Annotated in this window: 47 protein-coding genes (2 of these 47 cut by a window edge); 20 read left to right on the plus strand and 27 right to left on the minus strand. The window is 35.1% G+C overall.

From position 1 onward, the window contains the following. Positions 1-721: the 3' portion of a hypothetical protein gene (locus tag ACFO3N_RS18735; RefSeq protein WP_379800300.1), read on the plus strand. 92 nt of this gene lie to the left of the window's left edge; the window shows 721 of its 813 coding nt (coding positions 93-813); its start codon lies beyond the left edge, outside the window; it ends in the stop codon at positions 719-721. Between the two features lie 61 nt (positions 722-782). Here the strand turns inward: ACFO3N_RS18735 and ACFO3N_RS18740 are convergent, their stop codons facing one another. Beyond that, positions 783-1,043 (minus strand): SemiSWEET family sugar transporter, encoded by a 261-nt coding sequence (locus ACFO3N_RS18740; RefSeq protein WP_379800302.1) that lies wholly within the window; start codon positions 1,041-1,043, stop codon positions 783-785. Positions 1,044-1,385: 342 nt separating this feature from the next. Then, positions 1,386-2,231: an SDR family oxidoreductase gene (locus ACFO3N_RS18745; protein ID WP_379800304.1), complete on the minus strand. Its 846-nt coding sequence runs from the start codon at positions 2,229-2,231 to the stop codon at positions 1,386-1,388. A 393-nt stretch (positions 2,232-2,624) separates the two neighbouring features. Here ACFO3N_RS18745 and ACFO3N_RS18750 point away from each other — a divergent pair, with 393 nt between their 5' ends. The 5 genes from ACFO3N_RS18750 to ACFO3N_RS18770 are packed head-to-tail and all read left to right on the plus strand — an operon-like array spanning position 2,625 to position 9,198. Beyond that, positions 2,625-3,839 (plus strand): hybrid sensor histidine kinase/response regulator, encoded by a 1,215-nt coding sequence (locus ACFO3N_RS18750; protein WP_379800306.1) that lies wholly within the window; start codon positions 2,625-2,627, stop codon positions 3,837-3,839. A gap of 16 nt (positions 3,840-3,855) precedes the next feature. Beyond that, the gene (locus ACFO3N_RS18755) at positions 3,856-7,422 is read left to right on the plus strand and encodes a response regulator (protein ID WP_379800308.1); all 3,567 of its coding nucleotides are present in this window, start codon (positions 3,856-3,858) and stop codon (positions 7,420-7,422) included. An 18-nt stretch (positions 7,423-7,440) separates the two neighbouring features. Beyond that, a complete protein-coding gene (locus ACFO3N_RS18760) occupies positions 7,441-7,806 on the plus strand; it encodes a response regulator (protein ID WP_379800310.1) in 366 nt (121 codons plus the stop codon). 7 nt (positions 7,807-7,813) lie between these two features. Then, the gene (locus ACFO3N_RS18765; RefSeq protein WP_320492707.1) at positions 7,814-8,626 is read left to right on the plus strand and encodes a CheR family methyltransferase; all 813 of its coding nucleotides are present in this window, start codon (positions 7,814-7,816) and stop codon (positions 8,624-8,626) included. After that, positions 8,605-9,198 carry a chemotaxis protein CheB gene (locus tag ACFO3N_RS18770; RefSeq protein WP_379800312.1) on the plus strand — a complete coding sequence of 198 codons (594 nt, stop codon included), beginning with the start codon at positions 8,605-8,607 and terminating at the stop codon, positions 9,196-9,198. Before ACFO3N_RS18765 ends, ACFO3N_RS18770 begins: the two co-directional genes overlap by 22 nt. 76 nt (positions 9,199-9,274) lie before the next feature. On the opposite strand, the gene ACFO3N_RS18775 is transcribed toward ACFO3N_RS18770, so the two are convergent. Both ACFO3N_RS18775 and ACFO3N_RS18780 read right to left on the minus strand, forming a co-directional pair. Further along, a complete protein-coding gene (locus ACFO3N_RS18775; protein ID WP_379800314.1) occupies positions 9,275-10,039 on the minus strand; it encodes a porin family protein in 765 nt (254 codons plus the stop codon). 12 nt (positions 10,040-10,051) lie between these two features. Continuing rightward, positions 10,052-11,173 carry a hypothetical protein gene (locus tag ACFO3N_RS18780; RefSeq protein WP_379800316.1) on the minus strand — a complete coding sequence of 374 codons (1,122 nt, stop codon included), beginning with the start codon at positions 11,171-11,173 and terminating at the stop codon, positions 10,052-10,054. A gap of 295 nt (positions 11,174-11,468) precedes the next feature. Here ACFO3N_RS18780 and ACFO3N_RS18785 point away from each other — a divergent pair, with 295 nt between their 5' ends. The 5 genes from ACFO3N_RS18785 (at position 11,469) to ACFO3N_RS18805 (ending at position 20,322) form a co-directional block, all read left to right on the plus strand. Further along, complete coding sequence (locus ACFO3N_RS18785; protein ID WP_379800318.1) at positions 11,469-11,792, plus strand: DUF6660 family protein; 324 nt, start codon at positions 11,469-11,471, stop codon at positions 11,790-11,792. Positions 11,793-11,900: 108 nt separating this feature from the next. Continuing rightward, on the plus strand, positions 11,901-15,020 hold the full coding sequence (locus tag ACFO3N_RS18790) for an efflux RND transporter permease subunit (RefSeq protein ID WP_379800320.1): 3,120 nt from the start codon (positions 11,901-11,903) through the stop codon (positions 15,018-15,020). A gap of 238 nt (positions 15,021-15,258) precedes the next feature. Next, positions 15,259-16,542: a TolC family protein gene (locus ACFO3N_RS18795; protein WP_379800322.1), complete on the plus strand. Its 1,284-nt coding sequence runs from the start codon at positions 15,259-15,261 to the stop codon at positions 16,540-16,542. A 2-nt stretch (positions 16,543-16,544) separates the two neighbouring features. Beyond that, the gene (locus ACFO3N_RS18800) at positions 16,545-17,819 is read left to right on the plus strand and encodes an efflux RND transporter periplasmic adaptor subunit (RefSeq protein ID WP_379800324.1); all 1,275 of its coding nucleotides are present in this window, start codon (positions 16,545-16,547) and stop codon (positions 17,817-17,819) included. Positions 17,820-18,321: 502 nt separating this feature from the next. Then, positions 18,322-20,322 carry a heavy metal translocating P-type ATPase gene (locus tag ACFO3N_RS18805; RefSeq protein ID WP_379800326.1) on the plus strand — a complete coding sequence of 667 codons (2,001 nt, stop codon included), beginning with the start codon at positions 18,322-18,324 and terminating at the stop codon, positions 20,320-20,322. A gap of 40 nt (positions 20,323-20,362) precedes the next feature. Here ACFO3N_RS18805 and ACFO3N_RS18810 read toward each other — a convergent pair whose 3' ends face one another. The 8 genes from ACFO3N_RS18810 to ACFO3N_RS18845 all read right to left on the minus strand — a co-directional run bounded on the left by ACFO3N_RS18810 (position 20,363) and on the right by ACFO3N_RS18845 (position 31,410). Then, positions 20,363-20,761 (minus strand): tautomerase family protein, encoded by a 399-nt coding sequence (locus ACFO3N_RS18810; RefSeq protein WP_379800328.1) that lies wholly within the window; start codon positions 20,759-20,761, stop codon positions 20,363-20,365. Between the two features lie 53 nt (positions 20,762-20,814). After that, positions 20,815-21,465 (minus strand): VOC family protein, encoded by a 651-nt coding sequence (locus tag ACFO3N_RS18815; protein WP_379800330.1) that lies wholly within the window; start codon positions 21,463-21,465, stop codon positions 20,815-20,817. A gap of 655 nt (positions 21,466-22,120) precedes the next feature. Next, positions 22,121-23,263: a cytochrome-c peroxidase gene (locus ACFO3N_RS18820; protein WP_379800332.1), complete on the minus strand. Its 1,143-nt coding sequence runs from the start codon at positions 23,261-23,263 to the stop codon at positions 22,121-22,123. A 79-nt stretch (positions 23,264-23,342) separates the two neighbouring features. Next, on the minus strand, positions 23,343-24,821 hold the full coding sequence (locus ACFO3N_RS18825; RefSeq protein WP_379800334.1) for a hypothetical protein: 1,479 nt from the start codon (positions 24,819-24,821) through the stop codon (positions 23,343-23,345). Continuing rightward, positions 24,808-26,268 carry a RagB/SusD family nutrient uptake outer membrane protein gene (locus tag ACFO3N_RS18830; protein ID WP_379800336.1) on the minus strand — a complete coding sequence of 487 codons (1,461 nt, stop codon included), beginning with the start codon at positions 26,266-26,268 and terminating at the stop codon, positions 24,808-24,810. The genes ACFO3N_RS18825 and ACFO3N_RS18830 overlap by 14 nt, the downstream gene beginning before the upstream one ends. 4 nt (positions 26,269-26,272) lie before the next feature. Next, positions 26,273-29,629 carry a SusC/RagA family TonB-linked outer membrane protein gene (locus tag ACFO3N_RS18835; protein WP_379800338.1) on the minus strand — a complete coding sequence of 1,119 codons (3,357 nt, stop codon included), beginning with the start codon at positions 29,627-29,629 and terminating at the stop codon, positions 26,273-26,275. A 10-nt stretch (positions 29,630-29,639) separates the two neighbouring features. After that, positions 29,640-30,743 (minus strand): FecR family protein, encoded by a 1,104-nt coding sequence (locus ACFO3N_RS18840; RefSeq protein ID WP_379800340.1) that lies wholly within the window; start codon positions 30,741-30,743, stop codon positions 29,640-29,642. Between the two features lie 67 nt (positions 30,744-30,810). Continuing rightward, on the minus strand, positions 30,811-31,410 hold the full coding sequence (locus ACFO3N_RS18845; RefSeq protein ID WP_379800342.1) for an RNA polymerase sigma-70 factor: 600 nt from the start codon (positions 31,408-31,410) through the stop codon (positions 30,811-30,813). Between the two features lie 15 nt (positions 31,411-31,425). Between ACFO3N_RS18845 and ACFO3N_RS18850 the strand changes: the two genes are divergently transcribed. Further along, positions 31,426-31,677: a hypothetical protein gene (locus ACFO3N_RS18850; RefSeq protein WP_379800344.1), complete on the plus strand. Its 252-nt coding sequence runs from the start codon at positions 31,426-31,428 to the stop codon at positions 31,675-31,677. Positions 31,678-31,884: 207 nt separating this feature from the next. On the opposite strand, the gene ACFO3N_RS18855 is transcribed toward ACFO3N_RS18850, so the two are convergent. The 7 genes from ACFO3N_RS18855 to ACFO3N_RS18885 all read right to left on the minus strand — a co-directional run bounded on the left by ACFO3N_RS18855 (position 31,885) and on the right by ACFO3N_RS18885 (position 40,023). Beyond that, positions 31,885-32,523, minus strand: a complete 639-nt coding sequence (locus ACFO3N_RS18855; protein WP_379800346.1) for a hypothetical protein — start codon at positions 32,521-32,523, stop codon at positions 31,885-31,887. Between the two features lie 250 nt (positions 32,524-32,773). After that, positions 32,774-34,123 (minus strand): DUF3526 domain-containing protein, encoded by a 1,350-nt coding sequence (locus ACFO3N_RS18860; protein WP_379800348.1) that lies wholly within the window; start codon positions 34,121-34,123, stop codon positions 32,774-32,776. 1 nt (position 34,124) lies between these two features. Further along, positions 34,125-35,576: an ABC transporter permease gene (locus ACFO3N_RS18865; protein WP_379800350.1), complete on the minus strand. Its 1,452-nt coding sequence runs from the start codon at positions 35,574-35,576 to the stop codon at positions 34,125-34,127. A 287-nt stretch (positions 35,577-35,863) separates the two neighbouring features. Continuing rightward, positions 35,864-38,164, minus strand: a complete 2,301-nt coding sequence (locus ACFO3N_RS18870) for a TonB-dependent siderophore receptor (protein WP_379800352.1) — start codon at positions 38,162-38,164, stop codon at positions 35,864-35,866. A gap of 1 nt (position 38,165) precedes the next feature. Then, positions 38,166-38,861: an ABC transporter ATP-binding protein gene (locus ACFO3N_RS18875; protein ID WP_379800354.1), complete on the minus strand. Its 696-nt coding sequence runs from the start codon at positions 38,859-38,861 to the stop codon at positions 38,166-38,168. 230 nt (positions 38,862-39,091) lie between these two features. Continuing rightward, entirely contained in the window at positions 39,092-39,442 is a 351-nt protein-coding gene (locus ACFO3N_RS18880; RefSeq protein WP_379800356.1) for a hypothetical protein, read from the minus strand. 149 nt (positions 39,443-39,591) lie between these two features. Next, the gene (locus tag ACFO3N_RS18885) at positions 39,592-40,023 is read right to left on the minus strand and encodes a DUF1810 domain-containing protein (protein WP_379800358.1); all 432 of its coding nucleotides are present in this window, start codon (positions 40,021-40,023) and stop codon (positions 39,592-39,594) included. A gap of 362 nt (positions 40,024-40,385) precedes the next feature. On the opposite strand from ACFO3N_RS18885, the gene ACFO3N_RS18890 reads away from it, so the two are divergent. Continuing rightward, positions 40,386-41,135: a 4-hydroxy-tetrahydrodipicolinate reductase gene (locus tag ACFO3N_RS18890; protein WP_379800360.1), complete on the plus strand. Its 750-nt coding sequence runs from the start codon at positions 40,386-40,388 to the stop codon at positions 41,133-41,135. A 448-nt stretch (positions 41,136-41,583) separates the two neighbouring features. Here ACFO3N_RS18890 and ACFO3N_RS18895 read toward each other — a convergent pair whose 3' ends face one another. The 3 genes from ACFO3N_RS18895 to ACFO3N_RS18905 form a co-directional block, all read right to left on the minus strand. Beyond that, positions 41,584-42,330 (minus strand): succinate dehydrogenase/fumarate reductase iron-sulfur subunit, encoded by a 747-nt coding sequence (locus tag ACFO3N_RS18895; protein WP_379800362.1) that lies wholly within the window; start codon positions 42,328-42,330, stop codon positions 41,584-41,586. A gap of 217 nt (positions 42,331-42,547) precedes the next feature. Further along, positions 42,548-44,458 carry a fumarate reductase/succinate dehydrogenase flavoprotein subunit gene (locus tag ACFO3N_RS18900; protein ID WP_379800364.1) on the minus strand — a complete coding sequence of 637 codons (1,911 nt, stop codon included), beginning with the start codon at positions 44,456-44,458 and terminating at the stop codon, positions 42,548-42,550. Between the two features lie 279 nt (positions 44,459-44,737). After that, complete coding sequence (locus ACFO3N_RS18905) at positions 44,738-46,015, minus strand: acetyl-CoA C-acetyltransferase (RefSeq protein ID WP_379800366.1); 1,278 nt, start codon at positions 46,013-46,015, stop codon at positions 44,738-44,740. 239 nt (positions 46,016-46,254) lie between these two features. On the opposite strand from ACFO3N_RS18905, the gene ACFO3N_RS18910 reads away from it, so the two are divergent. Continuing rightward, positions 46,255-48,693, plus strand: a complete 2,439-nt coding sequence (locus ACFO3N_RS18910) for a TonB-dependent siderophore receptor (protein WP_379800368.1) — start codon at positions 46,255-46,257, stop codon at positions 48,691-48,693. Positions 48,694-49,164: 471 nt separating this feature from the next. On the opposite strand, the gene ACFO3N_RS18915 is transcribed toward ACFO3N_RS18910, so the two are convergent. From ACFO3N_RS18915 to ACFO3N_RS18925, 3 genes are all read right to left on the minus strand, one after another. Then, complete coding sequence (locus ACFO3N_RS18915; protein WP_379800370.1) at positions 49,165-50,187, minus strand: LLM class flavin-dependent oxidoreductase; 1,023 nt, start codon at positions 50,185-50,187, stop codon at positions 49,165-49,167. A gap of 98 nt (positions 50,188-50,285) precedes the next feature. Next, positions 50,286-50,693 carry a DUF1634 domain-containing protein gene (locus ACFO3N_RS18920; protein ID WP_095927569.1) on the minus strand — a complete coding sequence of 136 codons (408 nt, stop codon included), beginning with the start codon at positions 50,691-50,693 and terminating at the stop codon, positions 50,286-50,288. After that, positions 50,680-51,516, minus strand: coding sequence for a sulfite exporter TauE/SafE family protein (locus ACFO3N_RS18925; protein WP_095927568.1), 837 nt, complete (start codon positions 51,514-51,516; stop codon positions 50,680-50,682). The genes ACFO3N_RS18920 and ACFO3N_RS18925 overlap by 14 nt, the downstream gene beginning before the upstream one ends. A 439-nt stretch (positions 51,517-51,955) precedes the next feature. On the opposite strand from ACFO3N_RS18925, the gene ACFO3N_RS18930 reads away from it, so the two are divergent. Further along, positions 51,956-52,819, plus strand: a complete 864-nt coding sequence (locus tag ACFO3N_RS18930) for a helix-turn-helix domain-containing protein (protein ID WP_379800372.1) — start codon at positions 51,956-51,958, stop codon at positions 52,817-52,819. Positions 52,820-52,918: 99 nt separating this feature from the next. Continuing rightward, on the plus strand, positions 52,919-53,419 hold the full coding sequence (locus tag ACFO3N_RS18935; RefSeq protein ID WP_379800374.1) for a hypothetical protein: 501 nt from the start codon (positions 52,919-52,921) through the stop codon (positions 53,417-53,419). A gap of 91 nt (positions 53,420-53,510) precedes the next feature. Here the strand turns inward: ACFO3N_RS18935 and ACFO3N_RS18940 are convergent, their stop codons facing one another. Both ACFO3N_RS18940 and ACFO3N_RS18945 read right to left on the minus strand, forming a co-directional pair. Further along, on the minus strand, positions 53,511-53,945 hold the full coding sequence (locus ACFO3N_RS18940; protein WP_379800376.1) for a DoxX family membrane protein: 435 nt from the start codon (positions 53,943-53,945) through the stop codon (positions 53,511-53,513). A 7-nt stretch (positions 53,946-53,952) separates the two neighbouring features. Beyond that, complete coding sequence (locus ACFO3N_RS18945) at positions 53,953-54,510, minus strand: GNAT family N-acetyltransferase (RefSeq protein ID WP_379800378.1); 558 nt, start codon at positions 54,508-54,510, stop codon at positions 53,953-53,955. Positions 54,511-54,915: 405 nt separating this feature from the next. On the opposite strand from ACFO3N_RS18945, the gene ACFO3N_RS18950 reads away from it, so the two are divergent. The 4 genes from ACFO3N_RS18950 to ACFO3N_RS18965 all read left to right on the plus strand — a co-directional run. Beyond that, positions 54,916-55,929: a zinc-binding alcohol dehydrogenase family protein gene (locus ACFO3N_RS18950; RefSeq protein WP_379800380.1), complete on the plus strand. Its 1,014-nt coding sequence runs from the start codon at positions 54,916-54,918 to the stop codon at positions 55,927-55,929. Positions 55,930-56,072: 143 nt separating this feature from the next. Further along, positions 56,073-56,459: a DoxX family protein gene (locus ACFO3N_RS18955; protein WP_379800382.1), complete on the plus strand. Its 387-nt coding sequence runs from the start codon at positions 56,073-56,075 to the stop codon at positions 56,457-56,459. A gap of 398 nt (positions 56,460-56,857) precedes the next feature. Beyond that, positions 56,858-57,481, plus strand: a complete 624-nt coding sequence (locus ACFO3N_RS18960; RefSeq protein WP_379800384.1) for a GNAT family N-acetyltransferase — start codon at positions 56,858-56,860, stop codon at positions 57,479-57,481. 58 nt (positions 57,482-57,539) lie between these two features. Further along, positions 57,540-57,671, plus strand: the 5' portion of a protein-coding gene (locus ACFO3N_RS18965; protein ID WP_379800386.1) for a TonB-dependent receptor. Its footprint extends 2,073 nt past the window's final position; 132 of the gene's 2,205 nt are visible here — the first part of the coding sequence; its start codon is at positions 57,540-57,542; its stop codon lies off the right edge, out of view.

The raw sequence follows: 57,671 nt of genomic DNA on the forward strand, positions 1-57,671 counted from the left end.
TGAATACAATTTGACAATTCAATCAAAATGGGCAAAGGGAAGCATTTCTGGCGTTCGTTTTGAAAAAGAGATGTCATATCTGAGTTTTGATTTAACTTTTACTCAAGAACTTAGTTTAAGCATCGAATCTAATCCGTTTTCGCCTGTATTTTTTGCATATTGCGAGAAAGGAAACGTTTTGCATAGTTTTGGTGCTAATGGAGCTACTCATTGCCTTAAAAAACAGCAATCGGGTATTATGAGCAACTCTTCTACTATTAATAGTGTATTGCATTTTCAAAGTCACCAACATATTCAATTCTCTTTAATAGGAATGCCAACAACAATCGAAAATAAAGAAAGCGATTTTGTTTCTCAAGTAAAAAAAATATTTACGAGCAATTCTGGAAATTACATTTATATTGGAGATGAAAACCACAAAATAGGAGAGAAATTTCAAGAGCTTAAAAGAATTCCAACTCAAGGATTAGTTCGTTATATACTAATGAAAGGTATTCTTCGCGAAGTTTTAGAACTTGAGATAGCGCAACATAGTTATAATTATTTTACTCCGTTTGAACCTATTTTGAACTTTGCAGTAAAACAATTAAGCGAGATTAAAAAATTATCTCATATGAAATTAACCGCAATTACAGCGCCAGTACAGTTTTTAAAGCGAAACTTACAACCTCGAAAATACCAATTGGAATTAAAATCATACAACCAAAAATTAGCTAGCTAGTAAGCATATCATATTCTTCACTTTCAAAAAAACAGCTTCGATCGAGCTGTTTTTTTTTATTTTATTCTTTTTCATAGTAAATAATGAAATAAACCATGATGAGATTTAAAACGAAAGAAATACTATTGGTGAGAATAATGGGAAGGTCTTTTTTGAGGATTCCGTAAACAATCCATACCGCGATTCCAAAGGTCAAAATACTGAACATCCGTAGCGAAATTTCTTTTACTTTCTTGGTCTTCCAGACCTTTATAATTTGCGGAATCGTAGAAAGTGTAATGCACCCTCCAGCAAAAAGTCCGATGATGTCTATATAATTCATTTTTTCTAAGATTTATTAAGTTGGTTTAAGATAATCTCGCAAAGGCGCAGAGTCGCAAAATGATTCTTTAAAGTGATTCTTTAAATTTATAAAAACAAAAAAACTTCCCGCCTTTGCGTCTTTGCGAGCAAAAAAATCGCGATCATTGCGTAAATCTTAGCGCCCTTAGCAGTTAATAATTCATTTTTTAAGATTTGTTATAGTTGGTTTTGAGATAATCTCGCAAAGGCGCAGAGTCGCAAAGTTTTCTATTAAATTATTAAAACAAAAACTTCGCGCCTTCGCGTCTTTGCGAGCAAAAAAAACTTAGAATCTTAGCATCTCAGAATCTCAGAAACTTTTTTACCCAACCAATTCTCCACCATTTATATGAATAAACTGCCCAGTAATATAACTGCTGTCTTCAGAGGCTAGAAACACATAAGCAGGTGCCACTTCCGAAGGCTGACCCGCTCTTTCCATCGGATTGTCTTTTCCAAAATCTGATAATTTATCAAAACTCGCTACGATTAAAGGCGTCCAGATTGGTCCAGGTGCAACGCCATTTACGCGTATTTTCCTTTTAGCCAGCATAGTCGAAAGCGAACGGGTAAAACTAACAATAGCACCTTTTGTACTCGCATAATCTGCTAAATGTTCGCTTCCGCGAAAAGCAGTGACAGAAGTAGTGTTTATGATGCTATCGCCTTCTTTTAAGAAAGCAAGCGCTGCTTTTGTGATATAAAAAAAAGGATAAATATTAGTTTCAAAAGTTTTATGTAGCTGTGCCGAAGTTATTTTTTCTATTTCTGTTTGCGGAAACTGAGTTGCAGCATTATTTACCAAAACATCAAGACTTTTAAAAGTGTTATGGCATTTTTTAATAGCACTTTTACAAAACTTCTCCTCTTTCAAATCACCATTAATCAGTAGGCATTGCTGGCCTTCTTTTTCAATCATCGCTTTGGTTTCAAGTGCATCTTTATCTTCTTTTAGATATACAATTGCAATATTGGCGCCTTCTCTTGCAAAATGCACTGCAACACTTCGGCCAATTCCGCTGTCACCACCTGTAATGAAAGCTGTTTTTCCTAGTAATTTACCGCTTCCAACATAATTTTCTCTTATAATTTCAGGCTCCGGATTCATCATGTGTTCATTGCCTGGAAGATTTTGTTTTTGCTCGGGAAATGTTTTTTTCTTTTTCATGATTTACTCTTTTTTAAGCTTGTAGTTTCATTTAAAATTACCTGTTAACTGCAATTTTACTTGCCTTGAAAGGTATTTTGTTTAGCTCAATCAAAATAAAATGATAAATTATGTATGAAAATACATCTAATAAGTGATAAGGTTAAAATAATAAGAAATTTCTAATAAGCTAAAAATCATACAATAGGTATAATGTGATAGTCAAAGATGGGAATTTTGTAACTATTTTTGATTTAGATAAAAAACCTGCTCGTTATTTTTTTTATACATTTGAGAATTTCCACATAATTTTTAAGAGTTACTTGTGTGATTCTTTAAAAAAATAAGAAAATTTTTAAATTTAACCTTAAATTCAAGAGTTTTGATTTACAACCGATTTAGCTTCAACATGGCATGGTATTAATTGTAGACGATATAAGGGCCAATATTATTGCCTTAAAGAAAACATTAGAGCTGCATAATATCGATGTCGATAGTGCCGAATCTGGAGAAGAAGCTTTAAAGAAAATCCTGAAAACAGACTATTGTCTCATTATTATGGATGTTCAAATGCCGGGACTCGATGGTTTTGAGGTAGTAAAAATTCTTTCTGGAAATATACGTACAAAAGATATTCCTGTTATTTTTCTTTCGGCACTTAATACCGAGAAAAAGTACATCTTTAAGGGGTACGAAACTGGTGCTGTGGAGTATATTACCAAGCCTGTAGATAGTGATTTACTGATTTTAAAAGTAAAAACCTTCATTAAAATCTACGAACAGCAAAATGAACTTAAAGTGATGAAAGACCTTCTTTCTAAAGAAATAAAAATTAGAAAAGAAGCGCAGGACAATCTTGAAATAAAAATCGCGGAAAGAACAAAAGAACTGGTTCAGAAAAATGAAGAGTTGGAACTGCGAAATCACGAATTACAGCAGTTTTCTTGGGTGGTATCGCACGATTTAAATGAGCCAATCAGAAAGATTCAAATCTTTATCAAAATAATAAAAGACCTTTACTTAAAGGCAGACGACAAAGCGATCGATTATGTTGACCGTACAATAAAATCGGCAGAAAGAATGCAAACTTTAATTACCGATCTTTTGGCTTATTCAAGGCTTTCTGCTCAGGTTAAACCGGAAAAAACAGATTTGAATATTGTTTTGCAGGAAGTGTTGGGAGATTTTGATTATTTAATTGAGCGCAAAAATGCCACCATAAAAAACAACGAACTTCCAACAATAGATAGTATTCCGAGCCAGATGCGCCAGGTTTTTCAAAATCTAATTGGAAATGCTTTGAAATTCTCAGGAAATGAAGAAAAAGCGGTAATTGAGATTACTTCGGAAACTATTTTAGAAAAATCAATCGAAAGTCCGACTTCGCCAGAAGGCAAATTTTGCAGGATTACAGTAAAAGATAACGGAATTGGTTTTGATGAGATTTATCTTGATCGTATTTTTATTATCTTTCAAAGTTTAAACGATCGTCAATCTTATGAAGGAACAGGAATTGGACTGGCAATTGCTAAGAAAATAATCGAAAAACATAACGGATTAATTACAGCTAAAAGTAAAGTGGGAGAAGGTGCAAGCTTTATCATTGTTCTTCCTTTAAAATACGAATAAAAATAATTTAGAATATATGAATGGTAATTTTAAAAGAAATTTATTAATCAGTTCACTAGTTTCACTGCTTGTACTTACGATTAGTTCTGTTGCCTCTTTTATTAGTATTAAAAGTCTACTAAACAGTAATTTTTGGGTAAACCATACTCAGGATGTAATATATAACCTAAATGAAGGTTCCTCAATTATTATAGAAGCCCAGACCAGTATGAGAGGTTATCTGCTTACAGGCGATGAGCAGTTTGTGGATCGTTTTAATGATGCTGAAGCGAAATCAAATACTTATTTTGATAAGTTGGACGAACTTACGTCTGACAATCCTTCGCAGAAAAAATTACTAGAAGATTTACGCTCTAAACGTTCCGGTTTCTTTAAATATCTAAACAATCAGATTGTCAAAAAACGTTTAAGCAAAGAAACGCTGATTTTTGATTTGAATGAAGGCAGAAATATGATGAACGAGATTAAGGCGATCGTTAGGAAAGTTGAAAATACAGAACAAAAACTTTTAGCAGAGCGCAACTCAAATTCAGAACGATACGGAAATTATAGTTTAGCTTTAATTGCTGTTGCTTTCTTTATAGCCTTTCTTATTTCTATTGTTTTCCTAATCAGAATTCTGAAGGATTACAACGAGAGAACGTTATTGCAACTGGAATTAGAGAGAAAAGATAAAGAAACAGCTGAAAGACTTGATGTAATAAGTGGTATCGCAACGCAAATTTCTAAAGGAAATTATGATGTTCAGATAGACGATAGAAAATCAGATACTTTAGGAGCTTTGGGCGCATCCATTCATAATATGAAAGATTCATTAAAAGATTCTTTCGAATTATTATCTCAAAAAGAATGGCTTCAATCGGGTGTTGCAACTTTGAACGATAAAATGCTGGGAGAAAAAACAATCCAGAAATTATCCAAAGATGTAATCGAATTTTTATGCCAATATACCAACAGCAGTGCCGGAGTTTTGTATGTGATTGATGGAGAGGAATTGACAGTTACAGGAGGTTACAGTTATATACCGAGCAAAAACAGAGAAAGAATCAAGAAAGGCGAGGGCTTAATTGGTCAGTCTATTGTTTCTGGAAAAATGCTAGAACTAAAAACGCTTTCTCCAGATGATATTCAAATCAATTATGCACTGGGAGAAATAAAACCTACACATATTGTGGCCTTGCCATTAATGGATTTTAAGATTGAAGGTGCAGTGGAGCTGGCTAGTATTTACGGATTTTCTGTTTTGCAGCTTGAATTTTTGAATATGGTAGCCAATAACATCGGAATTGCGATTAAAGCAACCCAAAATCGTAAGAGAGTGATGGAACTTCTGGAAGAAACCAAATCTCAGTCAGAAGAATTACAGATTCAGCACAGCGAATTAGAAGCTATAAATGCAGAATTGGAAGCGCAGACCGAAAAATTACAGGCTTCAGAAGAAGAACTTCGCGTACAGCAGGAAGAATTGGAACAGACTAATGAAGAATTGTCTGAAAGAAGCGTTTTATTAGAAGAAAAAAACACGGAGATCCAAAAGAAATCAGAAGCTTTAGAATTGACTACGCGTTACAAGTCAGAGTTTTTGGCCAATATGTCGCATGAGTTGAGAACACCGTTGAATTCGATTTTATTGCTGAGCCGTTTATTGTCTGAAAACAACAACAAAACGATGAACAATGAAGAAATTGAATTTGCGAAAGTAATTCAGAGTTCAGGAAATAGTTTGTTAGGTTTAATTGATGAAATCCTAGATTTATCTAAGATTGAAGCCGGAAAAATGGATCTGGAATTCTTGGATGTTTCGACCAAAGAGATTACAGATAACCTGTATAACTTGTTTCATCTGGTTGCAAAAGAGAAGGGAATTAATTTTGAAATTATTGCCAAAGATGCGCCAATTGTCATCAAAACGGACAAAATGCGTTTGGAGCAGATTCTGAAAAACCTGATTTCAAATGCTATTAAATTTACCGAAAAAGGAACCGTTTCTCTTGAAATAAAAGTAGATACAGACGATGATAAAATTATCTGTTTTATTGTAAAAGATACCGGAATCGGAATTCCGTTAGAAAAACAGCCGTTAATTTTTGAAGCCTTCCAGCAAGCCGATGGTTCGACGAAACGCAAGTATGGCGGAACTGGTTTAGGATTATCAATTAGCCGTGAATTGGCCAAATTACTGAGAGGGGAAATTGTATTGCACAGTAAAGTAAATGAAGGAAGTACGTTTACATTGTGTCTTCCCGTTTTAGGATTTGCAATCAACAAAGTTTCGGTAAATAAAATTCCACATGCAGAAGAAATCGAAGTCACAACTGAAAGTGATGAGGAAAGACCGAAATACATCAGTGAAGTTATTCCGCAAGAAATTGAAGATGATAGAGATTCAATTGTAGAAGGTGATAAAGTCATTTTGATTGTAGAAGACGACATCAATTTTGCCAAATCATTATTGGCTTTCACTCAGAAAAAAGGGTATAAAGGAGTAGTGGCAGTAAGAGGTGATTACGCTTTAAATTTTGCTCTGATTTATAGACCAATCGGAATTTTATTGGATATAGAACTTCCAATAAAAAGCGGATGGCAGGTTCTGGAAGAACTAAAAAATCATTCTCAAACCAAACATATTTCGGTACACATTATGTCTTCGCATAAATTGAAACAGGAAAGTCTGCTAAAAGGAGCGGTCGACTTCTTAGACAAACCAGTTGCTTTTGACCGAATTCCAGATGTTTTTAAACGTATTGAACACATTATAAACAAAGAATCGCAAAAGGTTTTAATTATTGAAGATAATGCGAAACACGCAAAAGCATTGGCATTTTTCTTAGAAACGTATAATATTAACTCGGAGATTAAAAGCGAAGTTTCAGAAGGTTTATCGTCTTTAGGAAAAGAAGAAGTAGACTGCGTAATTCTGGATATGGGAATTCCAGACAAACAGGCTTACGAAATTCTAGAAGGAGTTAAGAAAAGTCCAGGTTTAGAAAATCTGCCGGTAATTGTATTTACAGGAAAAAGTCTTTCGATAAAAGAAGAACTGAAAATTAAGAAATATGCCGATTCTATTATCGTGAAAACAGCACATTCGTACCAAAGAATGCTCGATGAGGTTTCGCTTTTCCTTCACTTAGTAGAAAATAAGAAAGAAGGAAATACAGGAAAAGAAAGCAGTAAAAAACTGAATTCGTTAAACAATATTTTATTCGAGAAAAAAGTATTAATTGTAGATGATGATGTGCGAAACATCTATTCTCTTTCTAAAGCTTTGGAAGCCTTTAAAATGACTGTTATCACCGCTTTTGATGGAAAAGAGGCTATTAAAATTTTAGATGAAAATCCAGATACAGATGTCGTATTGTTAGATATGATGATGCCTAATATGGACGGTTACGAAACGGCAGAAAAAATTAGGAGCAATCCTAAATTTCTTAACTTAGCCGTAATCGCCGTAACGGCCAAAGCCATGACTGGCGATAGAGAAAAATGTATTAAGGCGGGAGCTTCAGATTATATTACAAAACCGGTCGATGTTGATCAGTTATTATCGTTGCTTCGAGTTTGGTTATACGATAAAATCTAATCTTAAAAAATACTGTACATGGAAAAGAAAAAAGTATTGATTGTAGATGACGATTCTAGAAATATTTTTGCTTTAGTAAATACCTTAAAGGCAAAATCTTTTGACTGTCTGTCTTGTTTAAGTGCTGAAGAAGCCTTAAAAATATTAGCAAAGGACAATTCAATAGATGCCGTTTTGATGGATATGATGATGCCCGAAATGGACGGTTATGAGGCCATTCCGCTCATTAAAGCCATTCCGTCTCAAGAGAATACTTTTGTAGTTGCCGTAACAGCGCAAGCTATGGCAGGAGATAAAGAAAAATGTTTACAAGCCGGAGCAGATGCATACATCTCAAAACCTGTAGATGTAGATAAATTACTTCACATCTTGGGAGAAATTTAAATGAATTATGATTGAAGATATTGAATTAGAGACTCTCATTAATGAAGTTTACGAATATTATGGTTTTGATTTTGGAAGTTATTCAAGAGCCTCACTTAAAAGACGTGTAAGCAGGGTATTTACTTTGGATGGATTTAAGCATTTTCATGAATTTCTGTCTAAAGTCCGTACCGATCCAGAATATTGCAAAAAAATGATTGATGAAATAACGGTTAACGTTACAGAAATGTTTCGTGATCCGTCTTTTTATCTAACACTTCGAAAAGAAATTCTTCCTTTGCTGGGAACCAAACCTTTTATCAGAATCTGGCATGCTGGCTGTTCTACAGGAGAAGAAGTGTATTCGATGGCGATTATGCTCAAAGAGGCTGGTTTGCTGCACAAATCAATATTATACGCTACAGATATAAACGCTACGGTTTTGGAGACAGCAAAAAGCGGTATTTTCCCGCTGAGAATGATAAAAGATTATGCCGATAATTATCGTGAAGCGGGCGGACAAGAAGATTTTTCAGATTATTACATTGCCAATTACGGATTTGCAAAATTTAATGAAAATCTTTCGGAGAAGATGGTTTTCTCTCAGCATAATCTAGTTTCTGACACTTCGTTTAATGAATTTGATCTGATTTTGTGCCGAAATGTTTTAATTTATTTTGATAATAATCTGCAGAAAAGAGTGGTCAATCTATTTGATGACAGCTTGGCTGTTTTAGGTTTTTTGGCACTTGGAACAAAAGAAACTATAAAGTATTCTATATCTCAAACCAAATACAAACAATTTGATAAAGAGAAAATATGGAGAAAAATAAAAGAGTAACAAATTGTAAAGTAGTTATAATTGGCGGTTCGGCAGGAAGTTTACAGGCATTATTGCAGATTTTACCTTTTATAGAAAAACCTGTTTCTTTTGCGATTGTCATTGTTGTCCACAGAAAAAACTCCGACGAACAAACCTTAGAAGATTTAATCGCTTTAAAATCAAAAATAAAAGTAAAAGAGGTTGAAGATAAAGTAAAACTTGAAGCAGGATTTATTTATATCGCGCCTTCCAATTATCATTTATTATTTGAAAAAGAAGAAACGTTGTCTCTAGATACTTCAGAAAAAATAAACTACAGTAGGCCAAGTATAGATGTTTCTTTTGAGTCTGCTGCAGAAATATATGGTCAAAATTTAGTTGGAATTCTACTTTCGGGTTCCAATTCGGATGGTACAGCAGGATTGAGAGCAATTCAGGCGGCGGGTGGAATAAGCGTTGTACAGAATCCGCTTTCTGCAGATATGCCTTTTATGCCTAACAATGCAATTTTGCATACAGTGCCAGATTTTATTTTAAAAACCGAAGAGATTTTAGAGTTTATAAAAGAAATTAATATTGCTGATTTTTGATTAACGATTTTTGATTTTTGATTTCAGATGGAAGAAATCAAAAATCGTTAATCCTCAATCTAAAATCTTCAATTTCTTAATTTTTTTCATCTTCAGGAAGCACGACTTTATTTAATTCAGCTTCTTTTTCGGCTCTTTTCTGTGCCGCTTTCCCTTTTCCTATCGGAATTCCCGCTGTAACGTACAAAGATCGGTTGTATTGATTATTTGGACCGTCTCCTTTCATTACCGTTACAAGTCCGTAATAATATTGGACGGTGATGTTTAAACCGTTTCCAACATTCATATGATAGCCCGCACCGAAGGCAAGTCCAGCATCGATAACATGAATTTGATCTCTAATGTTTTTCTTGTAAACCACGTCATCTTTATTGATTTCGTTTTTAAACTCATCAAATGCTTTGGCTAACAAACCAAATTGCGGACCTGTTTTGAGATAGATATTATTTTTGAATTGGTATTTGATTAATATCGGAACATTAAAATAACGAATTTCACGATTTACATGTCCGCCCGCAAAAGTATTGTCTAGATTTTCATCGTTTAGAGAATACACCGGAATCTCTTTTGCTCCCATAGGAGATTTTACAATTACTCCAGTATTGATCATCCACGCTGGATTTTTTCTTGATCTAAAGTCAAAATAAAAACCAAGATTAAATCCTGGGTTTAAGGCCGAAGATCCCATGTTTGAAATGGTAGAAAAATTTGCACCGCCTTCCAGACCAAATTCTAAGAACTCTGAGTTGAGTTTATCTCCAAAGATTAAGGAAATCAAAACTTGTGACTGCGCCGTGGAAATACAAAAGAAAGCAAAAACGATTAATAAAATCTTTTTCATATAATGGATGAATTACAGTCCAAAACGGTATTGTAAACTTCCCAATACTTGTGTACGAGAACCTAAGAAACCGCACTCTGCACGAAACATTACATGTTTACTGAATTGATACTGCGACCCAATAATGAAGTTCCACATGTCTTTTGGTCTTTTTTGAAGGGAATACTGAACAGATGAATCTGAGGCTGTGCTCAATGCCCCGTCTAGAGTTGCAAGGAATGTTCCTGCTCTTTCTAGAGCTCTGTCGGCAGTATTATGTTTGGCTACATTAACTGGATTTTTTTGTTCAGCCGGAGTTAAACCATCCCACCATGCATCTACTTTTGTCTGATTGTCAGATACTTTCTGAAGTCCGCTGTCCACTTTAGCCTGAGCGCTGCTGAGATCAATAAAATCAGATAAAGGCAAATCTCCATTCGTATCTCCAGAAATATGAACTCTAAAACCTCCAACCCAAATCGCTATATTGGTGTCTGGTTTATTGAATTTAAATGTTTTTCCTAATCTCGGACCAAAAACATAGGAAAAAGCAGGTTTATCTAGCGAACTAATATCAGTCCAGGCCATGTTCATATCCAGAGCGAGCCAGCCACCGCCAATACCAATTGTCGGTGTCATACCTATACCAAAAGTAGTAGCGTCAAAATTTGCTTTGGTGCTAAAATTGGCGACTTCAGACCAATTGTTATCTGCATCTGGCACCCAAATACCAGCATTAATTTTAGTTGCCGTTTTGGCTTTTCCAAAAATTCCATAAATATTTAAAAAGGGAAGCAGCCAGATATCAGGTCTAATAGTTAGCGCACCAGCTTCAACCGTTGATTTATCAAATCGTACAATTTCATCCAAGTTATATTGGGGGCCATGATTAAAACCAATATTCAAATCATTAATGACAATTTCAGATTCCTGCCAAAAATAATTAACAGAAACTCCTGCAGAATAGGGAAGCTTGTATCCTTTTTGAGCTACTTTCTCACCCCAAATAGGTAAGGCGTACGGGTATTTTTCGACTTTAAGGCTGTCTTTTAATTCTTCATTTTTTTTCCCTACAATTTTATCGGTATAAACCTGTCCGAAAATTTGCATGCTAAATAGTAATAAAAAGGCTGATATTAGTGTATTACATTTCATTGATTTAAGTGTTTTAATGTTAAATTAATTAAACTGCGAAAAATAAATATGTACTAATGCTATTGTGAGAATCTTTTTATTGGTATGCTAAATTGGCTTTATTGTAATTAAAGATTAAGGCTTGATAATGTGTTAATTAATGTTAAAGTTAAGGAAATTTTCTTACCGCCGACAAAAAATGATAAGAAAATGATAAAAGGCATTAAAATAATTTTTGTACCATTTTTCAGTATTTTTATTCTAGGAATTAGCAGCGTCAAATACCAATTAAAAAATAAATTGTATTTTTACGACTGTGAAATGGATAACAATCATATTATCAATTTACCTGTTGGCATTGTCTAATATGCCATGTGCCGATATGGAAGTAAACAGCGCTATGCATAAAACAGCTCAGTTTGCCTCAGAAGACAATCATTCGCACGACAAAGACAATGATTTATGTTCTCCATTTTGTGCCTGCAATTGCTGTGGCGCACAGGTTTTAAGTTACCATTCTGCCGTAAGTTTTGAATTTCCTAAGACTTACAATCAAATCTCAATTGTATTACCAAGTTACAGTTCTGTTTTTATTTCCAATTTCTACGGAAGTATTTGGCAGCCCCCTCAAATAGCATAATGATTAGGCCTGTTCGATAAAAATCGAAAACGGGCGAGAGAGTTGTGGACTTTCCACACGTTTACAGACAATTTAATTGTCTAATTTCTCACGTCATTATATACTCAAATGTTAGATAAAATCATTCAATTTAGTATACGAAACAAATTCGTCATACTATTATTTACCCTTGCACTCATTGCTTGGGGAAGCTATGCGCTTAAAAATTTGCCGCTCGATGCTCTTCCTGATGTAACCAATAATCAGGTTCAGATTATTACGACTGCACCAACATTGGCGAGTCAAGAAGTCGAGCAATTAATTACGTATCCTTTAGAAAGAGCTGTAAAGACAGTTCCAAATGTGATCGAACTTCGCAGTATTTCTCGTTTCGGACTATCCGTTGTAACCGTTGTTTTTGAAGAGGATGTTGATATTTACTGGGCACGTGAACAGATATTCCAACGCTTAAAACAAGCCGAAGAAAACATTCCAGATTATGTAAATTCTCCAGAATTAGCGCCAATCTCAACAGGTTTAGGAGAAATTTACCAATATGATGTATATGCCAAAAAAGGGTATGAAAACAAATACAGCGCGATTGAACTGAGAACAATTCAGGATTGGATCATTATTCCGCAATTGCAGGGAGTTCGCGGTGTTGCTGAAATTAGCACTTGGGGTGGAAAACTCAAACAATTTGAAATTGCTGTAAATCCTAATATGCTAAATAGTCTTGGAGTTACCATTACCGAAATTTTTGATGCTTTAGAAAAGAACAATCAAAATACAGGTGGAGCTTATATCGAAAAAGATCAATACACGTATTTTATTCGCGGTGTTGGAATGGCAAAAGGAATAAAAGACCTTGAAAATGTAGTAGTTAAAAACCGAAATGGTTCGCCTGTTTTGGTTCGAAATGTAGCGCAGGTTCGTGAAGGTATTGCGCTACGTTACGGAGCATCAACCAAAGATGGCAAAGGAGAAATTGTTTCTGGATTGGTTTTGATGCTGAAAGGAGAAAACTCTAGCGCTGTTGTTGAACGAGTTCATGAAAAAATGGCTCAGATTAATAAAAGTCTTCCGGAAGGAGTTGTTGCCGAAGCTTTTATTGATAGAGGAAAACTGGTAGACAATTCTATAAAAACTGTTGCAAAGAATTTATTAGAAGGAGCTTTAATCGTAATTTTTGTTCTGATACTATTCTTAGGAAATCTTCGCGCGGGATTAATTGTCGCTTCTGTGATTCCGTTGGCAATGCTGTTTGCCGTTATTTTAATGAATGCCTTTGGCGTAAGCGGAAACCTGATGAGTCTCGGAGCGATAGATTTCGGGATTATAGTTGACGGTGCCGTAATTATCGTAGAAGCCACAATGCATCATCTGCAGAAACTCAAAAATAAAAAAGAATTAACGCAGGAAGAGATGGACGAAGAAGTCTATAATTCGGCTTCAAAAATTAGAAATAGCGCGGCTTTTGGAGAAATCATTATTCTGATCGTTTATCTGCCAATTCTGGCTCTAATTGGAACCGAAGGAAAAATGTTCAAGCCAATGGCCATGACGGTTGGTTTTGCCATTATCGGAGCATTTATTCTTTCGCTCACATATATTCCAATGATGAGTGCTTTATTTCTTTCGAAAAAAACAGAGCACAAAGAAAATTTCAGTGATCGCATGATTGCTTGGCTAGAAAGCCGTTATACGCCTTTATTGAAAAAAGCGGTAGATTTTAAAAAAGTAGTGCTTTCTGTTGCTGTCGGGTTATTTGCTTTTGCTTTTATTGTTTTCCAAAATATGGGAGGCGAGTTTATCCCGACAATTGAAGAAGGCGATTTGGCAATCAATGCGACCATTATGACGGGAAGTTCGCTTACGCAGATGGTGGAAACGACGACTAAATACGAACAGATTCTAAAAGCTAAATTCCCTGAAATTAAAACCATTGTGACCAAAATAGGGAGTGGTGAAATTCCAACCGATCCGATGCCAATTGAAAGTGGGGATTTGATTATTGTTTTAAAAGACAAAAAAGAATGGAAAGGCAAATACCGTAATTGGGAAGAATTGGCCAATGCCATGAAAGAAGAAATGGAAATTATTCCTGGAGCCAATATCGAGATTTCGCAGCCCATCCAAATGCGTTTTAACGAATTAATGACAGGAAGCCGTTCTGATATTGCCATCAAGATTTTTGGTGACGATTTGGAAATCCTAGATGCCAAAGCGACAGAATTGATTTCGAAAATAAAAGGAATCGACGGAATAGGAGATTTGAAAGCCGATAAAGTTACAGGATTGCCACAGATTACCATTAAATACGATTACGATAAAATTGCGCTTTACGGACTAAATATTTCAGATATCAACCAGATTATCCGTTCGTCTTTTGCGGGAGAAGTGGCTGGAAAGATTTATGACGAAAGCAAAAGATTTGATGTTGTGGTAAGAATGGACGAAAGCAATCGGGCAGACATTACCGATGTGAGTAATTTGTTTATTCCGCTTCCTAGTGGACAGCAAGTTCCCCTTTCTCAGGTTGCTTCTGTAGAATACGAACAAGGTCCTGTACAGGTTATTCGCGAAGACGGAAAACGAAGAATTACCGTTGGATTAAACGTTCGTGGACGAGATATCAAAAGTGTTGTCGAAGAAATTCAGGCAAAACTGGATAAAAATTTTAAACTTCCCGCAGGTTATTATGTAACGTATGGCGGACAGTTTGAAAATTTAATTGAAGCTTCGAAAAGACTTTCTGTAGCCTTGCCAATTGCTTTGGGACTAATTTTAGTGCTTCTTTATTTTACTTTTAAAAGTGCCAAACAAGCATTGCTAATTTTTAGTGCGATTCCGTTATCAGCGATCGGAGGCGTTTTTGCGCTTTCGCTGAGAGGAATGCCGTTTAGTATTTCTGCCGGAATTGGGTTTATCGCCTTATTCGGAATTGCAGTTTTAAACGGAATTGTACTGATTTCGTATTTCAATCAATTAAAATCAGAAGGAATTTCAGATCCGTTTCAGAGAATCCTTATCGGAACCAAAACTCGTTTGCGTCCTGTTTTAATGACCGCAGCGGTAGCTTCATTAGGATTTTTGCCAATGGCCTTATCTACAAGCGGCGGAGCAGAAGTGCAAAAACCTCTAGCAACCGTAGTAATCGGCGGATTAATCTCTGCAACTTTATTAACGTTGATCGTTTTACCGATTTTATATTTATTGCTGGAGAAGTTTAACCGCAAAGATAATTAGGTAATGAGAAAATTTGATAATTAGATAATTTATTACTGCGTGTAGAAAATAATTTCTCTCGCAGATTACGCAGATTAATTTTAAAAGAAAAAATCTGCTCAATCTGCGAGAAACAAAAAAAATGATTTTTCACGCAGATCCTGCAGATTTTAGCAGATCAATTTTGGAATATTTAAATAATAATCTGCGCCTATCTGCTTAAATCTTTTTAAATCTGCGTGAAACAAAAATGATAAAAATGAAAAATTCAATATATAAAACAGAGTATATAACCTTTGCGAACTTCGCGCATCCTTTGCGAACTTTGCGGTTAAATAAGTTGCTGTTAGCAAATAAGGTTTTGTGGTTAAGCACATTCCTATTAGCAAGTACAGCAACATTTGCACAGCAAACCATCAGTCTGGAAAAAGCAATAGAACTAGCCAAATCGAACAACATCGACTTAAAAATTGCCGATAAAGAAATTGAAAAACAAACCGTTCTCAAGAAAGCAGCTTTTCAGCCCGATCCATTGCAGGTGCAATATCAAGGCGGTCAGTTTAATAGCGCCGATTACGACCATAACGTTTCGGTACAGCAGTTTTTTCCGTTGGGAAATATTACTAAAGCCAATCGACAATTGCAGGAAGAATTGGCAAAACTGGCCGAAAAAAGAAAAGCTTTGTCTTCGTATGAAATTGAAAAAGCGGTGACATTGGCGTACTATCAATATTTGTATGGAATTTCAATCCAGAAGCTTAATTCAGAATTGAATGCTATTTACACCAAGTTCTTAAAGAACGCCGAATTGCGTTTTAAAACTGGAGAAAGCGGAAACATCGAAGTCATTAGCGCTAAAGCGAAAGTAAAGGAGATTGAAACCCAAAAAGCACAGTTAGAATACGACTTGGCAATCTATCAGAAACAATTGCAATTTTTCATTCAGACAAATGAAAGTATTGTTCCCGATTCAAAGACGGCTTTACAATACACTTTTATAGAAAATCAGGAAAATACAAAAGCAGAGACTTTGATGACCGATTTTTACGAGCAGCAGATTTCAGTTTACCAAAAAGAAGTGGGAACGTTTAAAGCACTGCGAACACCAAAAGTTGGATTAGGTTATTTTGCACAAACCATCAACACAGAATCGCTGTTTCAGGGTTTTACGGCAGGATTACAGATTCCGTTATTTGGCGGTGTGAATACTACCAAAGCCAAAGCGGCCGAAATCAGTATTTCGCAGTCGCAAATGGCTTTAGATAAAAACAAAATGATTTTGAATCTGCAGAAAGAAGAATTGCAGAACAATTTCAAAAAGCAGCAGAAAAACTTAGCGTATTTCCAAAATGAAGGCTTGCATTATGCCGATCAGATTATTGAAACGGCTCAGAAAAGTTATGCCAACGGCGATATGAGTTACTGGTCGTATATCAGCTTTTTAAATCAAGCAATCGATATAAAAAAGCAATTTGTCGAGGCAACACACAGCTACAATCAGAGTGCTATCGAACTTCAATTTCCAACTATCAAAATCAATTAATCATGAAAAATATAGATAATAGTTTAGCCGCAAAGAGCGTAAAGATTTTAACGCAAAGTTCGCAAAGTTTGATTTCCTTGCGTGCCTTGCTCCCGATAGCTATCGGGATTGCATGCCTTGCGGTTACTTTAGCAAGTTGTAACGAAAAGAAAGCGGAAGAAGCTCAGGAAGAAGAAAAAGAAACTACAGAAGTGGCTTTGACGGAATCACAATACAAAACGGTAGGAATTGAAACTGGAATTGTAGAAGATCGAAACCTCAACAAAGTCATCAAAGCAAATGGTTACACAACAGTTCCTCCGCAAAATTCTGCTGAAGTTTCGACTTTAATTGGCGGAACAGTAAAAGATATTTATGTTTTGGAAGGAACTTATGTAAACAAAGGAAAAGTGCTGGCAACGATTCAGAATTTGGAAGTTATAGAAATGCAGGAAGATTATCAGTCAGCTGTTGCTAATGTAGAATTTCTGCAGTTAGAGTATAATCGTCAGAAAACATTGAGTGAGGAAAATGTGAATCCGAGAAAGACTTTTCAGGAAGTAAAAGCCAAATTAGCGGCCGAAAGAGCCCGAGCGCAAGCCGCAAAAAACAAATTAGATGCTTTGCATGTGAATGCAAAAGGAACAACATCGGTCGTGCCAATTGTATCGCCAATAAATGGTTTTGTTGGAAAAATCAATATTGCCAAAGGTGCTTTTGCGAATACAGGAGTTTCGCTTTTTGAAGTGGTTGACAATAGCCAAATGCATTTAGATCTCAATGTGTATGAAAAAGATTTGGGTTCGATTTCTGTTGGTCAGGTAATTGATTTTGTCTTAACCAATCAGTCGAATAAATCGATTAAAGGAAAGATTTTCGGAATCAATAAGTCTTTTTCTAACGAAAGTAAAACCGTTGCTGTTCATGCTAAAATTGATCCTGCAGATGCGAAAGGTCTGATTCCGGGAATGTACGTTTCTGCGAATATTAATATTACCAATGCCACTGTTCCAGCATTACCAAAAGATGCCGTGGTTCGAAATGCTGATAAGTATTTTGTTTTTGTTCAGGAAGAAGGTCATGCAGAAGAAAAACACGAACACAAAGCAGGCGAAAAAGAAGAAGCGCACGAGGAAGAAGTTCATTTTAAAGCCGTAGAAGTAATTCCAGGTACAACCGATTTAGGTTTTACAGAAGTAAAATTTGTTGATAAAATTGACTCTCAAGTAAAGATTGTTACAAAAGGCGCTTTTTATTTGCTTTCAGCAATGAAGGGAGGCGGGGAGCATTCGCATTAGTGAGTTTTGCCACGAAGGCGCTAAGGCACAAAGTTTTTTTTATGTTGGAGTGTAATTTGCTCGCAAAGACGCAAAGGTGCAAAGTTTTTTTATGGTAGAGTGGAATTAATCTCGCAAAGTCGCGAAGTTTTTTACATGGAGAATATACGTATTATTTGTCATTTCGACGAAGGAGAAATCTCCACAAGTAGCTCCGTTCCTAGAATTCAATCTTTGTGAAGTTTCTAGCGGAGATTTCTCCTTCGTCGAAATGACATAAAATGAGAAAAAAAACTTCACAACTTAGCGTCTTTGCGAGGCTAACTTAATCCAACTTAAAAAAAACTTTGCATCTCTGCGACTTTGCGAGATTAATTCCACCAGACTTTAAAAAAAACTTAGAGACTTAGTGTCTTCGTGGCAACAAACTTTAGCACAAAATGCTTAATTTTAGGACATTATTTAAACAATAACTTCGGGCATTAAAAACGTGAAACTTTAAACCTGAAACCTGAAACTCAAAATGATACATCAAGATAAAGAAGTAAAAAATAAAAAAAATAAAGTCAAACCTTCTTGCTGCTGCTCTCATGACGAGCCTGTGCAGACTGATAAAGACGGGCACAATCACGAAGGATATGATCATGAACATAGCGCAAACGGAAGTCTTTTTCAGTTGTTTCTGCCATCGATTGTATCTTTTATTTTACTGCTAATCGGAATTGGTTTAGACAACTATTTTCCGCAAGAATGGTTTACAGGATATGTTAGAATTGTCTGGTATGCAATTGCGTATCTTCCGGTCGGACTTCCAGTTTTGAGAGAAGCTTATGAAAGCATTGTAAAAGGAGATGTTTTCTCAGAATTTTTCCTGATGTGTATCGCCACAATCGGCGCTTTTGCCATTGGAGAATATCCAGAAGGTGTTGCTGTTATGCTATTTTACACCATTGGAGAAACCTTTCAAGGAATGGCGGTTAGTAGAGCCAAATCTAGCATTAAAAGTCTGCTCGATCAACGTCCAGATGAGGTGCATATTTTAGAAAACAATGTTGCAGTAAAAGTCAAAGCCAAAGACGTTCAGATTGGAGCGATTATTCAGCTTAAAGCAGGCGAAAAACTTGGTTTGGATGGCGAATTGTTGTCAGATTCCGCTTCGTTTAATACAGCTGCTTTGACGGGAGAAAGCAAGCCTGACACCAAAAAGAAAGGCGATACCGTTTTGGCCGGAATGCTAAACGGAAGCACTATTGCCGAGGTAAAAGTAACAACAGCTTATAATGACAGTAAACTATCTAAAATTCTGGAATTGGTGCAAAATGCCACAACAAAAAAAGCACCTGCCGAATTGTTCATTAGGAAGTTTGCCAAAATCTATACACCAATTGTAGTTTATCTTGCCATTGCGATTTGTCTGCTTCCAATTCTTTTTGTAGATAATTACGTTTTTAGTGACTGGTTGTACAGAGCTTTAGTTTTCTTGGTAATTTCTTGTCCGTGTGCTTTGGTTATCAGTATTCCGCTGGGTTATTTTGGCGGAATAGGTGCTGCAAGTAAAAACGGAATTCTGTTTAAAGGAAGTAATTTTCTCGACAGTATTTCGACCATTCAGCATGTGGTGGTAGACAAAACGGGAACGATGACCGAAGGTGTTTTTAAAGTGCAAGAAGTTATTATAAAACCCGAATTTAATAAAAATGAAATTTTAAAGCTCGTTAATGCTTTAGAAAACAGAAGCACGCATCCTGTAGCAACAGCCATTCATAATCATGTTGGACCAGTTGATTCTTCGGTCGAATTAAAAGAAATCGAAGAAATTTCAGGTCACGGATTAAAAGCAACTTACAACGGAAAAGAATTGCTTGTAGGGAATTTTAAGCTTTTGGATAAATATTCCATTTCGTATGATATTGATCCGTCTTCAATAGTTTACACCACGATTGCAATTGCTTATGAAAGTAAATTTGCAGGTTATCTGACTATTGCAGATGAAATTAAAGAAGATGCGAAAGAAACGGTTTCAAAACTAAAGTCTCTAGGCGTAAAGCTGACCATGTTGAGTGGAGATAAATCGAATGTTGTTCAATTCGTAGCAGATAAGCTTGGTATTGTAAAAGCGTTTGGTGATTTGCTTCCTGAAGATAAAGTCAATAAAGTCAACGAAATTAAGGCCAAAAACGAAACGATTGCTTTTGTGGGTGATGGCGTAAACGATGCGCCTGTAATCGCTTTAAGCACGGTCGGGATTGCGATGGGAGGTTTAGGGAGCGATGCTGCCATAGAAACTGCCGATGTCGTAATTCAGGATGATAAACCTAGCAAAATTGCAATGGCAATCAACATAGGGAAACAGACCAAAAAGATTGTTTGGCAGAATATTACGCTGGCTTTTGTAGTAAAAGCTTTTGTCTTAATTCTTGGCGCGGGCGGACTTGCCACAATGTGGGAAGCTGTTTTTGCTGATGTTGGCGTGGCGCTATTAGCGATATTGAATGCAGTAAGAATCCAGAGGATGAAATTTTAAGATAATAAAAAGCCCAATTCGTACGAATTGGGCTTTTTACTTATTTTTTTAAATGTTTTTGCTCTTGAATTTCTCCATTGCCAAAAGACCAGTTTTCATGACCATTATTTTCCAGTAAAATAATAATTATGTTGTTGATTAGTATTTCAGTTGAAGTCGCAATTTTCGAAGCAATTTGGTGATATAGTTTTTTCTTTTGTTCTAAAGTTCTTCCTTGTCCCGCGGTTATTTGCACAAAAATGATTTCTTCAGAGTGTGAAATTCCTAAATAACTTTTAGGATATTTTATCTGATGTGTTTCTAGTTCTTCAATTACATGAAAATAATCATCTACAGGAATATTAAATTCTTCAATTAAAGATTGATGGACAGCTTCAGAAATAGTATTTTTTGTTTCAAGCGAAAGTTTTTTTGGAAGACTTATTATAACAAATGGCATTTTGATTCATTTTAAAGTTGCATAAAAATACAGAATTTAGAATTGTCAGATTATTAAAACTTCAATTCAATTATGTTTTCATTATTCTCCAAAGTAATTTTTACCGGATTACTTTCAGAAGGAATCTGAGTTGGATACCAATTTCTAGTCGGTTGAACTAGAATCAATAAACCGTCATGATCACCAATTGCAGCAAATTTATCGGTATTTGTATTTTGAGAAAAGAAATGCAATGCGTGTTCTTCAATTAATTGATTTCCTAATTGCAGCGGATTTTCTGTAACAATTCCGATTTCGCTTATGTTTAAAATAGAAGCAGAGTTGAATTCACCAACTTGTTCATTATTAAGATCATGTCTAGCAATGAATTCGAGTAAATTTCCGTTGTGATCAAAGAAATAAATAGAATGCGCATTCCAATTTTCGAAGTTAGTAACGACACTTTTATCTTCCAAAACAATTAAATCCACTTTGTCTTTGCACCATTGAATGGCTTTTTCAAGCTGATTTTCAGGAATATTAAAAGCAAAGTGATAGATGGAATTAAAATCTGGATCTTCAATAAATTTTAAAATAGAAGTTCCGGCTTGAAATGTGATCGATTTTTGGTCATTTTCCAGAATAAAAAGCCCAAAAAGGTTCTGGTAAAATGCTTTCGTTTTTTGAATATCGTTTGTTTTAATTTGTATTTGATCTATTCTCATGACAATAATTTTTTATAAAAGAAAAAGCTTCTTTTGAGTGACAAACAAATTTAAAAAATGCCAATGTTATGTAGGATGCAGCGTTATTTTATGCTTCAATGAAGGGATAGTAAATAAGTATTGGTTGAAGTTAAATAGCATTTTTAAATGTTTTATTAAAGTTACAAAAAGACAAACGGGAATTGTTGTAAGATTATCGTAAAAACTTTCATTTGCAATCTTTGGGGTTTGTAATCCGTGAGTTTTTAAAAAACTGCCGACTCAATTATAACTCTTCTTTTGTAAGCTTCGGAGAAGCGAAATATTTATAGCAAAGAATAAACGGTTACAATATAAAGCTCCAGAGGAGCGACATATTTTTTCTGCAACCTACATAAATGTCACTCCTCTGGAGCTTTTTTATTTGTCTTATTGTAATTCTATAAATATTTCACCCCGCTGGGGTTTTACAAATAAATTAAATTTTATTACTCGATTATGTTTCACAATTCAAGAAAAGTTGAGAAAGAAGAAAAGTACTCAATATTTAATAGTTGAAATAATAACATTTATGTCTTTAGAATAAATATTTCTAAATAAAAAGCCCATTTCATAAAAGAAATGGGCTTAACAGATTTGAAAATACTTGGGGCAAAATACAAATCAATTAACTAACTTATTTTGGCATTTCGGGAATCATAATTCTTCTGGTTGGCGTACTTAAAGTTTCAATAAAAGCTAATAAATCGCCCATTTCTTCTTTGCTTAAATTCAATTTTCTAAGCATTGGATCTGATTTCGGAATAAGAGAATCTCGGGCTGTTCCTAGATATTTTTTTTGAACAGGAGACGGATTTCCGAGATTGTACAATTCTACAACATCCAATAAAGTTGGAAAATGTCCATGATGCATCCAAGGTTTTGTGTTTACAACTTCACGGAGTGTTGGCGTTCTAAATTTGCCGATATCTTTTACATCTTTTGTCACATTATAACGTCCGAAATCTTCATTTTTTGTTCCGAATAAAGTTTGGCCATCATTATGAAACTCATTATCACTGAAATAAGGTGTATTATGGCAATTAATGCATTGTGCTTTGGTTCTAAACAAATGCATTCCTTTCACTTGCTGATCAGTATAAATATCTGATTTTCCGCTTACAAACTGGTCAAATTTACTTTTCGGACTATTGATCGATCTTTCGAAAGTGGCAATCGCGTACTGAATTCGTTCTAAAGTCACTTTTTTATCTCCAAAAGCTTCTGTAAACAACAAATTATAGCCTTTAATTTTAGCAATTTTATCAACGGCAATTGTTAGTTTTTCATTCATTTCTAAAGGATCTTGAACAGGAAATTGAGCCTGATCTTCTAGGCTCGAAGCTCGGCCATCCCAGAATAGGGAAGTGGCATATGCCGAATTTAAAATCGTCATCGAGTTACGTTTTCCCGTTTGGCGATCGTGACCAAAAGAACGCGTTAGATTATCTGTCCAACCCAATTCTGGATTGTGGCAGGAAGCACACGCAATTTGTCCGCTTCGCGACAATCTCGGATCAAAAAACAAAATCTTGCCCAAACTTTCTTTTTCCTTTGAATACGGATTGTAAGCAGGATAAGGAACCGCAGGAAGCACCCCAATATCTTGAAATTTCGATTTATCGACGTTTTCATTTAATTCTGCGACAGGCCATTTTGAGGCATCTCCACTAGAATAGAGTTTTCTTAGTTCCTGAATATCGATGTAATCAGGACCTTCTATGCTTTTATAAGCCGTTAAGCTCAGCAGGAATAAGATTGGGATGATTAGTTTTTTCAATTTTTATTTTTTTTGTTTCAAGTTTCAGGTTTCAGGTTCTGTTGCAACTTGAAACCTGAAACTTGAAACCATTTTTATATTAAAGAGCAACTTCTTTAGGACATGGAATACTTAAAGCCGCTGGTTTTGGATACGTTCTGTTATTGTACATTCTATATTGTGTCGAAACTGTTCCTCCAAACAGTGCCTCATTTGTTAGTTTTAATTCAAATGATATTTCATATAAGCCATTGCTGATTTCTTTGTAGGTTCCTTCACCTGAAATAGCAATAACATGTGATCTTGATGGTACAGCTGCAGTTCCGGTAGTTCCAATAGTGATGTCCTGCGGAATTACTAAAACGGTTCCTTCCGTTTTGCTGTTTCCGTTTGCAGGGAAAAATTCTAAAGCAGACGTAATATTAAATCCAGGTGATATTGAAGCAGAATTATTTTCGTTAGAAAACCATCTTTTTAAGCCAAAAGAATTCACCGTATTGGTTCCGCTTGCTACGTTAAATCCAATTTTGAAAGCATCGTGATAAATATCGTCGTTAGGATTTGTAGTTCCTCTATCGCTGTATAATATGGCATTAGGATCGTCTTTTGTCACGATAACTGGGAAAGTTAAAGCGTTGAAAGTCTGCCAAGAGCACGTACCATTATTATTAAACCAATGTTCTCCGTATGTCAGATAAAATGCATTCGTCGGATCAGAGAATTTTGAAGCTGGATAGGCCTGAACATCTCTTGGCGTTTTTATTGGTTTTACAATGGTCAAGTTGATGTTTCCTGTTGCAGTGTAATTCGGAATATTTACAAGCGTTAATTTAGATTCGTATCGAACATCATCATTTTGAAGATCTTCTAAAAGAGTTAAATGATAAGTTACAGAAGTTCTATTATTGCCATAATCATCGTGAGTTAAGGAATATTCGAATCCGTTTTGGAATTTAAAAATAGACGCATTTTCAATTTCCTCAGGGAAAAAACCATTTGGATAATTGACTATAAAATCGATTTTTTCGCCCATTTCTCCTTTTATATTGTATTGCGTTACAGGAAAGGTGCAATTGGTTGCAATAGTTCCTAAATCAATCTTGAAAGTAGTGTTTGGATATTCTGTATTCAGGTTTCCAATATGAATATCAGGATCAGAAACCGTTTCTAATTTTAATGTAATATTCTGGCTTTGCGTCCATCTTTTATCAAACGAGACATAAATTGTATCTGTTAGTTTGCTGCCTTGAAAAGAAAGCTGATTTACAGGATTTACACTAAAACTGTCACTTGCACCGTTTGTTTCGGCACTAAAATTGGCTGTAACAGTTCCTTTCAATTCGCGTGTTGTTAAAGCTACAGGAACTTTTAAGGTCTTTACAGATTTGTTTTCATAAGTAGATTGCGGAACTAAATTTCCGTTTACGGTTGGATATTCTAAAGGCGTGTTGTCACTTTTAACTAAAAAGTTAAATCGTAAAAAAGGATCGATATCTGAGCCTAATTTGTAGTCATCTTTAGAACATGAAATATATAATAGCGCTGTAAATAATATACTGAATATCTTAATACGAGTCATTTTGCTGCAAGTTTGGGTTAAGATTAGTGTTGAATGTTGGTATTGGCAGTACGTATTTTAAAGACGGATAAGTAAGACTGCAAACCGTAGCAATACAGCCATCATTTCTGGAAACATCTTTGTGCATTCTGGCAATATCAAAAAATAGGAAACCTTCAAAGCATAATTCTTTTCTTCGTTCTAAAAAGATATTTTCTTTAAGATTGTTTGTATTGGTCAATAGAGAGGCATTGGCGCGGGCACGAATGATGTTAATATCTGCCATTGCCAAATCGGCTCTGTTGGTTTCTAGCGCCGCTTCGGCACGAATTAAATACATTTCGCTAAGCCTAGAAGCTACATAACCCGCATTATTCTGGTATTTTTTGGTAAAATTGTAATTAAGATTGGTCTGAACGCCACTTACTATTGTAAAAAGCGATTTTGTTAAGAACAATTGTTTTCTTAAATCTGTGCTTTCGTAAAGATTAACCAAATCATTGGAAGCAGTATATTTTTGAAAGTTAGTATCTGTAATATAGCCGAAAGTACTAGACATGGATGAAGTAACACTTCCTTCAGTGTCTTTTGGAATAGAAAATTCCAATAAAATTTCAGACACGGGAAGATCTGGCTTTTCCCATTCTGCAATTAAAGTTTCTTTGCTGGTCAACACAACGCCAGAATTGGTAATTACATCATTTGCCATGTCGTAAGCATTAGTCCAATCTCCTTTTTGAAGATAAACTCTCGCCAATAATGCTTTTGTATTTTTTCTGTTAAAGAAAGAATAAGCAGGACCAGAAAGGAGTGAAGCGTCTGAATAATTATCGATAGCCGTTTGTAAATCATTTATAATTAAAGTATACGTCTCGGCAGCCGTTTTTCTGGCAGGATACTGTATGCCGGATTTGATAGATTCTGTGCTGTAGATGATCCCTAGATGCGATGCATCGGGAGTATATTTATAATCTTGGCTGTAAACAAGAGATAAAAGAAAATGCGCATAGGCTCTTATTGCCAAAGCTTCTGCTTTTATTTGGCTTTTCTCTGCCTCAGTGGCGTCGGTTAGGGCAGGAGTAAATTCTAAAATTAAATTTGCCTGATTGATTATATCATAACTGGTATCGTAAAATGATTTGAAATTACTGGTTAGCGCTACATCTTCAAAAGAATAAATTTGCTGCAGATTTATTACTGGAGAAATTTGACCTCTAGAGCCTCCCGTTGCAACTGGCGCAAATTTTATATTACCGCCCTGCAAATCAGCATAAGCAGCATAGCGATCTGGTCTTACATTGGCTTCTACTTCGGTGTAAAGACCTGTAAGTGCCTGTAAAACTCCTGTTTTGTTCTGTAAAAGTTCGTCTATAGAAGTTTGTGTTCCAGGTTCTTGTTCTAAAAAGTCACTACAGCTTTGTAATGAAAGCATTAGAAAAAATATAGATAAGTATTTTGAATATTTCATTTTCTTAAAATTTAGCATTTACTCCAAGCGAAATTGTTCTTGCTTGCGGATAGATATAACTATACTCTCGAACTCCGTTCATTCCTTTCGGACTTTTTTCTTTGTACCAATACGCCACATTTGTAGCATCGGCAAAAACAGAAAGAGCATCCAGAAAAGTATTTTTCAGCGGCACATTATAACTTAAATTAACATTGCTGATTCTGATGTAAGTAGCATCATAAACATACTTGCTTAAATTGTTTAGAATTGGCGAAAGTGTTACAGCCGACTGAGAAACATTATCGCCTGGATTTCTCCAATAATCGTATGCATTTACAGAAAGATTTCGGTTTGTTGTTACATTATATTGATCTATAAGCACGCTTGACGCCAATAAGTCACCACCAATTTGATAATCTCCTCTAACAGACAAAGTAAGATTATTATAGAAAGTAAAAGTGTTGTAAAAACCTCCGTAAGCATCTGCTTGCTTGTCTCCAATTGGCTCCCAATCGGCAACAGTGTGAAGTTCATTATAGGTTTTTGCATCGTAAACTTGACCATTTTTTTGCACAAGATCTCTTCCTGTTGCAGGATCTACACCAACCCATTTTATTCCCCATAATGTTGTAGTACTGTAGCCTATTTTTTGCGCCAATGCAATATTCGCTTCAGAATAATCGCTTCCTAGACCTTTTAAGTCGGTTACTTTGCTGTTTATTGTAGAAATATTAAATGCTGTTGTCCATTTAAAAGCATCGCTTTTTATCCATTTAATTCTAGTAGTAAGCTCAAAACCTTTATTGTACATACTGGCTGCGTTTAATTGCACTGCACTATAACCCGTTTCTGTCGGGATATCTCGGGCAGTAATTAAATTGCTTTTGTTGTCATAATAATATTCTAAAGTCAATTCGATTCTTTTGAAAATATTAAAATCAAATCCTGCATTGAATTTTGTGTTTTTTTCCCAACTTAACCTTCCATTTGGCGCAAAACCTGTAGTTGCTCCAATAGCACCATTATATCCGTTCTGGCTGATATTGTACAAACCTTTTGATCGGTACGAACCAATTTTAGAATTTCCTGTTGTACCATAACTCGCTTTTAATTTCAAGAAATCAATCCAAGAATTAGAGTCTAAAAAGTTTTCATTGCTAATAATCCAACCACCACCTAAACCTCCATTATGAGCCACATCGGTATCATCTCCAAAAACAGAACTCTGATCGCGACGGTAATTTGCCAACAAGAAATAGCGTTTTTTATAATTATAATTTACCTGCGAGAATAAAGAAACTCTCGAATTGTAACTGATTTCATTTCTGTAGGTCTGACCATCTTTAGATTCATCTTGAGGTGTGTTTGGATTATCATCTCTTATGGCATCTGTAACAGCATTAATACGGTTTGGCTCTAAAAATCCGACCCCAGATTGGTAATTGAAATCTGTTTTGTCTTCAGCCAATTCAAAACCAACAACACCATCAATTTCATTGTTTTCATTCAGTTGCTTATTGAACAAAGCTTGTCCTTGCCAGTTCCATTTAGTCGAATTTCTTTCATTGATAAGACGACGACCCCAAGCGGCATGCGTATCTCCGTTTAGAATAAAAGTTCCGTTAAACTGACCGCTTTCATTTGCTGCAGAAAAATAACGATCTTGTTCTTTATCGGTATAATCCATACCAAAAAGAGTAGAAAAACGAATGTTTTTATTGAGTTTATAAGATAAATTGATACTTCCTAAAAGACCAAAAGTCTGTGCTTCATTTTTGTTTTGTTCAATTGCCGCTAACGGATTTCCTCTCGTAGCACCGCTTAAACCTAAATCGGCATACGATCCGTCTGCATTGTATACGGGAAGAGTAGGAAGGTAGGCAAAACTATAAAAAATGTTAGGCGCATCTTTTTGTACAAAACTCGGATTCAGCATTAAATTGATATCCCATTTTCCAGAACTGTAGCCTAGATTAATTCCCGCATTTAATTGCTTAGACTCATTTCCAACCTGAGGTTCGTCAATTTTGGTGTAACTAACATTGGTTCTGTACGAAAATTTAGAAGTAGAACCCGAAACATTAAAATTATATTTATTATAAATTCCAGATCGGTTTAGAATGTTAAACCAATCGGTATTTACGCCATTATAAGCAACAGGAACATAGCCAGTTGTGGTGTTTTTCATGAACTCATTTCGAAGTTCGGTGTATTGTTCTCCATTTAAATATTTAATTTGATTAATGGCAGAAGAAACTCCCAACTGATTTGAAAAACCAAATTGCGTTTTACCTTTTTTACCTTTTTTAGTGGTAATTAAAATAACTCCATTTGCGCCATCGGCACCATAAATACCTACAGCTGCGGCATCTTTTAAAACAGAAATGGTTTCAATATTTTCTGGAGCAATTTTCATTAAAGGATTAGCGATGTTTTCAGAAAAATCGCCGCTTCCGTTAAACAAACTGCTGTCAATGGCATATTCTTCGCTCATTACAACGCCATCAATAATAATAAGCGGTTGCGAAGAAGTTCCAGTAATTGCGCCGCTTAAAGAAGATAATGTACCTTGACCGCGGATATTAATTTTTACAGGGCCACCTACACCAGAAGTATTTTCTACCATAACACCGGCAATTTGTCCCGTGATCATTTTATCAAAACTCTCAGAAGCTTGCTCGACAGCAATATCTTTGGCTTGTAAAGTCGAAATACTTCCAACAATTTCTTCTTTTAGTTTTGTAGTGCCATAAGACGAAGTAATCACAACAGGATTTAGTTCATCTGTCGCTTCTTGAAGATAAAAAACAAAAACTTTTTTGTCGTCTGCTTTTTGAGACTGGGTTTCCATTCCTAAAAAACCGGCTTCAAGAACCAGATTCGAAATCGTGTTTCCTTTTAGCTGATAGACAAACTTTCCGTTAAAATCAGTAATAGCGCCCATTCCAGTTCCTTTTATGCGAATAGAAGCACCTGGAAGCGGCTGTTTGTCTTTTGCGCTATAGACCGTTCCGCTAATCATTCTTGAAGTTTCCTGAACCGCTGAATTTGAAGTTTCAGGAACCGAAGGAGTCAATAAAACCTGCTTTTTCTGAATATAAAAGGCAATGTTTTTATCTTTTAATAATTGCGTTAAAACCGTTTCTAGCGAAGCATTATTAACATCTATATCGGCTAACTGATCGGTATCTATTTTTTTTGCATTATAAATGATTCTAAAATCACTTTGCTCTTCAATAGATTTGATAATTAGGCTTATAGGTTTGTTTTTTACATGTAATGTTATGAGTTTATTCTGAGAAAATCCTTTGAATCCAGATATGAGTAGGGCTAAGAAAAACAGAATTTTTCTTAAAACGGGTTGTATCGTAAATGTCATGTTTATTTATTTATCGCGGATTGGTGATTGTAATGGTTTTTTGTTGAATAGAATAATTAAATGGCGTGTCACGTTTTAGCAGTTCTAAAATGTTCTCGACACTAGATTCGCTAATTTTAATTGTACCCGTAAAATTCTGTCTGGCCAAATCAGAATTTTCGTTGATAATTTCAACATCATAAGTACGCTGAATAATTTTAGCGATTGTAGAAAATGGGGTGTCTTTAAAAGCAAGTTCGCCTTTTGTCCAGGCAGCATAAAAGGTTGGATCGACTTCTTTTAAGACCAGTTTTTTGGAATTATTTTGCCATGTAGCCATTTGGTTGGGCTCTAGCAAAATAGCATTAGAAGGATTAATGGCTTCAGACATTCGAATACTTCCTTCAATTAATGTACTATTAACTGTAGGGTTTTCGGGATAAGCGCTCACATTAAATGTGGTCCCGAGAACTTCAATGTCTGCTTGATTAGCATGAACAATAAACGGATGCATTTTGTCTTTGGCAACTTCAAAAAATGCCTCACCAGTTAAGTACACATTTCTGTTTCCGTTTAAGCCAAATTGCTCCGGATAGCGCAAAGTAGTTCCAGAATTTAAACTCACAACAGTACCATCTGAAAGTTTAAGTTTGAAACGTTTTCCGTACGGAATAGAAAGCGTATTATAAATCACTTTGTGATCCTGAACTTTGCCAAAGTAAATAATCTCCGTCGGAAATTTTTTGGCAACCACATCGCCTTTGTCATTTAAAAGAGTGGTCTGAGTTTTTCCAGAGAAATACTCCAGACGGCCGTCGCCTAATTCTAGAACAATTTCTTTTGGAGTTTCAGATTTACTGTTAAACAAATAAATAGTGGTTCCTAGACCCAAAAACAATAGAAAAACAGCAGCATATTGCAAATACTGTCTGATTTTGTTTTTTGATTTCATCTGAATTACCGGAACAGTTTCAATAGATAAATCGCAAGAAAGTGTGGTTAATGCCCAAATTTTCTTAGCCTTTATAAATTGTGTTTTGTTTTCTTCTGATGCTTCAATCCAATCAAAAAGTGCCTGAACTTCTTGTTCTGAAGCTTCATTAGAAAGGTATTTATTTAGTATTTCCGATGTCATATATGCTTTTTAAAACTTCTCGCCATTATAAGTACACCTCAGAATTAAAATACCCTAACTTTTATTCTTAATTATTATAAATAAGGATAAAAATCAAGAACAAATAATCCGATAAACGGGTCTTTAAAATCTTCAAAGCCTTTGTCATATGGGCTTCTACGGCTTTTAAGGAAACTCCTAGCTCTTCGGCGATTTCTGCATTTTTTTTATTCTCAAAGCGTTTTTTAATAAAAACTTCTCTGGTTTTTGGAGGCAGATCGCTGATAGATTCCTGAATTATGCGTTCTAATTCGGTTAATTCTAAAGTGTCAAACTGAATCGAATTTAAAACTTCGATATCCAATTCTCTTTCTTTGTGGTTTAAGAGGTCATTTTTGAATTTATCCTTCACTTTATTATGACGAATTAAATTCAAGCATTTTGATTTGGCATAAGTAAATAAGAAAGCTTGAATCCCGTTTATAGATTCTATTTCTTCTCTACTTTGCCATAGGTGTAGTAAGGATTCCTGAGCAAGATTTTCAGCTTCGTCTTGATCGTAAATAAATTGAACGCTGAAAGATTGAATTCTCCTAAAATATTTGTCGTAAAAAAACTTAAATGCAGTTTCGTCGCCTTCCTTAAAGGAATGGAAAAGATCTAATTCTAAACTGGCATTATTACTCATTAAACGAAATTTACTTTGGGTGAAGCAATATTAAAAGAAATTTTAAAAACTACTCAATTTTGCTCAGAAAGCGGCAAATATAAAAGTTTATTTATATTAATTCTAAATAAAATTCAAATAAACTACTTTCCTGAAAAAATTATTCAGAATAGGTTTAGTATTGCTGTTTTTTTAACCGAAAAGTATTGCTTTTTTAACCGCAAAGCACGCAAAGTTTTTTGTTTAGGATTCTTAAAAAAAATGCAAAGTCCGCAAAGCTTTGTCTAAAAACTTTGCGAACTTGGCGTAAACCTTTGCGAACTTTGCGGTTAAATAATTTTAACTGCAATGTATTGTTTTTTTTTAACCGCAAAGCACGCAAAGTTTTTTTGTTTAGGATTCTTAAAAAAACGCAAAGTCCGCAAAGCTTTGTCTAAAAAACTTTGCGAACTTGGCGTAAACCTTTGCGAACTTTGCGGTTAAAAAATTTTGAGGTTAATTAAGTATCAAATCTATATTTTTAGACAATCTATCTGCTAATTCAGGTGTAGTATTGTTATTTAAAACCCATGGAACCAGTTTTCCCTTGTTTATGATTTCATTTTTAGAATAAACTAAACTGAAATATTCCTGTAATTCATTGTAATCAACTGGTATGGGAAGATGTTTTTTATTTTCGGGAATTTCTTCAAAATAATATCTTGACTGCATTAAGGAAGGATATTTTTCTAATAAAAAATTATTCAAGGTATAAGAAGGGCCCGCTTTATACAAATCCTCTTTTAGTATTCCGGTAATTTTTAGATTGCCTATGTTCTGTTTTAAATCTTTGTAAGCTTCTTTGGTGGTAGAAAAATCAGATTGCAACAGCTTGTCTTTTTGCGATAACTGCCTAACAACCGAAAGTCTCACATAATCACCGTTTATTTCAATTACCTTAAAAATAAAGTATTTGTGTTCCATACTTTGACTCCCGTTAGAGCCACTTTGTTTGCTAAAGATAAAACTTCCCAATTGCAATTTATGCTCAGGACTGTTAATTGCTTTTTTCCATTGATAAGAATCATAAACTAATTTTTTGAAAGCATATAAAATGAATACCAAGACAACACCAGCGATAAATAATTTTTTCATTAAATTGAAATTTCATTAAAAGTACTACTTTTTAACCGCAAAGTATTGCTTTTTTAACCGCAAAGCACGCAAAGTTTTTTTGTTTAGGATTCTTATAAAAACGCGAAGTCCACAAAGCTTTGTCTAAAAACTTTGCGGACTTTGCGTAACTCTTCGCGCTCTTTGCGGTTAAAAAAGGCAAATATTTTCTAAAAAACTTTGCGAACCTTGCGTAAACTTTCGCGAACTTTGCGGTTAAATAACTTCGAGGTTAAATAATAACTTTACGTTTAAAATTCCTCCATCCAAAACCTATCAAAAGTAAATTGAAAAGCACTAAAGGTAAAATCGTTTTCATAAAACTCGTTTTAGAGTTATCTTTAAACGTTTCTACTTTAAAATCTTCCCATTTTTGTTGATTTACAGGTGCATTGTCGAATATTTTTGGATAAAAATGCAGACGTAATTTTTCGTGGAATTTAGTTGTTTCTTTTAAAAATAAAAGCTGATTGCGTAAATCCGACTTTGCGATTTCGTTTAACTGAATCTGTGTATGAAGCGTTGGAATAAACAGCGCTATTAATTCGCTGGCATGATTTCGCTGCTCTAATTTCGATTCTAATTCTTTGGACTGAATTGCCGATTCGTCGTCGCCCATTTGCTGCATCGCATAATACCAAAGCCAGCTAAATTCGGTATCAGGTAGTGCATATTTTTTAAACTGCGGATAGTGTTTGTAGAATTTATCTACCGTTTCCTGTTTGTCCATATCCCACTTTTCGTGATAGGCATTTCGTTGGGTAAGGGTTAATTCTAAAGCTTCGGGAACTTTATATTTGTTGATAATATAAGTATTGATTGCGGCCGGAAGAATGATAATGAAAAACAGCCAGATGGTTAACAGAATAACCGCATTGAAATTAGAATTCTTCTGCAGTGAAACAATGAAAAAACAAACCGCAAACCAAAATAAAATGTACAAAATAGAAAGTCCGTAAAACACAAAAAAGGATTGATCCAACGGAATCTGTAGAAAGACAACCGCCGCCAACAGAATCAAAGTTAAAAGCGCCGTTAAACTTAAAATTCTAACATAGAATAGTTTCAGGATATAAAAAAAAGTATTCGGACTTTGTACGGCAACAATCTTCCAGGTTCCTGATTCTTTTTCTTCAGAAATAATGTTATAAGAAAAAGCGATAATCAAAAGCGGGAACAGGTACAAAAGAACAAAACTAAAATCAATATTTCCAGACAATAAATTACTCGGATTATTGAGTTCCGAATCGTATTTCTGACCTTCTAAACCACGAATGGTAACATTTTGAATAGACGGATTAACATCTCGCTGCCCAATGGCCAAACTGTTAATTGGCAAAGTATTGTTGACCAATGAAAACTTGATGTAGTAGAGTAGGAGCCCAATTTCATCTTTATGGAAAGCGGCATTTCTGGCAATATGCTCTTTTTGATAAACTGCCGCTTCAGCAATATTATTTTGTTGTTTTTCCTGAAACTGATGGCCAATTAAAAGGCTTATAAAACCAATGATTAATAAAAAAAGTAATCCAATTTTGGTGCCTTTTGATCGTATAAAATTTTTAAATAAGAGTACTAGCATATTAGATGGCTTTTAGATTTTTAGCAGCAATTCTGATTAAAACAAACAATAGAATTACCCATAAAAGAATAGATACAATAGAAACGATTTCGGTTTTTAAAACTTCGCTAATGCTTTTTGGCTCATAATGAAATTCTTCAAGATCTGCCCAGTGTTCTTTGCCAATTATTAGCGGTTTATCATTTGGGCCAGGTTTTTTATTGCTGATGTATTTAACTTGCAATGCATTCATTTTCTGCGCCATTACATAACGGTATTTTTCCGCTTGTTTCTGGAAATCGATGTAAGAATCATAATCCGTATTCGATAATCCCATCGATAAATTTTTCATGGCGATATACGGATTCAGAAAAGAAACGGCTTTAGAAAAGCTGTTTTGTTGAGCATAAACCTTCAATAAATCTTCTAAATGTCTGTTGTAGATATTCGAACTGATTCGCTCACCTTCGGTCATAATAAACCCAGAATAATTAAAAGGAAGTTTTTGTACCGAATCGACTTTGTAAACTCGTAACAAAGAATCTTTTATTGCCTTATAATGCAAATCGTTAGGATTGTGGCTGTCACCTTGTTTTAAAATATCTTTTTCGATATTGCTGGTAAACTGAATTTTTGATGGCGCTTCATACAAATAAGCTCCAATAGCTTGTGTTGTTCTTGGCAAGATAATCGTTAAAATCAGCCAGATTCCAATTAAAGAAACCAATGCTTTCTTTGAAGTTTTGCTTGACGCCGAAACCAAAACGGCAACAACACAAAAGAACATTAGATAAATAAAATGAAACAGAATAAACAGCAGCATTTTGATCGTCTCATCTGCCGAAATTGAAAAATTCTGAAGCATTAGCCAGATTAAAACCAATACAATAATGGTTGGAACAAAAAGAAGCATAACAACGCTAGCAACACCAAGGATTTTGCCCCATAAAAGCTGTTTCCCATTAATTCCTTGGCTTAAAAGTATTTTTAGAGTTCCGTTTTCTCTTTCGTAAGCAACAGCATTAAATCCGATAAAAAAGATTAATAATGGCAGTAAAACTTGCAAAACCATAGCAATGCTGATTTCGCCAAAACGAAGCATACTGTTGGAAAAGCCAGCCTCAGAGAAATTGGCCGTATTTTGTTTGTGCGCTTCTAAGAAAATTGCATTTCCAAAAAAAGGTTCCATTCCAAATTCAAAAACGCTTAAAGAGGTGCTTTTTCTAAAGGCAAAATTGCCGTAATGCGCCATTCTATGCGGATTTTTGTCTGGGTTTTTCAGCCAGTCTTCGCGAGATTCATGCTGATATTTTTCACTGGTTTCGTTTTGGCTTTTGTAATTGTCCCAACCCGAAAAAGCGGCGAATAAAAGTAATGCGCCAATAAAAAAGGTAATGATATAAAGTGCGGGATTTTTAAAAACAGAATTTTTAAAATGCCTGGCTATAAGGAGTTCTGTATGTAATAATTTCATTTTTATTAAAATTTATCTGTTGAGTGTAATGTTTTAAACACATAGAAACATAGATTTAAGCTTCAAAAGAAGCATTTCGCTTGCACAATCTTGTCATTCCGAGGAACGAGGAATCTCCGCAATTAACTCCGCATAGTGAGTTGCCAATCTTTGTAGAGTTTCTTATGAAGATTGCTTCTCCAACAAACTTTGAGAGCTATGTGTTAGAAACTTAGTTTCTTTCAATTTCCTTCTTTTAGAAAAAAATCTATGTCTCTATGTGTTTAAATATTTTCATCTCAATAGAATTAAAATTTATAAGTTACGGTAAGGCTTGCATTTCTAGGACTTCCAGGAAATAAACGCAGGTAATTCTGCGCGCCAAGCCAATAGGTTTTGTTTAATAAATTGCCCGCATTTAGAGCAATTTGGATATTGCTTTTGTTGGGTTTGTAAAATAAAGCCGCATCAAAAATGGTAAAATCAGGAAGCGTAAAATCTCTTGTAAACCAAGGCACTTTACTGCTTTGATATTGAACTCCAAATCCAATTCCGAGATCTTTTAAAGCAGAATCAGCGGCAAAGTTGTAGCGCGTCCATAAATTGGCGCTATTTTTTGGTGTATTTTGCTTTCTTGCACCAATTAGAGCAGGATTGCTGTCTTGAGTTATTTCGGCATCGATATAACTGTAAGAAGCATTAATCTGCCAGTCTGGTGTAATATAACCTGCTAAATCACATTCAAAACCACGGCTTCTTTCAGCACCTCGCGTTACCAATAAATCCGGATTTGCCGGATCATTTGCGTTCATTAAAATATTACGCTGATTGATTTCGTAAACAGCAGCATTAAAAGTCATAGCGTTGTTTAAAAAAGTGGTTTTTATCCCGATTTCTTTCAAATCACTTTCTAAAGGATCAAATAGACTTCCGCCTGGCAAAGAACCCGTTTGAGGCATTAGCGTCACGGTATTTGATTGTGGCTGATAACCTTCTAGATAAGTCGTATAAACATTTATCGCACTATTTACAGCATAAGTGATTCCGATTCTGGGCAATAAAGCTGTTTTTTTAACAGTCAGTTCGTTGCTCGTTTCATAGTTCGTAATGTCTTCAAACCATTCGTTTCGCAACCCCAATAAAAAAGTAAACTTTTCCCACTGAATCTGATCTTGGATGTAAATAGCATTTGTAGTTGTTAATGCAGATGGCAGTGCCGTTCTTACATTCAAAGTATAATCGTCAGGACTTGTAATTCTATAAATCGGATTATTCAAATTAAAATAATCAACATTGGGTTTAGGTAAAACAATGCCATCAATCGTAACAGTTTGGTAATTCGAAGCATTTGCCAAAACAAAAGTGCTGGCAACAGTTCCATCTTTCAATAAATAACCTCTCCCTGCGTTTTGTCCGCCGCCTTTGTTTTTATTCCAGCTGCTTAAATCGTAACCTGTTAGTAGCTTATGATTTAGTTTGCCTGTTTTAAAATCGAAATTAAAATAAGCGCTTAAATTGTCGACATCCCAATTTTGCTGACGCTGTACAAATTGCATCATGGCAAGATTGGTAACGGGCTGATTATTCATGTCTACAGCAAAAGCATTTGTAGTTCTGTGTTCCTGCAGATCTTCTTTCCAGGTTTGCTTCATGTAGGATGCATTAAAACCAATTTTAGAATTGAATTTATGGGCAAAATTGGTCATCAAAATCATTTCTTTCGACTTGAAAAAATCACCTGGCGCACCAAGATTTAAACTTATCGGTGTTTTGTTCAGACTTGTTTTTCCCGCAACAGCACCAAAAATAGGCTGTCCGCGATCCAAAACTCCCGTCATATCGCTCAGAATTAGTTCTGTATTAATAGCCGTTTTTTCGTTTGGTATATAACTGAAAGAAGGTGAGATTAAAAATGATTTATTATTGACTAAATCACGAAATGATTTTGCTTGCTGATAAGCGCCGTTTACACGATATAAAAGTGTTTTAGATTCGTTTAACGGCCCAGTAAAATCAAGCGTTCCGCGCAAAGTGCTAAAACTTCCAACGCTCATGCTAACTTCTTTTCGGTCAATTGCCAAAGGCTTTTTGGTAACCATATTAATGCTTCCGCCTGGATCAACAGAAGAAAATGTAGCGCTCGACGGACCTTTAATAACTTCAATACGCTCAATATTGCTTGTTAAAGGCTGCAGAAAATAATACTGACGTGTTCGCATTCCGTTGATTATCTGTCCTTCTTCATTTTGACTAATACCGCGAATCGTGTATTGATTGTAATAACTTGCCGGAATTACGCCGCTAGACATTTTTACTGCATCAGCAAGATAAAAAGCGCCTTTGTCTGCAATTAATTCTTTGGTTATAGTCGAAATGGATTGCGGAATATCTTTGTTTAAAGCCGCAGTTTTAGTGGCAGCAAAAGAATAGTCGCTGTTGTATTTTTTGGTCGAACGTCCTACAATTTCAACAGTTTGCAATTCATTTCGTTTGGTTTCCATTTCCAGAGAATCTTTTGCAATACTGTCTTTAACTTTGTTATTGTTATTTTGAGCCTGGATGAAATGTGTACCGCCGATTAAAAGTAAAAAAGAGAATATATTTTTCATCTTAAACAGTCTGTAAATATAAATCTTCCAACTCATTTGCAGATATTTTGTTCGCTTCAATAACAGTAACAAGATTTCCCTGCCTCATTATCCCGATGTGCGAAGCCACTTCTCTCGCTCTAAAGATGTCGTGAGTTGCCATTAAAATTGCCGTTCCGTCTGCTGAAAGCTCTTTTAGAATCTGAGAAAATTCATTAGAAGCTTTTGGATCTAAACCGCTTGTAGGCTCATCTAACAAAAGCACTTTTGCTTTTTTTGCAATCGCAATTGCAATTCCCACTTTTTGGCGCATTCCTTTAGAATAACCGCCTAAATTTTGATTGTGTGCTTTGGCTTGTAGGCCTGCTTTGTCTAGAAAATAAGTTAATTCGCCATTAGAATAATTAAATCCTGCTAATGACGAAAAGAATTTAAGATTCTCTAAACCAGTAAGATTTGGATACAGCATTACGGTTTCTGGAATATAAGCCACATGTTTTTTCGTTTCCTGATTGTTTGCTGTAACCGATATATTATTGATTTCTAATTCTCCCGATGTTGGCTCGATAAAACCTAAAAACAAATTGATTGTTGTTGTTTTTCCTGCACCATTTTGTCCTAAAAGAGCAAAGATTTCGCCTTCTTTTATTGTTAAGTTTAAGGCATTCAAAGCCGTATGATCACCGTATTTTTTAGTTAGGTTTGTTGCTGTAAGCATAAGTTTTGTTTGTGGATAAAAATGATTTTTAAAAATAGATATAGAAATTTCAGGCTTTTAACGAGTTTTAAAAGCTTGATTATTAGTCTTTTATTAAATTATTACTGCAGCGAATGAATTGGCCTTTAATTGGGACTAATGAGTCCGAATTAAAAAAGGGTAATGTAAATTTTCTTTTACTCCATTAGAATAAATAGAATAAAGGTTTTGAGTTTAAAATAGTGCAGTAATTAAAAGAATGCAGGAGGCGCACGTAATGCAAAAAGACTTCCTTTGAAAAATGTTGTAATTCCCTCAAAATATAAGAATGTATAAGAGGTTTCGGCAACTGTTTTGTAAAACGTAAAGTGCTGAAACAGGTTGGGAATAAACGTGCTGAAAGCAAAATGACAAATATGGCAATTTGCATCCACCGAATGGCTGTGTGTTATTTCTTTTTGACCAGGAGTATATTTATGAGCGCAATGTTTTTCTGCCGACTGCTTTAAAATATGCTCATAGGAGTGAACCATCTGAAACAGCATGGCAAACAATACTGCAAAAGACATTAGGAAATTTACCGCTGTAATCTTCTTTTTCATTCCGTGGTATTTCTGCTGGATATTTAAAAGTTTAGTTATCAGATAAATAAACGCAACAGCGTTGCAAATATAAATATCTTATTTATAAATACAGATAAATATGCCTTATTTTTGGAACAACCTGCAGATTTGCAAAGTCATTCTTACTTCTATAAATTACTGTACAATAATTGCAGCGTGTGAAAATCGGATGAACCATCAAAATGCTTGTGAAGCACTTCTTGAAAAACAGGTTCTGTATTTTGAACACTGGCGAATAAAGTCATACACGATTGAAGTTTTTCTACATCAAGACTTTCAAAAATATCAGAAACGCTTTCTTCTTTTTTGGCAAGTTCTGAAGTAATTTCTGCAAGATGTTTTCCTAAAATGGGATGCTCCAGAAAAGCAATTGCTTCATCGGCATTTTTGATTTCGTAAAATTTGGAGTTATCGCTAGAACCCATTCCTTTTATTTGCGGAAAAATAAACCACATCCAAGGAGATTCTTTTTTACCCTTTTTGATTTCGTTTAGAGCTGTTAAATACAACTTGTTTTGAGCATCTAGAAAACGAAGTAATCCATTAGTATTGTAAGACATTCTTTATGATATTAATTTGGGGATATCAGGTCATAAAACTAGGCAAAATATATTTACCTATATGTGATCAAATCTTTTTTTTAAAGTCATTTTTTAACATTTTAAAGTAAATAATTTATAAGAGCGTTTACTTTAAAAATTAGACGTTTAAATTGTCTATTAACAGAAAAAATCGTACTAATGGCTCATTTTATTGTTATAAAATGAAGTTTTTGTTGGTAATTCTGTTATGATTTTCCTATTTTTATGAACAAGCGGTTTTAAGAACCGTCAAAAAAAATAAAATTAGGATTGATATTTAACACTTTACAATATCAATATTTTCAACCGGGCACGCTTCGCCCATAAAATAATAAATGCTTATGAAAATAGGATTAATCGGATTTGGGAAAACTGGAAAATCAGTAGCTTCAATACTATTAGAAAATAAAAAATTCAGCCTTGAATGGGTTTTAAGACAAAGTAATGTTTTGGAACACAGATCAGTTCCCGAATTTTTTGGAATCCAGTCAGACGAACCCGGCTTAATCTATTCCAGTTCGCATACCTCTGTTCAAGAATTATTAGAAAAACATCCAGTAGATGCCATAATCGATTTTTCTTCTAGTGAAGGAATTTACACGTATGGAGAAACAGCTGCGAGGCACAAAGTGAAGATAATTTCAGCAATTTCTCATTACAAGGAAAAAGAATTGAATTTATTGAAGAAACTGGCAGATACAACTACCGTCTTCTGGTCGCCAAATATCACTTTGGGCGTTAATTACTTATTGTTTGCCGCAAAATTTTTAAAGAAAATTGCACCTTGGGTAGATATTGAAGTAAATGAAGAGCACTTTAAAGCTAAAGAAGGAACGTCTGGAACTGCAGTAAAAATTGCAGAAGCACTAGATGTTGACAAGGAAGATATTAATGTTGTGAGGGCAGGAGGAATCGTTGGAAAACATGAAGTTATTTTCGGTTTTCCTTTTCAAACGGTGCGTTTAATTCACGAATCGATTTCGAGAGAAGCTTTTGGAAACGGAGTTATTTTTGTAGCCGAAAATCTAAAAGAAAAAGAAAAAGGACTTTATAATTTTGAAGATATCTTGACGCCTTATTTTACGGTTTAATTTTTTTTGCTAAGACGCTTAGTTTTTTTGCCGCAAAGACTCTAAGGCACAAAGTTTTTTTTCTCGTATAAGTCGCAAAGTTTTTTTACTGTTTATCTTCCTGAGCGAAGTCGAAGGATAAGTGCAAAGTATTACAAGTATATTTAATCTCGCAAAGTCGCAGAGTCGCGAAAGTTTTATCGAAAAAGATTTGTGCTGTTTGTCTTCCTGAGCGAAGTCGAAGGACAAGCGCAATGTATTTGAAGTATATTTAATCTCGCAAAGTCGCAGAGTCGCGAAAGTTTTATCGAAAAAGATTTGTGCTGTTTGTCTTCCTGAGCGAAGTCGAAGGATAAGTGCAATGTATTTGAAGTATATTTAATCTCGCAGAGTCGCAAAGTTTTAAAACTTAAAAAACTTAAAAAAAGAAAAACTTTGCGACTTTGTGTCTTAGCGGCAAAAAAAAAACTTACTTCCTAAAAGTCAAAGCCTTCATATATTCTAAATTCATTTTAGCAATAGAAAGCACAGAAATGCCTTGTGGGCATTCGATTTCGCAGGCTCTGGTATCAGAGCAATTTCCGAAACCTTCTTCGTCCATTTGTTTTACCATTGAAAGGGCACGTTTCGAAGCTTCAACTTTTCCTTGTGGCAAAAGTGCTAAATGCGTTATTTTGGCACCGACAAACAAAGCTGCACTAGCATTTTTGCATGTAGCGACGCAAGCCCCGCATCCAATACAGGCGGCAGCATCAAAAGCAGCTTCTGCAGTTTCATACGAAATCGGAATACTGTTTGCCTCTGGCGCCTGACCCGTTGAAGCGCCAATAAATCCTCCTGAAGCGATAATGGAATCAAATGCTTTTCGGTTAATTTTTAAATCTCTTAAAACAGGAAAAGCTTTCGCGCGAAAAGGTTCAATATAAATGGTATCGCCATCTTTAAAACTTCTCATATGAAGCTGGCAAGTTGTAATATTTTTTAGAGGACCATGAGCTCGTCCGTTTATCATTACGCCACATTGCCCGCAGATTCCCTCGCGACAATCGTGATCAAATTCAATGACACGTTCTCCTTGCTGAATAAGCGATTCATTCAAAAGATCCAGCATTTCCAGAAACGACATATGTTCAGACACTCCATCAATTTCATAATCTGTCATTTCTCCTTTGGTAGAAGAATTAAACTGCCGCCATATTTTAAGATAAAGTTTCATGTTTTTTTGTTTTTTTAGTTTCAAGTTTCATGTTTCATGTTTGAAGTTTCAGGTTTCAAGTTTTTGATCCTGTTTGTCAGGCTGAGCGAAGTCGAAGCCCTCGCTTTGTGCCTTTCGACTTCGCTCAGGGAGACAACGTCTTTTTAGAAGTTTCAAGTTTCAAGTTCACTTCATGTCTTTTATCTTGCTTCTTGTATCTTCATCAACTCTTCACCATTTATTTATAGCTTCTCACCGCAAGTTCTACAGATTCAAACGTTAAAGGTTCTTTGTGAAGTTCAGGTTCGTTATTTAAACCTTTCCACTCCCAAGCCGATACATAACAGAAATCTGCGTCGTTGCGGACAGCTTCTCCGTCGGCGGTTTGGTATTCTTCTCTAAAATGTGCGCCGCAGGATTCTTCACGTTGTAAGGCATCGTAACACATTAATTCTGCCAATTCAATATAATCGGCAATTCTGCCTGCTTTTTCTAATTCGCTGTTTAAAGTATTATCTCCTGTAATTCTCAGGTCTTTTTCGAAAGAAGTTTTAAGTTCCCGAATTTCGATTAAGGCCTCTTCCAGATTTTTTCTGCTTCGCGAAAGGCCACATTTTTCATACAAAAGGCGTCCGATTTTTTTATGGAAATAATCTGCTGAAAGTGTACCGTTAGTATGTAGAAAACGATCTAACTGTCTTCTTACCGTATTTTCAGCTTCTTCAAAAGCAGGATGAGAAACGTCTGTTTTAGGCAAATTCAATTCGCCTGCCAAATAATTCGGAATAGTGTAAGGCGCAATAAAATAGCCATCGACGCAAGCCTGAAGCAGCGAATTTGCACCAAGACGGTTTGCGCCATGATCTGCAAAATTAGCTTCGCCCAAAGCAAATAAGCCAGGAATCGTAGTCATAAGTTCATAATCGACCCAAAGTCCGCCCATTGTGAAGTGTGCTGAAGGCGAAATCAGCATGGGTTCTTTATAAGCATTTATGCCCGTAATTTTTTCATACATGGCAAAAAGGTTGCTGTATTTGGCTTCGATTTTATCTTTTCCCTGCGCCTTGATGGCATCCGAGAAATCGAGATAAATGGCATTTTTCATTGGTCCAACGCCATGGCCAGCGTCGATTCTTTCTTTTGCCGCCCGTGACGAAATATCTCTCGGTGCTAGATTTCCAAAAGATGGATAACGTCGTTCAAGGTAATAATCACGTTCTTCTTCGGGAATAGCATTAGCATTTCGGTCGTCTGCTGCTTTTTTCGGAACCCAGATTCGTCCATCATTTCGCAACGATTCTGACATTAAAGTCAGTTTAGATTGGTTTTCACCATGTTGAGGAAGAGAAGTAGGATGAAACTGAATCCAGCTCACACCAGCCATAAAAGCCCCTTTCTTATGCGCTCTCCAAAGTGCAGAACTATTACAGCCCATTGCCAAAGTAGACAAATAATATACTTTTCCATAGCCTCCAGAAGCCAGTACAACAGCATCAGCAGCGTGACGTTCTAGAATTCCTGTTTCAAGATTTCGTGCAATTATTCCTTTGGCTTTGCCATCGATAACCACGAGTTCGAGCATTTCGTGACGAGTATACAAATCAACTTTTCCTAAAGATGCTTGACGTTCTAGAGCTTGATAAGCGCCTAATAAAAGTTGCTGCCCAGTTTGTCCTCTAGCATAGAAAGTTCTAGAAACCTGAACTCCACCAAAAGATCTATTATTTAAATATCCCGCATATTCTCTTGCAAAAGGAACGCCTTGCGCAACAGCATGATCGATAAGATGAGCCGAACATTCAGCTAAACGATAAACATTGGCTTCACGAGATCTAAAATCGCCACCTTTTATAGTGTCATAAAACATTCTAAAAGTGCTATCGCCATCATTTTTGTAATTTTTTGCAGCATTTACTCCGCCTTGAGCGGCAACAGAATGTGCACGTCTAGGAGAATCCTGAAAACAAAAAGATTTTATGTTATAGCCTTGTTCAGCAAGAGAAGCGGCACAAGAAGCGCCCGCAAGACCAGTTCCAACAACTATAATATTTAGCTTTTTTCGATTTGCGGGATTTACTAGTTTGGCTTTAGACTTGTAAAGACTCCATTTATCAGCAAGAGGACCTTCGGGTATTTTTGATTCCATCATTTTTAGTGGTTTAAAATGAATTCATGCAAAAGCTTAAAAAGAAAACTAAATTTAGTATAAAATATTGATATTTAGCTGTTTTTTGTATGAATATATTTAAACAAAAAATGGATTTTAAGTAGAAATATGGCTCTTTTTTATCTTTAGTTTAACCCGACAGACATAAAAAAAAATCTGCTAAATCTGCTAAATCTGCGGGAGTAATTTTTGCTCGCAGATTTAGCAGATTCGGCAGATTTATAAATTGAATTGAAATGTTTTTGAAAAAATGAGAAAAAGTTATTTCTCTATTATCATAGTAACTCCTTGACCGCCTGCGGCACAGATTGAAATTAATCCTTTTCCTGAGCCTTTTTCGTTTAATAATTTTGCCATTACGCCAATAATTCTTCCTCCAGTTGCAGCAAAAGGGTGAGCGGCTGCCAAACTGCTTCCTTTTACATTCAGTTTATTTCGATCTATCGCGCCTAGTGGTTTCTTTAAGCCAATTTCGGCACTCAATTCTGGGCTTTCCCAGATTTTTAAAGTGGCCAAAGTTTGTGCAGCAAAAGCTTCGTGAATTTCATAATAATCGAAATCCTGAAGGTTTAATTCTGCTTTTTCGAGCATTCTTGAAGCAGCAAATAAAGGCGCTAATAAAAGATTCTGCTGATTCTTAACGTATTCAATTGCGGCGATTTCTGCAAAAGTGATGTAGGCTAAAATAGGAAGCCCTTGTTCTTTTGCCCATTCTTCGCTAGCTAAAAGAATACAAGAGGCACCATCTGTTAATGGAGTTGAATTTCCTGCAGTCAGCGTACCATTTACCTTATCAAAAGCAGGTTTTAATTTGGCTAATTTTTCAATTGTACTATCTCTTCTCAGATTATTGTCTTTTTCTAATCCGTTAAAAGGCGTAATCATATCATCAAAAAAACCTTCATCATACGCTTTTGCCATGTTTAAATGACTTTTCAACGCAAACTCATCTTGTTCTTCTCTTGATATTTTATAATATTTCGCCGTGATTTCGGTATGTCCGCCCATAGAAAGGCCAGTTTGAGATTCTTCATTTCTAGGAACTAAAGGAGACAAATCTTTTGGACGAAGCTTTAGAAATGTTTTGATTTTTCCGCCCAAAGATTTTGCTTGTCTAGCTTCTAAAAGAATTTTTCTAAGTTTTTCACTAACCGCAATTGGCATATCGCTGATAGAATCTACGCCACCAGCAATTCCAGAATCAATTTGCCCGAGAGCAATTTTGTTGGCGATGTAAATAGCGCTTTCAATTCCGGTATCACAAGCTTGCTGTAAATCGCATGCAGGAGTTGCAGGATCAAGACTGGTTTGCATAACACTTTCGCGAATTAGATTGTTGTCGTAGGTATGTTTAATTACAGCACCTCCAGCAACCTCGCCTAATAATTTCCCTTTTAGATTGTATTTGTCAATAAGACCGTTGAATGCAGCGATCATCATTTCTTTATTTCCCACATTAGAATAGGCCGTATTGGCTCTCGCAAAAGGAATTCTGTTATAGCCCACAATGGCCACTTTTCTTATTGTATTTGATTTCATATCAGGAAGTTATTTGTTTTTGATCATTGAAATTTAGAAATATAAAGATAGAAATAGATTTTGGTTTCAAACTTAATGTAGATTAATATTATCAGGAAATAACTGAGAAATGGCGATTCTCAAAATTTATTCCTACTGATTTAGTCTAATTTGTTTTATTTATTTAGAATGAATTAAAATAATTTGGAAAAGTTGAGATTTGCATCTACTTTTGTCGCTCAATTTAAAATCAAAACCAAATGAAAATAATTATTAATGCAAAAGTTTATCTTTTCGTGCTGTTTTTGAGCTCATTAAATATAATGGCACAACAGCTTGGAACTGTAAACGGAAAAGTTTCTTTGAGTGGCAATAAACCAGCAGAAAATATAGCTGTAGCGTTAAAAGGAACTAAATATTCTGATATTACAACTGTTTCAGGACATTATGAAATTAAAAATGTAAAACCAGGAACGTATACTATTGTATTAAATGGAGTAGGAATTCAAGCTGTCGAGGATAAGATTGTAGTCAATTCAAAACAAACGACAACTAAGAACTTTTCGCTTTCTGAAAGTCAAGAAGATCTTGAAGAAGTGGTTATTAAAAAGAATAAATACAAGCAAAATAACCCTTCATTGTCATTGCGTCTTCAAACTCCTGTTTTAGAAATCCCTCAAAATATACAAATTGTAAGCGGTCAGACTTTAAAAGATCAGCAAATTACGAGTATGAGCGACGGGGTAATCCGTAACGTGAGTGGAGCCGTACGTTTGGAGCACTGGGGAGATTTGTATACGAATATTACGATGAGAGGTTCTCAAATTCAGGCTTTTAGAAATGGATTTAACGTAGTTTCTTCTTTCTGGGGACCCTTAACAGAAGATATGAGTTTTGTAGATCATATTGAGTTTGTAAAAGGACCAGCAGGATTCATGCTTTCAAGTGGAGATCCAAGCGGATTGTACAATGTGGTAACTAAAAAACCAACAGGAGTTACAAAAGGCGAGGTGAGTGTACTTGGCGGAAGCTACGATTTTTATAGAGTAAGCGTTGATTTTGACGGGAAATTAGATAAAAAAGGAAAATTGCTTTATAGATTTAACGGAGCTGCTCAAAACAAAGGATCGCACCGTCCGTTTGAGCGCAATAACCGCTATGTAATTGCTCCTGTAATTTCATATCAGATTGATGATAAAACAAAAATTACGGCCGAATATAATTTCCAGTATGCAAATATGACAGAAGTGGGTTCGTATTATGTTTTTGGGCCTCAAGCAGGTGGTTATGCAACTTTGCCTGTAGGTTTTACTATGACGCAGCCAGGATTGCCTGATACAAATATTCAGGATCATAGCGGATATCTTCAGTTTGAGCACAAGTTTGATGAAAACTGGAAACTTACTGCACAGACTTCTTATTTTAAATATATTCAGCAAGGATATAGTTCATGGCCAGGAGTTGTTGGTCCAGGACCTGCTGACAGAGATTTTGATGGTGTTCCGGAAGGAAATCTTGCTTATGGAGAAATCATTAGAAATGTTGGCATCTGGGACGCAGAAAGTAATATGTACTTAGGTCAAATATTTGTGAACGGAAAATTCAATACAGGAAATGTTTCTCATAAAATATTGGGTGGAGTAGATTTAGGAAGCAAAGATTATATGGCAGATTGGGGACAATCGCATGATTTAGATACCGTTGATAATCCGTTTAATGTTTATAATCCGAATTATGGAACGCCTTCAAATGGCTTCCCGCAGTTTGATCACGATACTCCTTTAAGCCAAAGAGCTGGCGGACTTTACGGTTCAGAATATGCTGCTGGTTATATTCAGGATGAACTTGGTTTTTTGGAGAATAAATTAAGATTGACTCTTGCAGCAAGATATACATGGATTAGTCAGACTAGCAGCTATGAGGCAGAACCAATTGCGGATAGTCATATAACACCTCGTGCAGGTTTGAGTTATTCCATTACTGACGATTTTGCGGTTTACGGCTTATATGATCAAGCTTTTACGCCTCAATCTGGTGTAGTGAGAAGCGGTGATGTAAAACCTCTTACAGGAAATAATGTTGAATTTGGACTTAAAAAGGATTGGTTTGACGGTTCTTGGAATACCAGTTTATCTGTTTACAATATCTTAAAGAAGAATGAGTTAACGGCAGATCCTAATAATCAGCCAAATGAACAATATAAAATAGTTCTAGGTGAAAAAAGAGCGCGTGGTGTTGAATTTGATTTGAGAGGAAAAATCTTCGATGGTTTAAATCTTATCGCAAATTATGCCTTTACAGAATCAACTGTAACTAAAATTGATCCAGATGTTTCTGAAGCTAATGGGATTAAGGTGGGTGATATTGTTCCGGGTTACGCTAAACATACCGCAAATGCGTGGTTAAATTACACGTTGCAGCATGGAAAATTAAAAGGTTTTGGTGCTTCTATTGGAGGAACTTTCCTTGACGGACGCCAGACTGATACTTGGAGTGCAGGTCTTCAAAAACTACCTTCTTACTTTAAATTGGATGGAGGTTTATCTTATGAAACGGGTAAATTTAAAGTTACTGCAAACGTATTCAATATCTTAGATAAATATCTATATAGCGGTTCATACTACAGCTGGTTAAATGCTTATTACTGGCAGACTGAAGCGCCAAGAAATTTTAGAGTTGGTGTTACTTATAAGCTCTAAATTGGTTTGTTATCGTTGAAAAATTGCAAATCACACAAAAGCATCTGACTTAATTGTTGGATGCTTTTTTTTTAAGATTCTGAGGTTCTAAGTTTTTGAGACTTTAAGATTTTTAGTTTCAAAGTTGTATAGTTTTTTTATGAATTGCCTCCAGTTTTAACTGGAGGTACAAATGAAGATTGAAAAAAAGGCTTTAGCCAAACTCGATGTTTGGCTAAAGCCTTTTGGCTTTTGCTCTATTTTTCATCCAGCTAAATCTGGACGCTATTCAATTATTTGAGAGATTTTAAATTTATTATAAATCATCTTTTCTCGCAGATTTTGCAGATCATGCAAATTTTTTAATTTCATACATAATGATAAATTTAATCTGCTAGAATCATATCAATCTGCGTGAAAAATTTAAGCACAGTTACATTAAACAAGAGATAAAAAAAAATCCTTTTAATCTGTATAATCTGTGGCAAAAAATTATCCTTTCTTAATCAAAGGAATCAATTTTGTACCAATCAATTCAATGGCATTCATTAATTGTTTATGTGTCAATCCCGCATTGTCCATCTGGAAAGTAAATCGATCCACACCGCCAAGTGCTTCGCTGTGGCGAAGAATTTTCTCTGCAGCTCTTTCTGGACTTCCTACAATTAAAACACCTAAATCATCAATTAAGCCATCAAATTTGCCTTTTGTTACAGCAGGCCAACCTCTTTCATATCCTAATTTTGTCCATAATTCGGCATAACCGGGATAGTATTCTTCAATTGCTTTTTCCGTTGTGGTGCCAACATATCCAGGCGAATGCAAGCCTACTTTTAATTCATTTGGTTTATAGCCAGCTGCTTTTCCTGCTTCACGATATAAATCGACTAAAGGTTTAAAACGATGTGTTTGTCCGCCAATTACGGCAACCATTAACGGAAGTCCTAACGAACCAGCTCTTATAAAAGATTCTGGTGTTCCGCCAACGCCAAGCCAAATGGGTAGTTTTTCTTGTAAAGCTCTTGGATAAACAGGTAAATTATTTAAAGCAGGACGAAATTTTCCTTCCCAGCTTACAAATTCATTATCTCTAATTTGAAGAAGCAGTTCGAGTTTTTCTTTAAATAGAGCATCATAATCTCTCAAATCATATCCAAAAAGGGGATAAGCTTCAATGGCAGATCCTCTCCCGACAACAATTTCAGTTCTTCCTTTTGAAATTAAATCTAAAGTTGCAAAACTCTGGTAAACCCTCACTGGATCTGCAGCACTTAAAACGGTAACGGCACTTGCCAGTCGGATATTTTTTGTTCTAGCCGCCGCTGCACTCAAAATGACAGCCGTAGCAGAATCTAAAAACTCTTTTTTATGATGTTCTCCAATTCCGAAAACATCAAGACCAACCTGATCTGCAAATTCAATTCGCTGCAGGAGCTGTTCCATAGCGTCAACACTGCTCAGCGTGTTGTTATCGCCATACATTGCCGAAGCAAAACTGTCTATTCCTATTTCCATTTTTTAAATTTTAAATTCCAATATCTAAATCCCAAGTTTCAAATTTCAAATTCCAAATTCCACAATCTAAAATCCACAATCTACAATCTAAAATTTTTTTAATGTGAGAAACCAAAGGATATACTGATAATGATAATCATGATTACAATCAATGTAATGCCAACGTACAGGTAATCTTTTTCCAATAAAAATGAAAATAACGAAAGCAGTACACGTAAAACGGGTGTCATGAACAAGAAAATAATTCCTGTAAATATTAATGATTCTCCGTTTCCTTGAATTGCACCATTGTAAATAGCGGTAATTACTTCAAATATATTTCGGTCATTTTCTTTAAAAACAGAATAATCTTCAATTTGGCTTCCGTTGTGAATTAAATATACAATTCCGCCAATAAAAGCAACCGATAATGAAATCCAAACTCCGTAACGAAGCAAGTTTCCTATAATAGTTTGAAAATCTTTTTCTCCAAATTTTTCTTCTTGTACCATATTAGATTTTTCCATTTAGTCCGTTATAAATCATGTTTATTGCCAAAACAAAAATCAGGCAGGCAAAAAATATTCTCAATTTCTTCGGATTTGTTCTTACTAAGATTTTAGCTCCGGCCATTGCTCCAAACAAAACTCCAATTACAACTGGCATACAAATTCCAGGTTCGATATATCCTTTTTGAATATAAATTACAGAACTCGCCATTGCTGTAACTCCCATCATGAAATTACTGGTTGTTGTAGATACTTTAAACGGAACACGCATAATGTTATCCATCGCGATTACTTTAAAAGCGCCAGAACCAATTCCGAGAAGACCCGACATCATTCCAGCAACTCCCATCATACTAAAACCGCCAATTACATTTTTGGTTCCGTACTTTATCACTTCGCCATCATGAGCAGGATAAGTTCCGTCTAATTTAAGTTTTTTAGCTAGCGGACTAGATTCTAAAACAATGTGTTCTTCTTTCTTTCGAAGCGAATTAATAGCCGAAAAAATAAGCGTTAAACCAAATAAAACCGCGATAAAAGAAGTAGGAGCGATCGTAGATAGCAATGCTCCGCAAACGGCTCCGATTGTAGTAGCAATTTCGAGAAAAATTCCCATTCGCATGTTGGTAATTCCTTCTTTTACATAAGCAGCGGCAGAACCTGAAGAAGTAGCGATAACGGAGACTAAAGCAGCTCCAATGGCATAATGAATATCGACACCGAGAAGAATAGTAAGAAGCGGAATAATAATGATACCGCCTCCTAAGCCTGATAATGAACCAATAAAGCCTGCTAAAAAGGCACCCAGAATCATAATCAGCGTAAAGGTAAGTATTGTCATTTAAGATATGTTTTTGTAATGGCTAATTTACGAATACAAATTTGTTCGAAATAGCTTTATGACCTTAAATATAGCTTAAAAATTTTTTTAGTGGTCAGTTTTTAGTGTTCAGTGTTCAGTTTTTTAGTGTTCAGTCTCAGTCCCAGTGTTCAGTGTTCAGTTTTTAGTGTTCAGTCTCAGTTAGGTTAAGAGTCGAGAAGCTTTGTCAAAGTTTTAAACTTTGACAAAGCTAGCCTTTCTTACCGCAAAGACTGCAAACTTTGACTGCAAACTGCAACTAAAAACTGCGACTAATAACTGATCACTAAAAAACTGACCACTGACCACTGAAAACTGCGACTAAAAACTGATCACTAAAAAAACTGAACACTGAACACTGAGACTGAAAACTAAAAAAAAAGGTATATTTGAAATCATAATGATTACTAAAAGAGCAGTATTGAAGAATAAAATCCTCACGTATTCCTTAACGCATCACAAGAGTTTATTTTCGTACGCAGATCAGAAAGAGTACTTCTATATTCAGACTAGCGAGCATCCTTATATTACCGAGCCTTATCGTGCCGAAAGCTATGCAATTGAGTTTCTAAGAAAAGGAAGTATACTCATGCATACTGGCCTCGAAACAAAAGTGGTTCATGCTCCAGCTATTATTGCTTTAGGACCTTCGGTAATAAGAAGCTTTTCAAAAAATGAGGACGAAATTCTAATTGATATCATATTTTTTAAACCGCAGTTTTTTCTAGAAAATCAAGCAAACGTATTTTTTCTAACCCAGTATGATTTTTTTGAAAATAGTGATAGCAATACCTCTCCACTCGCAAAAGCAGAGGAAAGCAAGTTTGAACGCATTTTTAGCTTAATCAAGGATGTATTAGAAGATCAGTCGAAGCATCAAGCCTCTATTTTGAGAAGTTATTTGTACATTTTAATTTATGAAATTGATGGTATTCAGAAAGAAAAAAATCCCACGGAAGTTCAAAACCCTTTGTATGAAAAGTTTAAAGAATTACTGTTTAAAGACTTTTTGAATTTCAGAAGCGTACAGCATTATGCAGATGAATTAAATGTAAGCCGAAAATATTTGTCTGAAGTCATTAAAAAGCACAGCGGTAAGACTGCGAGTGACTGGATTAGCGAAATGGTAATTCTGGAAGCCAAAGTTTTGTTGCAGAATAAAAAAATGTCCATCAATCAGATTAGCGATTTACTTCATTTTTCTGATCAATCTGTTTTTGGACGATTTTTTAAAAACTATGAAGGTATTTCGCCTTTAGAATATCGAAAAAAACAGATCGATTAAAATCATTCAGCCGACATTTTGCACAAAACAGAAGCCTTTTCGCTCTTTTTTTAGACTAACATTCGGTGCAATTTTGCTTTTTATTTTTAAAGAAAAGAAATGAGTAAAATTGCAAAATTTGTTGTCATAATCAACGATAATGTCTTTTGGATGGAAGACAAGGCCGTTCAATTCTATACCAATTTATTTAAGGAAAAAGAGTTAGGAGAAAAATATGCGGAACAGCATCTTTCGAAAAAAGAGTTGTTTCGAATTCAGAATGATTTTTCGATCGAGATTCTGATGGCTTATCTTGACGAAACTCCGCAAGCGTATTTAAAATTAGATTCGTCGAGAATATTAAACGAAAATCTTGGTGCATCAAAAGCAATCAATCTGAGTGAGATTGTTTATTTTGATGAAGAAGATTTAAAAGCACTTATTAAACGTGCTGAAGAAATTGCTTCTCAGCGAAAACACGATTTAATTTGGGTGAGCGCTTTTACCGTAGATACTGCTTTGATCGATATTTTACGATCATTAAATTACGAAGAATTTGATGGGAAAGAAAGTATAGAAGATCAATATCCGAAACGAATTTATTTCCGTAAAAAGATGTGAACAGATGTTTTTTAAGCTGAACTTTTCGAAGCGATTAACTTTGTCAAAGTTTAAAACTTTGACAAAGTTTCTAGAATGCTTTTATCGAAAATTATATTCTATTGTCAACGGCATAAGATGTTTTACCAATATTGGCAAGCAGTAAAGCCGCTGCGCAACTTGTCCAAACCGAATAGTCGAAAGGCGCTTTTACAGAAACAGAAACCGACATAGCAAATGCAAAAAAGAACATTAAAAGGGTAGTTCCTAAAGCGGCAAGTCTGGTTTTGAAACCGAATAACAATAGTAGACTTAGTAAAACTTCAAAGAAAGTGGCAATTCCTGCGAGGACTTCTGCTGTGGCTTTGTTGGCAAAAGAATTTAGAGATTGGGTGTAGATTACGAAGTTTTCCCAATTTCCCCAGGCAACTGCGTGAGATCCTGGTGCGCCCCAAACTCCAAATCGGTCCGCTACGGCCGAAAGCATTGTGATTCCTAAAACTATTCTTAAAATTAAACCTGCTTCTAATATTGTGATATTTTTCATTCTATAATTAATTTTTGATTTGAAGATGTTCTAGGTTCTTCTTAACCAAAGTTTTGTTTCCAACTACTTTAAAACCAAGCTTTAAGTACAGTTTTTTAGCACTCGGATTGTCTTCCTCAACCAGCAGACCTAAAACCTCTTTATTTTTATGAACGTATTTATCTATCAAAAATTGCAACAATTGAGAACCAATTCCTTTTCCCTGATATTTCGGATTCACGCCCAACGAATCTATATAATATTCGCCTTCACGGGTCTCAAATTCAGGATCGAATTCAGGATTATAATGTTTTCTAACATATTCAACAATAGGATTTCGTAATTCTTCAATGTCAGCACCATTATAAATGTTTACTGCACCAATGATTTCATTATTGTCTTCGGCCACAAAACAGTTTTGATAAGAATATTGATTGTTTTCTCGTTCAACGAAATATTGCAGAAAGTCTTTCGCGGAAGCGTAATCTTCTTTAGCTATAAATTTATAGATGATGTCTTCCATTGCTAACAATAATATAGGAGCAATATATTTTGAGTCTGATTTTTCGGCTTTTCTGATATTCATAGTAAAGTGTTTTTTACAAATTTAAGGCTTTATTTAAACACATAGAAACATAGCTTTTCTTTGTGTTGGAAGGCGTTTCACTTGTTTAAATGCACATAGCTTTGTGTTTTAAAATTTGAGAGCTATGTGTAGAAACTAGTTTCTTTTTTGTATTCTTAATTTACATTTAAAATTCTATGTTTCTATGTGTTTAAATTATTTCACGCAGATTTTAAAGGATTTGAGCAGATCTTAGTAGATTATAAATAAAAAATCTGCAGAATCGGCTATAATCTGTAAAATCTGCGTGAAACAAAAAACACATTGTGCTTAATATATACAAATATACACTCAATATATACCAATTATGAGATTGCAACTCATCTTATCTTTGTAGTATAGTTTTAATTTAAACATTAAAAAGAAATGAAAGCAATAGGATTTAAAACATCATTACCCATAGAAAACCCAGAAAGTTTTATCGAATTTGAAGCTGTAAAACCAATTCCTGGGCCACACGATTTATTAGTTAAAATTGATGCGATTTCAGTAAATCCAGTCGATTTTAAGATTCGCCAAAATAGTGCGAAAGACACCGTTTTAGAAACTCCAAAAATTATAGGCTGGGACGCTGTCGGAATCGTTCAATCTGTCGGACAGGATGTTACTTTGTTTGAAGTAGGCGATCCGGTTTATTATGCTGGAGATATTACCAAACAAGGTAGCAATGCCGAATATCAGATTATAGACGAAAGAATTGTTGGCAGAAAACCAAAAGCATTAAGTATTGAAAAAGCTGCTGTAATTCCGTTAACGGCTTTAACGGCTTGGGAAATTCTATTTGACAGAATCAGAATTAGCGCTGATAAAGACAAAGGAAAATCCATTTTAATTATTGGTGGAGCAGGAGGGGTTGGTTCAATTGCCATTCAGCTAGCCAAGAAAATTGCTGGCTTAACCGTTATCGCAACAGCGTCGCGTCCAGAAACGATTGCTTGGTGCAAACAGCAGGGAGCAGATTTTGTTGTAGATCATAAAGATTTGGTTTCCTCTGTTCGAGAAGCTGGTTTTGAGTACGTTGACTTTATTTTAGATTTCGTAGACACCAATGCTTACTGGGACATTATGACTGAATTGATAAAACCTCAGGGACATATTGCTTCAATTACAGGAAGCAGTGATCCTGTTGCATTAACCAAGTTGAAAAGTAAAAGTGTTTCTTTTTCTTGGGAATTGATGTACACCCGTTCTATGTATCAAACGGAAGACATGATCGAGCAGCATAATATTCTGAATATTGTAGCCGATTTACTCGATGATGGAATCTTGAAAACGACTTTAAATGCCACTTTAAACGGACTTACAGCCGAAAATCTAAAGAAGGCACACGAACTTTTGGAATCGGGAAAAACAATTGGAAAAATTGCGATAAAGTTTTAAAGTAAAATCGTGTTTGTGATAGTCTAAAAACGGTTATTTGGAATTGTTTTAAATAAGATTGTTTTACATTGGGGAATTTTTGTATTTTAGTCGGCTTATAAACCCAACTTTGATATAAATTTTTAACCTAAACAAAATTTTTTATGATTTCAAAAAACACAGACCTTGGATTATTGCTATTGCGTATTAGTACTGGTGGATTAATGCTTTTTCACGGTGTTTCTAAATTGATTCACGGAATTTCTTTCCTTGTAGAGAACATGAGTGCATTTGGATATGCGGTTTACATTGGTGAAGTTTTAGCTCCAATTGCTATTTTATTAGGATTTAGAACTAGAATTGCTGCAGTTCTTTTGGCTATTACTTGTGTGGTTGCAGTTGCAACAGCCCACGCTCAGGACATTTTCACCATTAGCGATCACGGAGGTTATGCTTTAGAATTATTAATGCTTTACCTTTTTGGAGCTATTGCTTTGTTTTTTACTGGAGCAGGTAAATTTGCCCTTTCTAAAAACAATCAATGGGACTAATTTATTAGGTCACTTATAAATATAAGAAAGCTCTAAATTTCGATTTAGGGCTTTTTTATTTAAATCCCTTTCATTTTGAAAATCAGCCTATCATTTTGATAAGCTTTTGCAAATTGATTAAAGCCGATTTTTTATTATTTGCTTTATAACGAATGGTTTATTGTAGTTTGAGATGCTATGGCATGCCTTTTGTTTTTATGTTGTAGATTATTAAACAAGCCTTTAATTATACAACATTTAAGAAATATGAAAACAAGTAATAAAAGAAATAAAGAAATCACAAAAACGTACTTTTCAAATAAATCTAGACGAAATAAAGATCGATTCGTTAACTTAATGGTTTTTACATTAGTTCTTTTTATCACCGTTATGCTGATTGCTAAAATAGTTTAGGTATCATGAAAACTATAGAGTATAGAAAAGATGCAACTGTTTTTTCTTCCCATGAAAAAGCTGCCGAATCTTATGATTTTATTTTAGAAGAAACAAAAGCCAAACATGTTTTTTATCTAAATGAAATCTGCCAAGAAACATTATTATCTGCCAAAGCTCGCGGAACAGGAATCTCAAGTAGACCGCCCGAGCTTCTTGAAAAAAAGATGAGAGAAGGTGAAGCCGTTATCGCAATTACACGAGATGGAAGATGGGCCGGTTTTGCTTTTATATCTTCGTGGGAAAACGGCAAATATGTTTCAAATTCGGGATTAATTGTTGCGCCTGAGTTTAGACACACTGGACTGGCAAAAAAAATTAAAAGAAAGATCTTTGAACTCAGCCGTAAAAAATATCCCGAAGCCCTTATTTTCAGCCTAACGACAGGTCTTGCCGTTATGAAAATGAATCACGAACTTGGCTTTGAACCCGTTACTTACGCTGAATTGCCAAATGATGAGCTTTTTTGGGAAAACTGTAAAAGCTGTATCAACTGTCCCGTTTTATTAAGTAAGGACAGAAAAAACTGTTTGTGTACCGCTATGCTGTACGATTCGAAGAAAAATGGCTCTGCTGTTTCAGATTTTTGATAAGGAAGCTTAAAAATCTTTTTTATGCTATTTTTGCACTCAAATTACCAAAATAGCAATGAAATCTTTATCAGCACTTTTCTTTTTTATTCTTTCTGTTTCTATCCATGCACAATCTGTCAACGGTACTGTAAATGACGGAAGCGGAAAATCTTTATCAGAAGTATTAATTCGTGATTTGACCTCAAAA

Origin of the sequence: Flavobacterium chungangensis (assembly GCF_042654045.1) — a bacterium.
GTDB lineage: Bacteria > Bacteroidota > Bacteroidia > Flavobacteriales > Flavobacteriaceae > Flavobacterium > Flavobacterium chungangensis.

Coding starts and splice junctions, on each gene's coding strand:
- ACFO3N_RS18740 (WP_379800302.1), bottom strand. CDS start 1,043: ATGAATTATATAGACATCATCGGACTTTTTGCTGGAGGGTGCATTACA.
- ACFO3N_RS18745 (WP_379800304.1), bottom strand. CDS start 2,231: ATGAAAAAGAAAAAAACATTTCCCGAGCAAAAACAAAATCTTCCAGGC.
- ACFO3N_RS18750 (WP_379800306.1), top strand. CDS start 2,625: ATGGTATTAATTGTAGACGATATAAGGGCCAATATTATTGCCTTAAAG.
- ACFO3N_RS18755 (WP_379800308.1), top strand. CDS start 3,856: ATGAATGGTAATTTTAAAAGAAATTTATTAATCAGTTCACTAGTTTCA.
- ACFO3N_RS18760 (WP_379800310.1), top strand. CDS start 7,441: ATGGAAAAGAAAAAAGTATTGATTGTAGATGACGATTCTAGAAATATT.
- ACFO3N_RS18765 (WP_320492707.1), top strand. CDS start 7,814: ATGATTGAAGATATTGAATTAGAGACTCTCATTAATGAAGTTTACGAA.
- ACFO3N_RS18770 (WP_379800312.1), top strand. CDS start 8,605: ATGGAGAAAAATAAAAGAGTAACAAATTGTAAAGTAGTTATAATTGGC.
- ACFO3N_RS18775 (WP_379800314.1), bottom strand. CDS start 10,039: ATGAAAAAGATTTTATTAATCGTTTTTGCTTTCTTTTGTATTTCCACG.
- ACFO3N_RS18780 (WP_379800316.1), bottom strand. CDS start 11,173: ATGAAATGTAATACACTAATATCAGCCTTTTTATTACTATTTAGCATG.
- ACFO3N_RS18790 (WP_379800320.1), top strand. CDS start 11,901: ATGTTAGATAAAATCATTCAATTTAGTATACGAAACAAATTCGTCATA.
- ACFO3N_RS18795 (WP_379800322.1), top strand. CDS start 15,259: ATGAAAAATTCAATATATAAAACAGAGTATATAACCTTTGCGAACTTC.
- ACFO3N_RS18800 (WP_379800324.1), top strand. CDS start 16,545: ATGAAAAATATAGATAATAGTTTAGCCGCAAAGAGCGTAAAGATTTTA.
- ACFO3N_RS18805 (WP_379800326.1), top strand. CDS start 18,322: ATGATACATCAAGATAAAGAAGTAAAAAATAAAAAAAATAAAGTCAAA.
- ACFO3N_RS18810 (WP_379800328.1), bottom strand. CDS start 20,761: ATGCCATTTGTTATAATAAGTCTTCCAAAAAAACTTTCGCTTGAAACA.
- ACFO3N_RS18815 (WP_379800330.1), bottom strand. CDS start 21,465: ATGAGAATAGATCAAATACAAATTAAAACAAACGATATTCAAAAAACG.
- ACFO3N_RS18825 (WP_379800334.1), bottom strand. CDS start 24,821: ATGACTCGTATTAAGATATTCAGTATATTATTTACAGCGCTATTATAT.
- ACFO3N_RS18830 (WP_379800336.1), bottom strand. CDS start 26,268: ATGAAATATTCAAAATACTTATCTATATTTTTTCTAATGCTTTCATTA.
- ACFO3N_RS18835 (WP_379800338.1), bottom strand. CDS start 29,629: ATGACATTTACGATACAACCCGTTTTAAGAAAAATTCTGTTTTTCTTA.
- ACFO3N_RS18840 (WP_379800340.1), bottom strand. CDS start 30,743: ATGACATCGGAAATACTAAATAAATACCTTTCTAATGAAGCTTCAGAA.
- ACFO3N_RS18845 (WP_379800342.1), bottom strand. CDS start 31,410: ATGAGTAATAATGCCAGTTTAGAATTAGATCTTTTCCATTCCTTTAAG.
- ACFO3N_RS18855 (WP_379800346.1), bottom strand. CDS start 32,523: ATGAAAAAATTATTTATCGCTGGTGTTGTCTTGGTATTCATTTTATAT.
- ACFO3N_RS18860 (WP_379800348.1), bottom strand. CDS start 34,123: ATGCTAGTACTCTTATTTAAAAATTTTATACGATCAAAAGGCACCAAA.
- ACFO3N_RS18865 (WP_379800350.1), bottom strand. CDS start 35,576: ATGAAATTATTACATACAGAACTCCTTATAGCCAGGCATTTTAAAAAT.
- ACFO3N_RS18870 (WP_379800352.1), bottom strand. CDS start 38,164: ATGAAAAATATATTCTCTTTTTTACTTTTAATCGGCGGTACACATTTC.
- ACFO3N_RS18875 (WP_379800354.1), bottom strand. CDS start 38,861: ATGCTTACAGCAACAAACCTAACTAAAAAATACGGTGATCATACGGCT.
- ACFO3N_RS18880 (WP_379800356.1), bottom strand. CDS start 39,442: ATGAAAAAGAAGATTACAGCGGTAAATTTCCTAATGTCTTTTGCAGTA.
- ACFO3N_RS18885 (WP_379800358.1), bottom strand. CDS start 40,023: ATGTCTTACAATACTAATGGATTACTTCGTTTTCTAGATGCTCAAAAC.
- ACFO3N_RS18890 (WP_379800360.1), top strand. CDS start 40,386: ATGAAAATAGGATTAATCGGATTTGGGAAAACTGGAAAATCAGTAGCT.
- ACFO3N_RS18895 (WP_379800362.1), bottom strand. CDS start 42,330: ATGAAACTTTATCTTAAAATATGGCGGCAGTTTAATTCTTCTACCAAA.
- ACFO3N_RS18900 (WP_379800364.1), bottom strand. CDS start 44,458: ATGATGGAATCAAAAATACCCGAAGGTCCTCTTGCTGATAAATGGAGT.
- ACFO3N_RS18905 (WP_379800366.1), bottom strand. CDS start 46,015: ATGAAATCAAATACAATAAGAAAAGTGGCCATTGTGGGCTATAACAGA.
- ACFO3N_RS18910 (WP_379800368.1), top strand. CDS start 46,255: ATGAAAATAATTATTAATGCAAAAGTTTATCTTTTCGTGCTGTTTTTG.
- ACFO3N_RS18915 (WP_379800370.1), bottom strand. CDS start 50,187: ATGGAAATAGGAATAGACAGTTTTGCTTCGGCAATGTATGGCGATAAC.
- ACFO3N_RS18920 (WP_095927569.1), bottom strand. CDS start 50,693: ATGGAAAAATCTAATATGGTACAAGAAGAAAAATTTGGAGAAAAAGAT.
- ACFO3N_RS18925 (WP_095927568.1), bottom strand. CDS start 51,516: ATGACAATACTTACCTTTACGCTGATTATGATTCTGGGTGCCTTTTTA.
- ACFO3N_RS18935 (WP_379800374.1), top strand. CDS start 52,919: ATGAGTAAAATTGCAAAATTTGTTGTCATAATCAACGATAATGTCTTT.
- ACFO3N_RS18940 (WP_379800376.1), bottom strand. CDS start 53,945: ATGAAAAATATCACAATATTAGAAGCAGGTTTAATTTTAAGAATAGTT.
- ACFO3N_RS18945 (WP_379800378.1), bottom strand. CDS start 54,510: ATGAATATCAGAAAAGCCGAAAAATCAGACTCAAAATATATTGCTCCT.
- ACFO3N_RS18950 (WP_379800380.1), top strand. CDS start 54,916: ATGAAAGCAATAGGATTTAAAACATCATTACCCATAGAAAACCCAGAA.
- ACFO3N_RS18955 (WP_379800382.1), top strand. CDS start 56,073: ATGATTTCAAAAAACACAGACCTTGGATTATTGCTATTGCGTATTAGT.
- ACFO3N_RS18960 (WP_379800384.1), top strand. CDS start 56,858: ATGAAAACTATAGAGTATAGAAAAGATGCAACTGTTTTTTCTTCCCAT.